The sequence below is a fragment of the Francisella hispaniensis FSC454 genome, assembly GCF_001885235.1.
Classification (GTDB): Bacteria; Pseudomonadota; Gammaproteobacteria; order Francisellales; family Francisellaceae; genus Francisella; species Francisella hispaniensis.
Map to the genome: position 1 here is coordinate 1,384,117 of NZ_CP018093.1, position 57,671 is coordinate 1,441,787.

Here is a 57,671-nt window from a genome sequence, read left to right on the forward strand (position 1 = left end):
GATTGAGCTCTTTAAGAGTTTTGAGCTCGTTTTGCAACGCGCTTCTAGCGTTAGATTCCTTATCATAAACATCTTCAACTTTTTGTTTAAAATCTCTCAACTGTTCTTTGACAGGATTTAAAACACTATTTAAACTTTCTTGATTTCGTTCAGTGAGTTTTTTTGAACTATCCTCAAAAATTTTATTAGCTAAATTTTCAAACTCAGATTTCAACTTTGTTTCACTATTTTGTAATAACTCTATTTTATCTCTTAGAGAATTATTCTGCTCTTTAAGTTGGGTCTCTAGAGTTGCTATTTGCGATTTATAATTTTTTATCTCTTCAATATACTTATAAACTTTATCTCTCTCTAACTTTAACTCTAGCTTTAACTCATCTATACGTTGTGCTCTATCATGCTTTAATTCTGTATTTTTTTGTTTTTCTTGATTTAATAATGTATCAAATGTAACCTCTTTACTTCGTAGTGATACTAATTCCTCTTGTGTGGAGTTTTTGTATTGCTCAAATGCTTCACGGATATTATCAACTTGCATAGATTTCTTATTGAAAACATATAAAGAAAAAATTACTATCAATATCACCAATACTATTAATGTTAGTATAATTAACATCTATACCTCATACTTATTTAATATTTATGCTAATTTTACATTTTACTAACTACTAAAAATAGTGTTTAATTAAATTTATCAATTATCAGTTCTTTATAACAACAAGTAAAAGAACCAATAATTCTCAAAATATCTACACATGGTATTTTATTACCAAAATTAGCAATAATATACTGATTAATACAATTCAAAATAAGCATTTTATTTAAATAAAATTAATTTTATGTTGAAATTGTTAAATATTTAGTTTATAGTTTTCTGAAGTTTTATAGCAAATAGTTTTTTCATAATAAATAAGGAGTAAAGAGTGAAAAAAATATCAAAAGTTGTAGGTGGTTTGTTGTTGATAGCTGGTATTTCAGCATGTAGTAGTGATACAAATCTTTCTTTAGTTGCTAATCCTTTTGGATTTGATTCTGTTGCAGTGTCTGTAAATACATCTGCTATTAAAGGATTTATTGCTACACCAAATCCTAATGCGACTATATTTAACTATACTATAACTGGTGACTTAGCAGGATGTCAAGTGGCTACTTTGGATTCTAATGGTACACGAACTCCTTATAGTGTCAATAGTTCTGGTACAACTTATGATGGAGCAATAGTAATAGACTGTGATAACTTACCTTTAGATGTTACTTATTCAGGTACTGTATCAATGACTACAACAAGTGGTGGATACAACTATAGCGGTAGTATTCCCGTGACAGTTACGAATAGACAGATTTAAACTTCTACAGTATAATATATCTCTTAGTTTCACAATAACTTAACAACTTTCTTAAATATATCCTTAAATTAAAAAATGACTACCAACACTATCTTTGCGTTTGATAGCTTGTTCAAGTGTTAACTTAGCTAGCTTAAGTATTTTTCTATAAGCTTCGAGTTTATAATCATAGCTTACTAATCTTGTATCAGTACCTATTGATTGTGCTAATAGTTGTAATTGCTGATATGCTTCTCTAAGTTCTGCTTGCCTTCTAACCAAACCAACATTATCCCACATTAGTTGGCGTATCTGATTTATTTGTTGTAAATAATCATTATTTGAGTTAAATAACTCTAGTTCTTGGCCAAACTCAATAAATCTATCATTTATATCAGTTAAAATATCCTCCGTAGCTGCTAAAGCATAAACAATACACTCTAATAATGAATTACTAGCTAACCTATTAGCTCCATGTAAACCTGTACAAGCAACCTCACCTACAGCATATAAATTAGCTACACTAGTTTGAGAGTTGCTAGCTACACTAATACCACCACAACTATAATGAGCAGCTGGAGATACTGGGATTCTATCATTAGCAGGATTGATATTATTCTCTAATAATTTCTCATAAATATATGGGAATTTTTGCTGCCATTGACTTGTACTTAGATGTGTCGCATTAAGGTAAACATCTCTACCTGCTTGGATATTTATATATATCTGTCGCGCGACTATATCTCTAGGAGCTAAATCTTGCATTTGATGAACTGATTTCATAATTCTGAGACCTCTTTTTCAGTCTCCAATACAGCGCCACTACCCCTGATAGCTTCTGAGATTAAAATAGGTGATCCATTACGAGCAAAAAAACAAGTTGGATGAAATTGCGTAAACTCTAAATTCTCAAGTTGGCAACCAATATCATAAGCCATAATCATCGCGCTACCATTACCAGCTGTAGCATTAGTCACATACTTATATAATCCTGAGGAACCACCTGCAGCAAGTATAACTTTTTTTTGTAATAAATTTAGTAACCTGATATTTATTGTCATAGCTATATAAGCCAACACATTTATCATCTTTTTTTATTAGTTCTATGACATTATGTTCTGGATAAATACTGATATTTTTAAAATTATCAAGATTTTTATATAAACTTGTAATAACTGCTCTACCAGTATAATCTTTGATATGTAGTATCCTTGCTTGCGAATGACCTCCTTCAAGATGTAGACTATACTGACCATTTTCTTTTCTATCAAACTCAACACCATGTTTCTCAAGCCATGCTATAGCAGCATTAGAATTTTTGACAACTTGAGAGATACTCTCAAGCTTTGCAAGCTTACCACTAGCAATATATGTATCATTGATATGAGCCTCAATGCTGTCCTCGCTAGAAACTATAGCTGCAATGCCACCTTGAGCATATGCACTAGCACAGTGATTAATTTTTTGATCATAGATAATCGCTACATCTAAATTATGTTCAGCTAACTCTATAGCAGCAACTATGCCTGCTAAACCACCGCCCACTATAGCTACATCATGCTTTTTTATAATCATATCTATAACTGAACCTGTAGTGATAAGTCTATTGCTTTGATATGTTTTGTAATCGCTCCAACAGAAATAAAATCAATACCTGTTTTAGCCATATTAACTATAGATTTATCGTCTATATTTCCAGAGACTTCTAATGCTACTTTACCTCTAGCAAAACTCACAGCTGTATGAATATCTTCAATGCTAAAATTATCAAGCATTACAATATCTGCTTTAGCTGCTATCGCTTGGTTTAATTCATCTAAGTTTGTAACTTCAACTTCAATAACTTTACTAGTATCTATTTTTTTTGCTTTAGTGACAGCTTTGGCAATTCCACCAGCTGAGCGAATATGATTTTCTTTAATCAAATAAGCATCAAATAAACCAATACGATGGTTAAAACCGCCACCACACCTAACTGCATATTTTTGTGCTAAACGAAATCCAGGAATAGTCTTACGTGTATCAAGTAGCTTTGTATCATATTGAGAAATCAATTTGACTAAGTTATTTGTCGCTGTAGCAGTAGCAGAAAGCATCTGAATAAAATTTAACATCGTTCTCTCAGCTGTTAAGATACTTCGCGCATTACCTTTAAGTTCAAATATTTTTGCATTAGCTGGTACTTTTTGAGCATCTCTATATAACCAAGTTATCTGTATATTTTTATCAAGCTGATTAATCACTTCATTAGCAAAATCTTGACCACATAAGATCATATCTTCTCTAGTGATACAAAATGCTGTAGTATCAATATCTTCAGCTAGCTGTGCTGTGATATCTCCAGTTGCTATATCTTCTGCTAGAGACTCTCTAACTAGCCTTGCAATAATATTATCAGGAACTTTGTTAATTTGATTAGTATTTAACATCACATCAGACATACCTATTTCCTAAAAATTTATCATTCTATTTAATGGAATAAGTGCTTTTTGTCGTACCTCTTCATCAATAAATATTTCGTTAGTCTGTTTGATTAAGCATTCTTTTAAATTTTTAAGTTGATTTAGTTTCATCCATGGACATTTCGCACATGATTGGCAAGTTGCACCACGACCAGCAGTAGGCGCTGGAATAAACTCTTTATATGGCGATAGCTGTTTCATTTTATAAAATACACCAGTATCTGTAGCAACAATAAATTTCGTATTATTAAGTCTTTGGCTTGCTGCTATTAATTGCGATGTTGAACCAACCGCATCAGCTCTTTTGATAATCTCTGCTGGCGATTCAGGATGTACTAAAACTGCAGCATCTGGATGCTCTAGTATTAAATCATCTAACGCTTGAGCTTTAAACTCTTCATGTACGATACAACTACCATCATATAGCAGCATATCCGCACCAGTTTGCTTAGCAATCCAATCACCAAGAAATCTATCAGGTACCCAAAGCAACTTTTTACCTTGCTTGTGTAGGTGTGAACATATCTCCAAAGCATTTGATGATGTTACAGTCCAATCAGCTAAAGCTTTAATCTCTGCTGATGTATTTACATACACCACAACTTCTCTATCAGGATGAGCTTCTATAAATCTTTGAAATTCGCCATTATTACAACTTAAATCCAATGAACATTCAGCTTGTAAGGTCGCATTAGGATTTTTTTCTCAGGACTCAAAATCTTAGCTGAATCTCCCATAAACCTTACACCTGCAACTACTAAAGTGTCACAGTTACTTTCTAAGCCAAATTTAGCCATAGCAAGCGAATCACCGACAAATCCACCTGTTTTTTCAGCTAATTCTTGAATTTCTGCATCAACATAATAATGCGCTACCAAACAAGCGTCATTTTGTTCTAATAACTCCTGAATTTCGTGCATATATTGTTGTTTTTCAGTATCTTTAATTTTCAAACTAGGTAATTCTTGTCTAGCTTGTGATATCTTATCTTTTATAAGTTTTTGGTTTAACATCCAAATGTTCTCCTTAGCCTTTAACTTTGGATATTTTCTTCGAAATATTTACATAATTGCTCTAATGACTGACTAAAATCATCATTAACCAACTGACAATCATATTCATCAGCATGTGAAATCTCTGATTGTGCTTGCTCCATACGGTAATCTATCGTTTCTTTAGAATCTGTATTTCTCTTTTCTAGACGGTTTCTTAACTCATCTAGCGATGGTGGTAATATAAAAATACTCTTAGCCCTATCACCATAAATAGCGCGTGTCTGCTGTGCGCCCTGCCAATCTATCTCAAGAATAATATTCTTACCCGCCGCAAGCAACCTATCAATCTCAGCTTTTGATGTACCATAATAGTTTTTAAAAACTTTGGCATATTCAATAAAACCATCTTTACTAAGAAGTAGTTCAAATTGAGCAACTGTCACAAAATGATATTCCCTACCATTAATCTCACCAACACGAGGCTCTCTAGTGGTATGAGAAGTTGCTACAGCAAATTTATCTTTGCCTATATCAGTTGCTAAAAAAGCTTTTAGTAAAGAACTTTTACCAGCACCAGAAGGTGCAGAAACTATAAAAATATAGTTATTCATTTTTAGAAATTATAATCGAATAGTTAGTTCGATTAATTATACAGCTTTAGGGGTATAAATAGAATAAGGTGCTTGAAAATTAATTATTTGTAATTTATTAAAATCCTTGATTAAACTTACTGAGCCGTAAGATTTAACTTCTTCCCAGCAACCCAGACTTTTTTTAGATGATTTATCACTTTTGGTGAAAGATTTGCTGGTAAATCAACTAATGTATAATCTTTTTGAATAGAAATATTACAGATATGCTTACTATCAATATTTCCTTCATTAGCTATAGCTCCAACAATATTTCTTGGCTGAACATCATTATCACGACCAACATCCAGCTTATAAGTAGTTAGATCAATATTCACTACAGCACGACGCGGTTTTCTATCTGCTTTATCAAAACGTTTAGCTCTATTATCTTGATCATTTCTACGCTCAAATCTTTCATTTTTTCTACCATCTCTAGAGTTTCTATTATCACGAGTTAGCTTTTCTTCTTTAGCTTGAATCTCTCTTGGAAAGAAAGTTTTTTTACCTTGTGCTAACAAAGTAAGTACAGCTAAAAGCTCTTCTGAATCTAGCTCTAATTCGTCGCGAATACTTGTAATAATTTCTTTATATTTATCTAAAGATTTATTTTTATCTAATCCTGAAATTACTCTAGCTTTAAAATGTTCTACCCTACTTTGAGCTAAATCTTTCGCGCTTGGCATAAATACCTCTTGCATTGGCGAACTTGTAAATCTCTCTAAAGTACGTAAAAATCTCATCTCTTTAAGTGGTACTAAAGAAATTGATGTGCCTTCACGCCCTGCTCTACCTGTACGCCCAATTCTATGTACATATGTATCAGTATCATTAGGCATATCATAGTTAATTACATGACTAATTCGCTCAAGATCTATGCCCCTAGCTACTACATCTGTAGCAACGAGGATATCTGATTTAGCATTTCTAAACTGATCAACAATATATTCACGCTGTGATTGTTGCATATCACCATTTATAGCTGCCACTTTATAACCAAGAGCTTTTAAATTATCTGCTACTTCTATAGTACTTGTCTTAGTCTTAACAAAGATAATAACACCATCAGTTTCTTCTATCTCAAGTAATCTATCTAAAGCATCTATCTTTCTAAAGCCTTTGATTACGATAAATTTTTGTGTAACTGTATTTGCAGTTTTTGTCTTAGCCTTTACCTGTATCTTACAAGGATTTCTTAAGTACTCTTCGATAATATCAGCAATATCAGTAGGAATTGTTGCTGAGAAAAGTAATCTTTGGCATTGTTCAGAAATATGACTTAAGACAAATCTAACATCATCAATAAAGCCCATTCTGAGCATTTCATCAGCCTCATCTAAGACTAATGCTCTTAGATTATCAAGTTGTAATGTGCCTTTCTCGATATGATCCATTACTCGACCAGTCGTACCAACTACAACTTTTACACCTTGCTTAAGTGCTCTTATTTGAGAACCATATTCTTGACCACCATAGATACAAGCAACATCTAAATTTGGTATATTTTTAGCAAATGCTTCAAACTGTTCTGCAACCTGTATAGCTAATTCCCTAGTAGGAGCTAATACCAAAACTTGTGGTGATTTATCTCTAGATTTTAAATCAATGTTATTTATCAATGGTAATGCAAATGCCGCAGTTTTACCCGTACCCGTTTGTGCTTGTCCTAGCACATCTCTACCCGATAAGATATATGGAATAGCATACTGCTGAATTGGTGTAGGAGTTTCATATCCTAAGTTGATAACAGTATCTACAATATCTTGACTCAGCCCAAGCTGACTAAAATCTTTTTTAGTTTCAGAATCCATTTTTGTCCGTAAATTTTTTTATGAGGAATTTATTAAATAATTTGAAAATTATGAGAAATTTAAATTATCCGCGCGATGTAATTTCTAATAGATGGTAACCAAATTGAGTCTGTACTGGACCATGAACTGTATGTAACTCATCGTTGAATACTACTCTATCAAACTCAGGAACCATTTGACCTTGAGAGAAAGTCCCCAGATCGCCACCTCTAGCTCCAGATGGACATAGAGAATGCTTTCTAGCTGCTTCTTCAAAAGTTATTTTACCTTCAGTTATATCTTTTTTAATTTGTTGACACTCAGATTCTGATTGTACTAGCAAATGCCTAGCTGAAGCTTTCATAATTATAGTTCCTTATTTTTTGATTTAACTATTAGTAATTACATCTCTAAGGATACATTATTTAGCAGAAATATACAACTTTATTAAAGAGAGGTTATTGACCTAAATCACGTATTTTTTTACCTGAAATAAGATTATCTTCTATTTTCTCTAGGCTAACACCTTTTGTTTCTGGTACAAACATTTTCAAGAAAAATATAGCTGCTAAACAGAATGCAGCATAAACAAGGAAAATAATAACATCTCCAAAAGCTACTTTAGTCATGATAACATTTGAATTAGCAATCACAAATCCTGCAAATGTCCAGTTTACAACTGTCGTAACAGTCATACCGATTTCTCTAGTTTTGATCGGGAAAATCTCTGAACAAATAATCCAGGCAACAGGCCCCCATGAACAAGCAAAGCCAAAAATATAGACTAAACAAGATATAAGTAATACATACTTAATAAAATCAGCAGGATCTTGAGTATGTTTGATAAAATAGAAACAAACAGCAGAAACTACCAGTGAAGACATCATCACAACAGCTCCAACTGTCAATAATTTTTTCCTACCCCATTTCTCGACCCATTTAATAGCTGGAAATGTTGATAAAAAATTCACCAAATATACTGCCAGAGCTGCTATTAAAACATTTAGACCAACATTTGATAAGAAATGCGGTGCATAATAAATCATCATATTGATACCAACTAGCTGTTGAAACATTTGAATGATTACACCTACAACTAATATTTTCCAGAAATATTTTTTAGCTAGACTTTCCACTACAGAACCATGATCAGTTTTAAGAACTTTTTTAGTTTCTGCAATCTCAGTATCAATCTCATGAGCCGCTCTTAGTTTAGTAAGCACTTTGTGAGCTTCTTGATCTTTACCCTTAGATAGCAACCATCTAGGACTTTTTGGTAAGAAAAAACATCCAACAAACATCAAAAATGCAAAAAAAGCAATTACACTAAACATTAAAGCTAATGAAATTTTTTCATGACCTAAACACATTACGATGATTATATTAGTCAAAGAAATCAAAAATATACCAAAGGTAATCATTAGCTGAAATAGTGTTGAAATCGAACCTCTGATTTTAGTTGGTGCGGTCTCAGCAAGATATAAAGGTGTAGCAAATGATGCTAAACCAACACCAAAACCAAGCAAAAATCTACAAAACGTTAATATATTTATTGGCGGTAAAAAAGATGAAACTAAAGCTCCTGCTAAAAAAGCAAACCCAGCAATCATGAGTGTATTTTTTCTACCAAAAAATTTCGTAAAAAAACCACTACAAATAGTACCTAAAATACCTCCAGTTGCTAGGATAGCATTGAAGCTACCAGCAGCTTTTGCATCTAAACCGTATAGTTTATTAAGGGTATCACCAGCATTACCGATAAACCCCTGATCCAAACCAAATAGCAAACCGCCTAATGCTGCTATTGCTGCTATAAGATAAACTATTTTTCTATATTCTTGTTGAGCATCCATATTTTAACTCCACTAGTTACTCTCAATAATCTACAAATTAACTACCAATCTTAGCTAGGCGCTTACCAGCCCTAAGGTTGTTTTCAATTTCCTCTAATGAAACATCTTTAGTTTCAGGGACAAAAAACTTAACAAATAATATACAAACTATACAAGAAATCGCAAAACCAAAGAAAGTATTATCTGGATAGAATGTTAACCAAGTAAGAGCAAAGTTTCCAATAATAGCGTTACAAATCCAGTTACTCATAGTAGATGCTGTTACTCCAAAATCTCTACCCTCAATTGGTTGAATTTCTGAACATAAAATCCAAATTACAGGGCCCATTGATATTGCAAAACCAAATATAAACAATAAACAAAATATTAAAGCAGTCCATTGTAAAGTTTGAGATAAGACCATTACTTGGCCATAGACAAAGTGTGTTTTAAAGATAAAACCAACAACGATACATGAGATTATCAACAAACTTAAGCCAAAATATAGAATTGGCTTACGTCCAAATTTATCGACATACTTAATTGCCAAAAAGGTTGTCAGCATATTAAGTAAACCAATAACTATTGTTGATGTTGAAGGATTAGTAAATCCTGCTAACTTGAAAATATCTGTTGAGTAATACATAAAAGCATTCATACCAGTGAACTGTTGAAATGCTTGCAAAGCTATACCTAGAAGTACAACCTTTATAAAAAACTTCCGTTTCAGTAAAGAAAAAACACTAACACCTCTATGAGTAGTCTGTCTAATTTCTTCATGCTCCTCTAAAGCTTCTATCTCACTTGATCTTATTTTTTTAAGAACCAAAGCAGCCTCTTCATTATTACCCTTTAAAATAAGCCATCTCGGACTTCTAGGTAAGGTTAAACAACCAAAGAACATTATTACTGAAGGAATTGCTAAAACTGCAAGCATAATTCTCCAAGAACCTGTCTTTTCTAATGCAGAGTTAGTTAAGAAAACTAAAAATAAACCAATAGTTATCATCAACTGGTACAAAGCAATCAAAGCGCCTCTAAACTCTTTTGGAGCAATTTCTGATAAATACAAAGGTGCAATAAATGAAGCAATACCTACTGCAATACCTAAAATAAACCTTGAGCTAATAAAGATCTGATAATTAGGTGCCAAAATTCCCACTATTGTAAAAATAGAAAAAATAGCTGCAGCAATTAGAAGTACCTTTCTACGTCCATAATGTTTTGATAAAAAACCACTAAATAACGCACCACAAGCAGCTCCAAGTAACAATACACTTGATACATGTCCACTTTGCTCAACACTTAAACCAAATGTTTCTGATATAAAATGCAATGAGCCATTGACATAACCAATATCCATACCAAATAGCAGACCAGCAAGTGCTGCTATTATAGCCACACGAATGACTATGAAATTTATTTTTTTTTCATTTTGCATACAAAAATTCCTGCATCAATTTAACTAATAGTCCCATCATTCATGATATACTATGCCTAAAATATAAAACAACAATTTTTTGATTTATAAATGAATATTTCAGCTACAATATCACAGATCAAATTCTCGCATCGTCGTAAGAATATCTTGACTAATGAGTGGGTTTTAGTGTCACCTCATAGGCTTAATAGACCATGGCAAGGGCAATCAGAAGAAACTCAAAAAAACACTCTGCCAGAGTATGATGATAAGTGTTATTTATGCCCAACTAATACTCGAGCTAATGGAGAAGTTAATCCTGATTTTAAAGAAACTTTTGTATTTGAGAATGATTTTTCTGCTTTATCTAAAGAAAAAATAGACAAAAATCTTGAGATAAAAGATGACTTATTCCAGCTAAGTGGTGCTACTGGTATTGCCAAAGTTATTTGCTTCTCTGCCAAACATAATCTAACAATGGCATCAATGCTACAAGAAGATATAGCTAAAGTTATTGATCTATGGGCATCTGAAGTAGCAAATTTAAGTAAAAAATATCAATGGGTACAAGTTTTTGAGAATAAAGGCTCAATTATGGGTTGTTCAAATCCTCACCCACATGGACAAATCTGGGCTTGTGATTTCTTACCCACAGAAGCTCAAAAAGAACATCAAACACAACTAGAATACTTCGAAAAACATAAATCAAATATGCTACTTGATTATGTAAATCGTGAGATTAATGAGAAAGATAGGATTGTTTACCAAAATGATGACTGGTTAATTGTTGCACCGTTTTGGGCAACATGGCCTTATGAAACTTTATTGCTACCAAAATTCAAATGCTCACATCTAAATCATTTAAATAATCCGCAAAAAAAATCTTTAGCTAATGCTCTGAAAGTATTGTTAGTAAAGTACGATAAACTATTTGACACATCTTTCCCATACTCTATGGGTTGGCATGGTGCAATCAATGCTAATAAGAGTGACTATTGGCAACTTCATGCGCACTTTTATCCACCTTTGCTACGTTCAGCAACAGTCAAGAAATTTATGGTTGGGTTTGAAATGCTTGGAGAATCGCAAAGAGATATTACTCCAGAATTAGCAGCACAAGTTTTAAGAGATTTATAATTATGATGGACTGTATCAAAGATAATTTAACCAATCGTTTCAACACACTTTATAATAAAAATTCGCAAGTATTTTTCTCTCCTGGTAGAGTTAATTTGATTGGTGAACATACTGACTATAATAATGGTTTTGTGATGCCATTTGCTATTAACAAAGGTACTTTCATATCTATAGCACGCAGAGATGATAGTATTGTAAATGTTTATAGTGAAAATTTAGATGATTCAGCATCTTTTAATATAGACGAGATAAAACAAGAATTATCTAACGTTTGGCAGAACTATATAAAAGGTACTATAAATACTATCAAGCAAGATTTCTGTAGTGATATCAAAGGAGCAGATATTTATATTTTTAGTGATCTACCTTTTGGGGCTGGCCTTTCATCATCTGCTTCACTAAACACAGCCTTAGCTTATGCTTATAATGAGATCTATCAACTAAAGATCTCTAAAATTGATCTTGCAAAGATTGCCCAAAAAGTTGAACATGAATATATTGGGACAAAATGTGGTCTTATGGATCAGATGGCTTGTTTGTTTTTCACAACAAAATGCCGCAACAATGATTGATTGTAATGATAACCATTATGACAATATTCCTTTTGAACTTGATAATCTATCCGTACTAATTTGTGATACAAATATTAAGCATAATTTAGCTGACTCTGCATATAATAAGCGCCGCCAAGTTTGTGAAAATATCGCTAAATTTCATAGCATAAAATCACTTCGTGAATTAGACTCCAAAAAGCTTCTAGATACAAAGTCAAACTTCTCTGAAGAAGATTATAAATTGGCACTACATGTATTTACCGAAAATCAAAGAGTAATAGAAGCTACTAAAGCAATGATAGCTAAAGATTGGCAAAAGCTAGGTAAACTTATGTATCAATCACATAATTCGCTAAAAAAATGATTATAAAGTTAGTTGTGATGAGCTTGACTACCTAGTTGAGTTATCGCAAAATTTTGCTGGAGTTTATGGTGCTAGAATGACTGGTGGTGGTTTTGGTGGTTCGACAATACATCTTTTACCTACCAAGTTTCTAAAAGACTATACTAGCTATTTAGAGAAAAATTATTTTGAAAAATTTAATATAAAGCCTTCTTTTTATATTTCAAAAGCATGTCAAGGAACTTGTAAACTCTAAAACATACTCCTAACTTTTTCTTGTAGCTTATTTTTTTCTTGTTCTGTATATAGCTTAGATTGAATATTTCCCCATACAGGAGCTGGCCATACTGGATCATGCTCAAAACGCCCTACTACATGAATATGCATTTGCTTAACTACATTACCTATAGTAGCTACATTTAACTTATCTGCTTTATATTCTTTAACTATAAAGTTAGATAGTTTATTAATAATCTTATTGATATTATACTGTTGTGAATCATCAAGCTGATACCACTCTGTTCTATCTGTAAATGGTACTACTATAAACCAAGGTACTATGGAATTATTCATCACTAAAATTTTACAATCAAGATGATCACAAACTTCAAATGTATCTGCTTCTAAGCGAGAATCTAATTTAAACATTAAATAATCTCCTTACTTTCTCTAGATCTTGAAGTGTATCAATACCAGCAGGAGTTGGTTTAGCTGCTTGATCCACAGCTATTTTGTAACCATTATATAATACTCTAAGCTGCTCAAGAGCTTCATATTTTTCGATTGGTGACACTGTAAGTTCTGCATAATGTTTTAAAAAAGCCACTCTATATGTATATATACCAATATGCCTAAAGAATTCTGAAATATTAACCTGCTGTTTCTCAGAAAAACCTCTTTCAAAAGGGATAGGTGCTCTACTGAAATATAAAGCATAATTATCTTTATCAAAAACCACTTTGACATTATTAGGATTATAAATATCCTCTACATCAGTGATTTTTTCACATAATGTTGAGACTACGGCCTCTGGTTTATCTATCAATAACTGTGCAGCTTGCTCGATATTTTCAACTGGTATCAAAGGCTCATCACCTTGGACATTTACAATAATATCTTCATCAGCAAAACCTAATTTAGTAACTGCCTCTGCTATTCTATCTGTACCTGATTCATGATCAGTTTTTGTCAAAACCACTTTTGCACCAAAACTCTCTGCGACATTTTTTATTTCTTGAGAGTCGGTAGCTATTATTATGCTATCAAATTTTGATTTAGCAACTTGCTCATAGACTCTCTGTATCATTGGCTGACCAGCAATATCAGCTAACATCTTATTTGGTAGACGAGTTGATTTAAGCCTAGCAGGAATTACAATATGGATACTAGGCATATTTTTTCACCTCTTCAAGAGTTAGCTTTTTAGCTTCTTCAACTAACATTACTGGGATATTTTCACGAATTGGATAAGCTAACTTATCTGCCTTACATACTAAAACTTGTTTTTCTTTATCATAATGTAAATTTGCTTTACAAATTGGACAAACTAACACATTTAAAATTGAATGATCCATTATTTCACCTCTATTATAAATTAATAATTATCAGCTGCCTGCTATACTATTCTGACAATTATATAAACATTTTCCTTACTCCATGCTGCGATATCATATATGGTACCTAGATCAGTACAAACTACTTTTAGTTGATCTAGTGATTAGATAGCTTTTAGAGTATTTTTTATTGCAAAAATTAAACTAAAATCACTAGAAGTTAGCAATACTATTTTAATTTGCTTTAATCATTAGTTCCTTTGTGTCTAATCAAAATATAAAGTATTAAATATAATAATTCTAACATAACGATATTTTATAACTATAGTTTTATTAAAGTTATAAGTTTGAAACAAAAATTAACTCTTTTGTTTGTAGGTCAAAGCAGTGTAATAACCAATGATTGATCCTAGCATTGATCCTGCAATTAAATCACTAGCAAAATGAAAGTATTGTAATAATTGCGTAGCTACTACTAAAAATGCCAACAATGCCGAAAGCCATCTATACTTTGGAAATAAAATCCACATACTTACACTAAATGAAAATATAAATGTAGCATGCCCAGATGGAAAAGAATTATTGATATTATCAAATGTAAACCAATTGAATCCATATAAATCATTTCTAATCAAAGAAGGATTGTTCTTAAAAGTTTCTGTCCAGTATCTACCAAAGATGCCTTTTAATATTTCTTTGATAAATTGTCCTATAAGTACAGCATTCGCAACTAGTAAAAATTTTGTATCGGTAACAGATACTTTTTTGTATAAAAGCTTAATAAAGTAGTATATGTAAAATACAAAAATTGAAATATTTAAAAAAGAAACTAAATCATCCGAAAAGAATCTCATAATTGTGTATTGTGTTGAATTATGCTCATGCAAAAGCCAAACAATATGTCTATCAACAAAAAAATAACAAAAGAATATTAAAAATATACCAAAAATAATAAGTAACAAACTTTTTTTCGTCATATTTTAAATTTTATATTTTTAAAAATGCAAACATTCTACGTTATTATTTTAGTATTGTTGAGTATTTTTTAATGAAAACACTCCCAAATCTCTTGAGCTAATTTTTTACTAATTCCTTTGACCTTTGCAATTTCATCAACAGATGCTCTAGATAGTTCTTGCCAGCCACCAAAATACATTATCAAAGCTTTACGGCGTTTTGGCCCAACCCCTTCTATTTCTTCAATAATTGATGATTGTCTATTTGCACTTACTTTTTTACGCTGACCTTTAATCGCATGATCATGAGCAGAATCCCTAACTTGTCGTAATAATAAAAATCCTGGATTGTGTTCATCTAATGTATATTCGGCATCATCAAAACCTTTGTATATTTTTTCTTTACCACTTATACGCTCAACACCTTTACCTAAACTTACAAGTTGGACTTTATCTTGAATTCCATATTCTCTAAAAACAGCTTCTGCTTGATGAATCTGCCCTTTACTGCCATCTATTATCATTACATCTGGGAGATTATCAGCTTCTAAGCCTGAGCTAACTCGACGCGATACTACTTGATGAATTGCTGCATAGTCATCACCAGCTTTGATATCTTTGATATTATATCTGCGATGGGATTTGCGATCTTCACCCTCATCTGTATATACTACACATGATGCTATGGTTGCCTCACCTTGAAAATGTGAAATATCAAAACACTCAATACGCTTAATATCTTTTTCTAACTCCAGAAATTCTTTTAATGATTCCAAACGCTTTTGGTACTGTGATTTTGAACTTGTATGTATGTTTAACTTTTGTCGTGCATTTACCTCTGCTAACTTCAACCATTTAAGATTATCAGCGGCTGGAGCAACTATCCAATTTATTGCTTGACCAATTTTTTGAGAGATACTATTCATAAGATCTGTAATATCAGTAAACTCAACCTTTGAGAGAATTATATTTTTAGGCCAAATATTACGAATCTCATCACCTAAATAAAAATGAGATAAAAATGCATGCATAATTGCAGTTTTATCTTGCCCTTTAGCATCTATGCTCCAATGTCTATCTGCGACAATATCGCCATTTTGAATTTGTAATAAAGCTATACTTGCATAGTCATCCTGCATATAGATGCCAATTACATCAAAAGTTTTATCAACTTGAATATCAACTATTTGTTGCTGCTGTAACTTACGCAAGATGACTAACTGATCTCTATACACTTGAGCTTTCTCATACTCCATATCTTCAGAAGCTTGATACATCTTTGCTGAGATTTCTTCTAAAACAGAGCTGAATTTACCCGCTAAGAATTTCTTTAGAATTGCCAATTGTTCATCATATTGCTGTTGAGAAACCAAACCTACACAAGGTGCCAAACAACGCTTAATTTGATATTGCAAGCATGGTCTAACTCTAGACTTATAGTACGAGTTTTCACATTGACGGATCGGAAAGATTTTTTGGATAATATTTAGGGTATTCTTGACTGATGATATCGACACATAAGGTCCAAAACACTGACCTTTTTTATATGCTGATTTGCCACGATAAAAAGATACCCTAGGGAATTTATCACGAGAAATTACTAGATACGGATAACTTTTATCATCTTTAAATAAAATATTGTATTTAGGACGGTGCTGTTTGATAAGATTATTCTCTAGTAGATATGCTTCGTAGTCGCTAGGGGTAATAGTTATCTCTATTCGAGCAATCTGCTCTACCATCATTAAAGTTTTGCTATCTTTCGCACCTTTCGAAAAATAACTATTTACACGATTTTTGAGATTTTTTGCCTTACCAACATAAATTATATCTCCGTGCTTATCAAGCATACGATAAACACCAGAATGTGTAGTCAAGTTTGCCAAGAAACTTTTTAAATCAAAATCTTTAGAATTATCTATAATCATCTAATTTTATTAAACACTGAGTTTATGAAAAATGTTAACATATATAAACTTTTATACTATAAATAGATAAGTTTAAATTTCTCTAATTATTTTAACTAAAAAAACGATGATAATTAATACAAATAAGCAATTAAATGATGTGATAGAAATTATTAGCAATACTTCACAAATAGCTGTAGATACAGAATTCTACTGGATGCGTACATACTATCCTGAACTTTGCCTAGTACAGATAGCAACCGAAAATGAGATATTCCTAATAGATACGTTAAAAGATTTAGATTTTAGTAAGTTAAAGGACATTTTTGAAAATAAGGACATCCAAAAAATAATCCACTCAGCAACTAATGATATTCCTATTATCAAAAGGTTCTTTAACTGTGAAGTTAATAATATTTTTGATACGCAACTTGCAGCTGCCTTTCTTGGTTTTCAAACACAATCATCACTAAAAACGCTTCTGAAAGAAATTTTAGATATTGAAATGGAAAAAGAATCTCAATTTTCAGATTGGCGTAATAGACCACTAACACAAAAACAACTTAACTACGCTATCAAAGATGTTGAATACCTTATACAACTAAAAGAGTATTTGCAGCAACAGCTAATTAAAAGTGAATACCAAGGTTTTTTTGAGCAAGAACTAATTGAAATACAGAAAACACAATTTAACTCTATTGAAAACATCCACACCAAAATAGGCAATATCCAGAAATTTGATGAAAAAACTCAAAAAAATGCTATTTTAATAGCTCAATGGCGTGAAATGATTGCTCAAGAAAAAAATATTCCAGTTAGGTTTATTTTTAATAACAAAGTACTCTATGCATTAGCTCATAAAAATCCTAAATCACTTAACTCTTTTGATAATGAGGAAATAAAAAAACTTAAACCATGGATTAAAAAAGGTGTGATATCTGCTCTTAATTCTAAACAAAAGCTAGAACAATTAAGCTTAGAGCAAAAATTAGGGATTAAAATATCTGCTGAAATAAATGATAAAATCACTATTTTTTTTGACACAGAAACAAACAATTTGAAATTCGATGCAACACTAATAGCATCAAGAAAAGATATCCGTTCAGTAGCATATAATCTAAGTATTGATAATAACTATACAAATAATAAACTCCTTAGCGGTTGGAGATATGAAATAGTTGGTAAAAAATTAAAAGAGTATATACTTGATATCACAAAATAAAAACATTAAAGATATTTACTTTAGACCTATGAAACATATAACTAGAAATTCTAAACTATTTCCTATAATTTTAGCATTATTTGCTGCCTTACCGCCTCTAGCTGTAAACACGTATGCTCCCGCAATTCCTCTGATAGCTAGTGATTTTGGTGTCAATAATAGTACGGTTCTGACAACTTTTGCAACCTACTTTATTGGCTTCTCTTTTGGAATGCTATTTTGGGGAGCAGTATCTGATAAATATGGTCGCAAGAAGGTTATAGTTATCGGAAGTGTTATATATATTGTAAGTACCTTACTATGCTCATATAGTTATAATTTCAAAATGCTTGAAATAATGCGTTTAATACAAGGCTTATCTGACTCTGTAGGTGCTATAATAGCCCTTTCAATAGCTCGTGACTGCTATAAAGGAGCAAAACTTACAAATCTTGTGGCATCGATAACTATAATATTACTAATAGCTCCTGTAGTAGCACCAATAATTGGTACTATTCTCACCCAATTAACCCATACTTGGCAAAGTACCTTTCACTTCTTAACTATATACGGCGTAGTTATGCTTGTCTGTGCCTGTTTAATTGAAGAAACTTTAGAACACAAAGATAGAAAATCAAGTTTAATAAAATTAATACCAAGCTACTTTCAACACTTAAGTAATCCTCGTTTTATACTTGCTACTATTGCTAGTGGAACTATTTTTGCAACTCTTTTTATATTCATATCATCATCTGCTTTGATCTATCTAGGTGATTATGCAACTGGATCTTTATGGTACTGCATATATTATGGTTTATGTTGTCTTGGCTCCATACTTGCAAATGTGATTATCAAAAAAAATTCACATCGAGTACAACAATTAAAATTTTTGTATTACAGTGTCACTTTAATCACACTAAGTTGTATTACATTGATAGTATTTAATACTTTAAATCTAGATAATGCTTTAATCTACACTCTAATAATGTTCGTATTATGTGCTAATGTAGCTTTTAGCTCAACTCTTATTTACTCATTTGCAATTGAACAAATAGATCATAGTTTTGGTACAGCTAATTCAATTGTAAACTTTATTAGAAATATGATTGCAGCTGCTGGTAGCTATATCGTAAGTTTTTATCATGGTCGAAATTTGGTTATAGCCTCTCCATATGCTCAGCTAGGTTTTGCCTTGATTACAGTTACAATATTATTTGGCATATACAAACTAAATCAAAAAGTAAAACTTCAACAACCTAACTAAGCATTTACACTAGAATAAGCTTTCTCAAACAGATATTCTTTTTTGATTACATCAAGAGCTGATTGATGAGTTGATTCAAGCACAACTTCTGGAGCAACACCATTTTGGTATGCTTCTAACCATCTTAGAGCACACAAACACCACTTATCTCCAGGTTTAAGTCCAGGAAAATCAAAAAAAGGATTTGGAGTTGATAAATCATTACCTTTAGATGATGTATAATCTAAAAATTCTTGAGTCATTATCGCACATACCACATGGCGACCATAATCATAATTATCTGTACGACAAAAGCCATCTCTATAAAATCCCGTCTTTGGGTCTAAACAACACGATTTTAGCGCTGTTCCTAAAACATTTTTTTGCTCTGACATATTTAACTAGTAAACAATTGTATATATGACAATATGATAAAATAAGGTAGTTATAAAATAAATATCTTTAGATTAAAGTTTAGGAAATTTTCCGCTCTAAATAAACAAATATAAAAGATTACCATTTCTGCTAAATTTAGACCATTTATTGATTGATTTATCCAATTTAAAAGCAGATCTTAGGACAATTAACGATATTAAACTATTAATAATTATAGTCTATGAAAGATTATGAATATTTATTAAGAAAAAACTTATTTATTATTCTTCGATCGAAACGAATTTACGATTTAAAGCACCACCAACATGGAACTTAACAGTACCATCTTTAAGAGCAAATAAAGTGTGATCTTTACCACAGCCAACATTTACACCAGGATGAGTCTTAGTACCTCTTTGACGCAGGATGATTGTACCTGCTTTAACAAACTCACCACCATATCTTTTAACACCTAAATACTTAGGGTTTGAATCTCTTCCGTTTCTAGTACTACCACCAGCTTTCTTATGAGCCATTTGTATACTCCTTAAATATTCTTAATAAAATTATAAACTAATAGATGAAACTTTAACCGCTGTAAAATACTGACGGTGACCTTGTTGCTTCATGCTGTGCTTACGACGACGGAACTTCATGATCTTAACTTTTTTATTACGACCTTGTTCTACAACTTCGCCTACAACTTTAGCACCTTCTACAATAGGAGCGCCTATTTTAACTTCGCCTTCTACTGTTTGACCCATCAAAACTGTATCAAACTCAACTTTTTCGCCAATACCAAGATCGAATTTCTCAAGCTTAACAACTTCGCCTTCTTTAACCTTATATTGCTTACCGCCATTTTTAATTATCGCGTACATTTATTACTCCATTTATTAGATTTTAAATCCTCAGAACTGCCTATAATCAATAGACTTCTGACTTTTTGTTATTATTACATAGTATCTAGTTACAAAACTAGACACCATATTATAACAAAAAACCAAAAAATCACAAGCCCCCAATTCCAGTGTAGCTATTATTTTTGTGTATAAATCTCATGCCATAAAACTATCTTATTTTCATCATCGTATTTTAACCAAAGCATTGCTTCAAAGATATCAATAGTTTCATCTACACGAGTAACTTCTGCAACCATAGGTAATATTACTGATTTATTATCTACAATAATATCAATAACTCTATAGTCAATTTCCGCTATAGTTTCTTTAAATCTACATAGAAAATCAAAATATGTTTTATGATCAACATTTAGATAACTTCGACCGTTTGCAAAAACATCAAATCTTTCAGCAAATACTTCTGATATTTTATCGATTATTAAATCACTATTTATATTAAATATTCTCTGTTCCAATTGAGTAATTTATAAGCTAAATCTTTCATTCAAATTTTATAAATGTATTTTTTATATCCCAGTATAGCACCAACAATCAACCAGATGATCATTAACTAATCCAGCAGCTTGCATATAAGCATAAATAATAGTTGGTCCAACAAAGCTCATTCCTCTTTTTTTAAGATCTTTTGAAATTTTCTCACTAATGGGTGTTGCCGTTGGAACTTCAGTGTGAAATTTCCAACTATTCTTAATCTGCTTAAAATTAACAAATTCCCATAGATAATCACTAAAGCTACCAAACTCTTTTTGAATTTGAAGAAATACTTGAGCATTTTTTCTAACAGAATAGATTTTTAATTTATTACGTATAATATTTGGATTGTCTCGAAGAGCTTCAAGTTCAAAATCTAACATACTTGCAACTTTAATAGGATCAAAATTATAAAAAGCATCACGATAACCTTGCCGCTTTTTTAGAATAGTTTCCCAATTAAGACCAGCTTGAGCTCCTTCTAATATCAATAATTCAAAAAGCTCATTATCATCATATTTAGGAATACCCCATTCATTATCATGATATTTTGCATATAGCTCTTGATTAGGTTTATTACCAAAGCAACGATTTTTACTATTCATAATTGGAATTTAATTAAGTAATGATTTTGCATGACTATATGCATCATCAAAAAAACCTTGTGATAATAGATAATCAAAGGTTTCTTGTGTAGGATTAACTATACTAACCCAACTAATCCAGCCATATACAGGATGAGGTAATATTTTATCTTCTTGAGAAAAGTCAAAAGCACTACCTTCCAGACAAACAACCCCACCTTTTGATGGTCTTTCGGGGAGCTTAGATTGATTAAAAATTTCTAAAAATCTTTGTTTTGATATTTTAAGATTTAAACGAAATGTTTTAGTATCTCGGTTAAGATTAGAAGATTTATCATTTGGTCCATCATAGCCTTTTATAGTACTAAAATACTTACCTTTAGCAAGCTGATTATTAGGGTTGAGCATGATAGCGATCTCTCCGTAAGTATTATGAATTACTAAATCATCATATCTACCAAGTAAATCCATTACTATCTCTTGTACATTCATATTACTCAACCTTACCATGACATTGTTTATACTTCTTGCCAGAGCCACAAGGACAAGGATCATTTCTTTTAACTTTTGGGCCTTCTCTTCTGACTTGCTGAACTTTTGGAGCCTCTTCTTGCTCATCCTCATCATGTCTTTGATTGTTATCAATGACACTTTCATGTTCAGCTTTAATATCACTCATAGACTCTTGCCATTCTTGCTGAGCTCTTTGCGTTTCTTCTTCAGTAGCAATTCTAATCTTAGCAAGTGAAGATATAACCTCATACTTAAAGTTATCAAGCATACTTGAAAAGAGCTCAAAGGCTTCTTTCTTATATTCATTCTTAGGATCTTTTTGAGCATAACCACGTAAGTTAATACTATTACGTAGGTGATCTATCGAACTCAAATGCTCGCGCCAATGACTATCAAGAGACTGTAATAATGAGAATTTCTCAAATTGTCTCACAGCGCCTGGGTCTAAATTTTTAGTTTTTTCAGCAAATTCAATTTCTATAGCTTCTCTGACAAACTTTTTAAGATCTTCTTCTCCTAAATTATCATCTTCTTCATAAAGCTTCTGTAGATCAACCTCAATCATAAAGTCAGATTTAAGTGCTTTCTCTAAGCCTTCAAGATCCCACAATTCATGCATAGAACCAGCTGGCACGTAGTCATGAAACAATTGTTCCGCCACATCAATACGAATATCAGCAAGAATTTCACTAACATCACCAGAATCTAAAAATGCTTGTCTTTGCTCATAAATAACTTTACGTTGTGTATTCACAACATTATCATACTCTAGTAAGTTTTTACGAATATCAAAATGATAGCTCTCAACTTTACCTTGAGCTTTTGATATAACTTTTGACATAAAACCAAAAGCTAATGATTCACCACCTTTTAGACCTCTTTTGACTCTCTCAGCCATACTTTGAGAAGCAAAAATACGTAAAAGGTTATCATCCATTGATAGATAGAATTTACTCTCACCTGGATCACCCTGACGAGCAGCACGACCTCTTAGCTGATTATCGATCCTGCGTGAATCATGTCTTTCAGAACCAATAATACATAATCCACCAGCATTTTTAACAGCCTCATTACGCTTTAGCCATTCTGCCTTTATTTGAGCGATAGACTCTGGTGTAGGATCTTCAAGCTGAGCTATTTCAACTTCTAGATTACCTCCTAAAATAATATCAGTACCACGACCTGCCATATTTGTTGCAATTGTCACATTACCAGGATAACCAGCCATTGCAATAATGCTAGCTTCCTTCTCATGTTGTTTGGCATTCAAGACATTATGTTTAATTTTTTTCCTTTTCAACAACGTTGATAATACTTCAGATGCTTCAATAGATGCTGTACCAACTAATACAGGCTGTCCTTTTGAGATTCTCTCTTTAATATCTTCAACTATCGCATCAAATTTCTCTCTAACACTACCATATATTTCATCATGATGATCTTTTCTAATCATTGGTTTATTAGTCGGTATAATAATTACCTCTAAACCATAGATAGAGTGAAGCTCAAATGCCTCAGTATCAGCAGTACCAGTCATACCAGCAATTTTGTTATATAATTTAAAGAAATTCTGGAATGTAATAGAAGCCATCGTCTGATTTTCAGCATTAATTTTGACGCCCTCTTTAGCCTCTATTGCCTGATGCAAACCATCTGACCATCTACGCCCTGGCATCGCTCTACCAGTACTTTCATCAATAATAACAATTTCCTGATCACGCACAATATAATCAATATTAAGCTGATACAGCGAGTGAGCTCTTAGACATGCATTTAAATAATGCATTTTCGTAATATTGTGAGGACTATAAAGGTTATCATCTTCTTCAAGAATGCCTTCTTTTTTGAGCATATTCTCAATTTTTGCATAACCTTTTTCAGTTAGATAAGCATTTTTGGATTTCTCATCAACATAAAAATCTTTTTGTTCTTGTTCATCTTCAACTTGTTCTTTTTCTTGCTTCTCTAAGTAAGGAACTAATCTATTGAAAAGATTATACATCTCTGAACTATCGTCTGATGCACCTGATATGATAAGCGGAGTTCTCGCCTCATCAATTAAAATAGAGTCAACCTCATCTATAATTACATAGTTACGACTTCTTTGGACTTGCTGCTCTTTTTCATAAGCCATATTATCTCTTAGGTAATCAAAGCCAAATTCATTGTTTGTCCCATAAGTGATATCGCATGCATAAGCTTCTTTGCGTTGCTGAGGATTTAAATCAGCAACTATTACACCAACAGACATGCCTAAAAACTCATAAATATCACTCATCAGCTCAGCATCACGCTTGGCAAGGTAATCATTAACTGTAATCACATGTACACCATTACCAGTCAAGGCGTTTAAATAAGCTGGTAACGTAGCAACTAAAGTTTTACCCTCACCTGTTCTCATCTCAGCAACTTTACCTTGATGAAGAACTATACCACCTATCAGCTGAACATCATAATGACGCATATTTTTGGTACGTCTTGCAGCTTCTCTAACAGTTGCAAAAGCTTCTGGCAAAAGATTATCTAATATTTCACCATTTGCAAGTCTTTGGCGATATTCAAGAGTTTTTGCTTTTAACTGCTCATCACTAAGTTTCTCAAACTCAGACTCTAAAGAGTTAATTTTTTGAACTATTTTAGAAACTTTTTTTATAAATCTTTCGTTACGACTACCTATTATTTTCTGTACTAAACTTAACATCCCTTATTAACCGACTTTTTTATATAATTTATATAAATATAATACTCTGAAGATACATTATATAGAGTTTATAAGAAATTTAAATTAAGATAGAGCTATTAATTATAAGAATTATATTTCAACTCATCAGAATGAGACATTTCTACTTAAAGTTACTATCTATAATAATATTTGGTCTAGCAATATCTAATTGCTCTACTGACGTACATAAAAATAGCAAAAATATAAAGAATCAAATTGTAATAAACCAACAATCACTAAAAGATACTACAAATGATACCGTACCAGTTTGGTTTAGTTCAGGTCAACCAAATACAGATCAATTTTTATATGGTTTTGGTGCCGCAAAAACTCTCAAACAAGCAACTCAAAATGCCCTAGCTGATATGGTTCAAAGGCTTCAAGTTACAGTATCAACAACAACTAACTTTACAAATGTTACTACTAATGACAAAGTTTCTCAAAAACTAACTCAACAAATCACTACAACAACCGCACAAATAACTATCCCAAAATATAAGGTAATCAATCAGGCAGAGTTTAACCAAATATACTATATCGAAGTTCAAACCAATAAATCACAAACTATAGATGATTTAAAAGAACTTATTAGCAGCAATATTAATCAAGCTCATCAGTTACTTACAACAACAAATAATAAAAGTTCACTTTATAGATTTGCTATAGCTCAGCAAGTCACTAAAAACATACAACTTACAAATAGTAGCTTAAGAACATTAATAATCTTAGCACCTGATAGCAACATTAATAGCCAAATTGAGATACTAAACCAAATTGATAATGAGCTCTTAAATCTCAAAAGAGGTTTACAAATATATGTTGATAAACAAAATAGTGGTTTTTTTTATAATTCGCTAGAAAAATTTTTGCAAGTAAATAACTATAATATTACAAATAAAAAAGATTTGGCTAATATAAATATAACGCTAAAACTTAAAGATTATGACAATAAATTTAATAATAATGAGTATTGCATTGAAACAAAAATCGAACTTCAAGCATTAGATGACTCATCTAATCAATTATCACCGAAACAATATACTATTAAAGCTTGCTCAAAGCAAGGAAGATTAACTGCTATAGACAAAGCTGTAGAAATATTCTATTCTCAACTAAATGATGCAGAGAGTATATATTAAAAAATGACTATAAAAATCTTTCCAGAAAAAGTTGCTAATATCCCCTCACATACAACGAGAAAGAAAATAACCAATACAACATATGCTAGCAAACAACTTATATCTAAAGCAGCTCAGCTTAAAACAACTATCGAGGTTGCTAACAAAGAGCTATACAAGCTTGATTTACCATATTTAAAAGATACGCAAATAGTTTTTTATTCTCCTACTAAAATAATTGTATATAGTGATAAAGAAATTCTGAAATCAAAACTTAAAGAACTTCATCACCAATTTGTTACACAACTAAGACAAAATAAGCTATTTTCTAAGCTTGAGAAGATAGAAATAATTATAGATTACACACAAAACGTTAATAAAACAAACTCTTCTGTAAATAATGAAATTGCTAAACAAGCATTAGATAAAATTAAAAAACAACTTTGTAGAGATTAAAACAAAAAAGTTTGATTAGTTTTCTTTGATTGTGCCTAAGGCAACTTCCATCATATTTGTGAAAGATTGTTCTCTTTGTTGAGCTGTAGTAGATTCACCAGTTATAAAGCTATCAGAAATAGTTACAACTGCAGAAGCTTTTTTACCTAACTCAGCTGCAGTAGCGAATAAAGCTGCAGTCTCCATCTCAACTAAATCACAGTTGTACTTTTTGACTATTTTTTTATAATCATCAGAATTTTTTCTATAAAAAACATCTGTGCAATGTGCTTTTGCTTTCTTAAGCTCGATATCTTGTCTTTTTGCAGATGCTATAAGTTCTTTATTAAGCTCTTCTGAAGACCTTACATCACTAGCTTTACTTCCTGTAACAATCTCAATAAAATTAGATTCACAATAGCTCTCTTCAATAAGAACTACATCATAAACTTTAAATTCAGCTTTGTATGATCCAGCTGAGCCAACTCTAATGATATTATCGACATCATAATATTTAAAAAGTTCATAAGCATAGATACCCATACTTGGCATGCCCATACCAGATCCCATAACACTAACTTTCTTACCCTTGTAAGTGCCTGTATAGCCAAACATGTTTCTAACAGCATTCACTCTAACAACGTTTTCTAGATAGTTATCAGCAATATATTTAGCTCTTAGTGGATCGCCTGGCATAATTACTGTTTTTGCAAATTCGTCTTTTCTTAATGTTTCTATATGAGGAGTAGGTAACGACATATCTTTTCCTTTTATTTATTAAGTTCTTTGAGGTTATATTAGCATAATTTAAACAAAAATCTTAGCTTTATAACTTTTTATAACATTAACTATCTTAGTATAATGCAAACTAGCTAAATAAATAGCTTACATTAAGATAACAACAAAATAAAATCAATTAAGACAAAAAATTGATGTACTCAAATATACTTACTTGGATACGATAGTTCAATAAGAACTTTTTAATATTAACAATTAAATATCTTCTTTAGAGTTAGAATCATCAGCTACTTCTGATTCATCTCCATTAGGTGCTAATGGAGCTATAATCTTACCGATATCTTTTGGTTTATAACTATCACCATATTCACCTGGCTCACGTACTGGACGTCTAGCCATTAGGTCATCAACTTGTAACGCATCTATAGTTTCATATTTCATCAATGCATCAGCCATAGCATGAAGGATATCAATATTCTCTTCTAGCAATTGTTTAGCCTTAACATAACTTGTAGTTATTAGTTTACGTACTTCAGTATCTACTTCTCTGATAGTAGAGTCTGAAAGTTTAACAGATTTACCACCACTACCACCAAAAGGTCCTTCATCTTCAACATCATACAGCATAGTTCCCATAGCATCAGATAATCCCCAACGAGCAACATAATTACGTGCAATATCAGTAGCTACTTGAATATCATTAGAAGCGCCAGTAGTTACATGATCATAACCAAAAATAAGCTCTTCTGCTATTCTACCACCAAAAATACTACATAAACGTCCACGCAATACTAGTCTACTTTGGCTAACAGTATCGCCCTCAGGCATATACATTGTAACACCAAGTGCTCTACCTCTAGGTATTATACTTACTTTATAAACCGGATCATGCTCTGGCATTAAACGACCAATAATAGCATGACCTGCTTCATGGTAAGCTGTAAGCTTTTTCTCTTTTTCAGTCATTGCCATACTTCTTCTTTCGGAGCCCATTAGGATTTTATCTTTAGCCTTTTCAAAATCAGCCATTGAAACTTTATCTTTAGACTCTCTTGCAGCAAATAAAGCCGCCTCATTAACAAGGTTTGCAAGTTCTGCCCCAGAAAATCCTGGCGTGCCTCTTGCTATCCAATCAGCACGAACATCTTCACCTAAAGCAACTTTCTTCATATGAACTTTTAGTATTGCCTCACGCCCTTTTACTGTTGGTAAACCAACTGTAACCTGCCTATCAAATCTACCTGGTCTTAGTAATGCTCTATCTAAAACATCTGGTCTATTAGTAGCAGCTATTACTATTACACCTTCGTTATCAGCAAAGCCATCCATCTCAACGAGCATTTGGTTAAGAGTTTGTTCTCTCTCATCATTACCGCCACCCATACCTGAGCCACGATGACGACCTACTGCATCTATTTCATCAATAAAAACTAAGCAAGGAGCTTTCTTTTTAGCTTGTTCAAACATATCACGAACACGCGACGCACCAACACCAACAAACATCTCAACAAAGTCAGAACCTGAAATTGAGAAAAATGGTACTTTTGCTTCACCTGCAATAGCTCTAGCTAATAATGTCTTACCGGTACCTGGAGGACCTACCATTAACACCCCTTTAGGAATCTTACCGCCAATCTTTTCATATTTTTTTGGCTCACGTAAGAAATCAACTATCTCAGCGACTTCCTCCTTAGCTTCATCAACACCAGCAACATCATCTAATGTTACCTTAATCTCATCTTCACCAAGTAACTTTGCTTTACTCTTACCAACAGAGAATGGACCACCTTTGCTTCCACCACCGGCTTTTACCATCATATAAATGAAAAAGCCAAAGATTAGTAGCATTGGTAACCAGTTAAGCAAGAATGCCAAAAATATATTAGGTTTTTCTGGAGCTTTTGCTTTGACTATAGCGTTACTATCTTCTAATTTATTAACTAAACTACCATCTAGTAATGGTGCATAGGTTACAAAACTCTCGCCCTCGTTAGTTTTACCTGTGATAGTTCTACCATCGACATTTACAAGGCTAATTTGATTATCTTTTAATTTAGAGATAAACGTCGAATAATTTATACTTTTAGATGATCCATTTGTATCATTAATACCATTGAAAAGCAGTAGCATCCCACCAATGATTAAAATCCAAAAAATAATATTTTTAATCATATTATTTTTATTATCATTATTTTGTGCCATATATTTATTTAACCCTTTCTTCCTTATGAAGCTTAATACTAAATTTTAACTAATATACTATAGTAAAAAAATTCATTATTAGCTAGTCGTTTTGCAAAATAATTGTATAATAATCTTATAATTATAGCGCAATATAAGCGATAATACTCTTTTATATTACTTACTTATATTTTGTTTATCTCCATACAAATTATATTGGATCAAAATTAAAAAATGGACAAGAATAAAATAGCCGCCTATACAATAGGTTTAGTTATGCTTATTGAACTAATTGATGGTTCTGCACTAAACACTGCACTACCACAAATAGCAAATGACTTACATGTAAATGCTATAACTCTAAAAGTAGCAATTACTGTTTATTTGCTTGCTTTGGGATTATTTATTCCAGCATCTGGATGGATATCAGATAAAATTGGCAGCAAAAATCTATTACTACTCTCAATCACTGGCTTTATGCTCTCATCTATAGCATGTGGGCTATCGACTAATCTTATTAGCCTGGTTATCTTTAGAGCTATTCAAGGTGCTTTTGGTGCTTTTACCGCACCTGTTGCCCGTTTAGCAATGGTTAGAATCTACAAAAATGATGTACTCACAGCAATGTCGATAGTTGCTGTAATAGCAGCGTTAGGACCAATGCTTGGACCTTTATTTGGAGGAGCGATTACTACTCATATTGGCTGGAGAATGATTTTTTTCATCAATGTCCCAATTGGTGTAATAGCTATAACTTTGATCTATCTATATCTACCTAACATTACTTCTCTCACATTACAAAAATTTGATTTCAAAGGCTTTATCATTATTGGTACATCTATCGCACTAATATTGTTTTTTATAGACTTACTGATAGATACTCACCTTGCTCATATAAAATGGTTGCTACTTATCTCTGCAGTTTTCCTTTTTGGTATATACATACGCCATGCTCAGCGTTTGAAAGATAATGCTGTTATTAACTTAACTATTTTTAATAATCGTTGTTTTAGGTATTTTACTATAATTAGTTCAACCTCAAGACTTTTAGTAATGGGGATGTCGTTTATTTTTCCACTATATCTACAAACCAAGCAAGGCTTTAGTGCTTTTGAATCAGGGTTATTCTTAATGTTCTTTTTGATCCCCGCTTGGTTTGTTAAAAAGTTTGTAAAACAAGTTTTAGCTAGACTACACTTTTATAAGTTTTTTATTATTTGCCTATGTCTAATGTCAACTACATATTTAGGTATTGGCTGGGTTTTTATTCATTTTAACTTGTTAATTTTCGCGATACTATTGAGTATGCTTGGTTTTTGCTTTGGGATGTTCACAATGATTAGTAATGCTGGGATATATAACTCTATACAAAATGATAATTATATGAGCGCAGCAACTGTCATAAATAGTTCGATAATCCAACTCACAAATGCATTTGCTATTTCTTGGGTTGGAATAGTTCTGGCTACTTTTTCAGGAATTAGTCATATTAATTTCGATTCCATAATATCACTATCAGCTTTTGCAGCAGTTCAATTTACATACTCTATCGGGCTTTTAGTGATTTTAATTTATGTAATATTTTATAGGCCCAATAATTTAAATAGTGTACCAATATCTTAGTTCAGCTAGAGTAAATCTTTAATGTACTTACCAGTATATGATTTTTTACACTTAACGATATCTTCTGGAGTTCCTTCAAAGATTATCTGTCCCCCTTTACCACCACCTTCTGGACCTAGATCAACAAGCCAATCTGCCATTTTTATCACATCTAAATTATGCTCAATGATCACTACAGTATTACCTCTATCACGCAGATCCATGATTACTTTTAGAAGTTGATGAATATCATAAAAATGTAAACCAGTAGTTGGCTCATCTAATATATATAAGGTTTTACCAGTTGAACGTTTCGATAATTCTTTTGCTAATTTAACTCTTTGAGCTTCACCGCCAGAGAGAGTTGTTGCACTTTGACCTAGCTTAATATACGACAGCCCAACATTCATCAAAGCTTCAAGCTTAGTCTTAATACTTGGTACTGCATCATAAAATTCAAGCGCCTCTTCAACAGTCATTTCTAATACTTCGTAAATATTTTTGCCTTTGTATTGCACTGCTAAAGTTTCACGATTATAGCGCTTACCTTGACAAACATCACAAGCAACATATACATCTGCTAGAAAATGCATCTCTACTTTTATAACACCATCACCTTGACATGCTTCACATCTTCCACCACGAACATTAAAGCTAAATCTTCCAGCACTATATCCCCTAGCTCGAGCTTCTGATGTTGCAGCAAATAGTTCACGTATAGGTGTAAAAACTCCTGTATAAGTTGCTGGATTTGAACGTGGAGTTCTACCAATCGGTGATTGATCTATGTCTATAACCTTATCAAGGTGATTAAACCCTTTATGTGAGCTATACGGCATTGGCACTAAAGTACTTCTGTTTAACAACCGAGATGCCAAAGGATATAGTGTTCTATTTATAAGCGTTGATTTACCTGATCCTGAGACACCTGTCACACATGTCAATGCACCAAGAGGGATTTTAAGATTATCTCCTTGAAGGTTATTACCAACTGCACCATTTATTTCTAGATAACGATTTTTACTAGCTTTTAGTCTAGTTTTAGGAACTTCAATTTTTCTACGACCACTTAAATAATCTGCCGTTAAAGACTTTTTACTCTTGAGTATAGTTTCATAACTACCAGCAGCAACCACCTCACCACCATGTACACCTGCCATTGGTCCCATATCAATTATATAGTCTGCTTGGCGAATTGCATCCTCATCATGCTCAACAACAATTACAGTATTACCTAGATTTTTAAGATTATGCAAAGCATCAAGCAAACGTTGATTATCCCTTTGATGAAGACCAATCGATGGCTCATCTAATATATACATCACACCAACAAGACCAGCGCCTATCTGACTTGCTAAACGAATACGCTGAGCCTCACCACCAGAGAGAGTATCAGCCTGTCTTGCTAAGCTTAAATACTCTAGTCCAACATTTGCCAAAAACTCTACTCTTAGTTTGATCTCTTTGAGTAAATTCTCTGCGATAACTTGTTGTTGACCGACAAACTTTAGACTATCTAACCACTTTAATAACTCATCAATAGGCAAAGCACAAACATCAGCTATATTCTTATCAGTAATAAATATATTGCGTGCGTATTCATTAATTCGCGCACCATTACAAGACTTACATTCAAGGTTACTCATAAGCTCATAAAGATCTTTTTTGACCATATCTGAATCAGACTCATAATATCTGCGTTCAAAATGAGGTATAACACCTTCAAAAGGTTTAATACGCGTTTGTCTACCCCCTCTGATAGAATCAACACTCATTACGATAGCTTCGTCACCAGAACCATATAAAATTATTTCTTGAATTTTCTTAGGTAGCTTCTCAAATTGCTCATCTAAAGAAAATTTATAGTGCGTTGCTAAAGACTCTAATTGAGAAAAATAGTATTGATTAGTTTTATTCCACTTAGCTATAGCACCATGCTTAAGTGAAATTGATGGATCTATAATAACCTTTTGCTCATCAAAAAACTCTTTAACTCCTAGCCCATCACAACTACTGCAAGCACCCAATGGACTATTAAAAGAGAAAATTCTTGGTGATAATTCTTTAAGTGCAAAATCGCATAAAGGACAAGCATGTTTTGATGAAAATAAGATATCATCTCCAGTTTGATTCGCCATATCTGCTAATTTGACAATACCATTGCCTAGATCTAAAGTTGTTTCTATTGATTCAGCAATACGTTGCTCGTTATCTTTTTTGGGTTTAAATCTATCAACTACTACATCAATATTATGTTTTTTATAACGATCTAATTCCGGATAATCTTCATCAAGGTTATAAAACTCACCGTTTATACGCACGCGAATATACCCTTGTGCTAATATCTTATCTAGCAAAGTATGATGTGTACCTTTTTTTTGAGAAATAATTGGCGCTAATATCATCAATCTTGAATCTTCATCAAACTCCAAAATTTTATCAACTATTTGGCTAATAGTTTGAGCCTTCAGTTCTATTTGGTGTATGGGACATTTTGGTGTACCAGCTCGCGCAAAAAATACTCGCAGATAATCGTATATCTCTGTTACAGTTCCAACCGTAGATCTTGGATTATGAGATGTTGTCTTTTGATCTATTGAAATAGCTGGTGAAAGTCCTTCTATATGTTCAACATCTGGTTTATCCATCATTGATAAAAATTGCCTTGCATATGAAGATAATGACTCAACATACCTTCTTTGGCCTTCAGCATATAAAGTATCGAAAGCTAATGATGATTTACCAGAGCCGCTTAATCCTGTGATAACAGTTAGCTTATCTCGTGGTATCTCAACATCAATATTTTTTAGGTTATGGGTTTTTGCGCCCTTGATGATAATTTTTTTCATAAAAATTCTTGTAAAGAAATATAGATTAGGTTTTTAGGTTATTTATATTCTACAGCTACGATTTCGTATGTAACTTTACCTTTAGGTGTATCTAAACTAACCTCATCGCCTTCTTCTTTTTTTATTAAAGCACGAGCTAAAGGTGCAGCAACAGATATTTTATTATTATCTATATCAGCCTCATCTTCACCGACTATTTTATAAATGGTCTCTTCTTCAGTATCAACATTCATAATTGTAACTGTAGCTCCAAATATTACCATACCATTTGCTTGAATTTTTGTAACATCAATCACTTGAGCATTAGATAACTTTGACTCGATATCTTTAATTCTACCTTCGATTATACCTTGTCTTTCTCTAGCAGCATGGTATTCAGCATTTTCTTTTAGATCGCCATGATCACGAGCTTCTGCTATAGCTTCAATAATTGCTGGTCTTTCTATTTTTTTTAGCTTTTCTAACTCAGCCCTTAAAGCTTGTTCTCCTGCTGGAGTCATAGGTACTCTATCATTTGCCATTATTATATTCTCCTTTTATAACAAAACATAAAACTATTCGCAGGTATATAATCCACCACCATCTTTAGTAGGACTATCAGTATATACTACCCTACCAACTAGATTTGTAATCAACGCGGCCTGATACTTGTTTGATCTGTCACAATATGTGATATTACCATTGCCAGTTGCCATAAATCCATTTGGATTAATCCTTATAGAACTAGGGTTTCCTGCTAGATTAATATAGATATGCTCACCATGTCCTTGTGGCATATTAGCTATTATTGTATCCTCGGGATTATAAATATCAGTTCCATCAGCGCTTTCAAATGCTACGATAGGATCGTCACCCCATGAAGTTGAATTTTCACATGCAAAACTATTTTCATCTAACTTGCCAGTTCCATCAAAACTATCTGGTGTCGCTGCGCATACAACAACAGTTTTACTATCAGTACGAGCTTTAATAACACCATATTCTATTAACTTTTGTAAATTAGTTAAGCGTGTTTCAGCAAATGTCTTATAGTAAAAAGTAAACGAGCTAATTGCAGCCATCATAAGTATAGTCATGATAGCAATAACAACCATAGTCTCAACTAATGAGAAGCCTTTATTTTTACTTATAATCATCTATTTATTTATTACCTTTGCTATTAGCTGTCTAGTTGATTCATCTAAGTTTTGATACTCAATAGATGAATCATCATTCATAGCTTTTAGTATGTTCTTACCAAGTTTCTTACCAAGCTCAACCCCCCATTGATCATAGCTATTGATATCCCATAACACACCCTGCACAAATATCTTATGCTCATACATAGCAATCAAGGCACCAAGACTATATGGACTTAGCTCATCAAGTAAAATCGTAGTACTTGGTCTGTTACCTGGTATAACCTTATGAACCGCAAGCTCTTTTGCTTGAATCTCGCTTAAACCAGATTTTAACAGCTCATTATAAACCATATCATATGATTGTCCAAACATTAGTGCTTGTGACTGTGCAAAACAGTTAGCAAGTAAAGCTTGTTGGTGATTATCATAGCTATGATGACTAGTTGCAACAGCAATAAAATCAACTGGTATAAAAACATTACCTTGATGTAAAAGTTGATGAAAAGCATGCTGACCGTTAGTACCAACACCACCCCAAAGTACAACTCCAGTTTGATAATTGACAGTTTTACCAGCAACATTTACTGATTTACCATTACTTTCCATATCTGCTTGCTGAAGATAATCAACAAAATAGCAAAGTCTCTCGTCATAAGGAAGTAAAGCTTGTGACTGGCTATTATACGCGCAATTATAATAACTTGCTAGTAATGCCATAATCACGGGAATATTTTTAGCAAATTCAGTTTCTTTGAAATGTTTATCTACAGAGTAAGCTCCAGCTAGTAATTTCTCAAAATTATCATAGCCTATAGCAAAAGCTATCGACATACCGATTGACGACCATAATGAATAGCGACCGCCAACCCAGTCCCACATTTTATAACAATGCTCTAAATCTATACCAAATTCCTTAACCTTATCCAGTTTACTCGATATCGCAACAAAATGATTAGCTACAGCTTTTTCATCCTCATAATGATCTAATAGCCACTCTCTAGCTGAAATAGAATTTAGTAAAGTTTCCTCAGTTGAGAATGATTTTGAAGCTATGATAAACAAGGTAGTCTCAGGATCAACAACATGTAATGCTTGTAATAGCGAGTCAGCATCAACATTTGAAACAAAGTGAACTTTTAAACCTGTAGAATGATAAGGCTGCAATGCTCTAACTACCATTTTAGGACCAAGATCTGAACCACCAATCCCAATATTTATTATATCAGTAATTTTTTTACCAGAGAAACCGCGCCACTGACCAGACACTACTTTTTCAACAAGGTCTTTTACACGCTGCTTTTCTTTTATTACTTCTTGACGAATATCCTGTCCATCAACAACTAATGGCGTACCAGATAAATCACGTAATGCTGTATGTAATACAGCCCTATGCTCAGTAGAATTAATCTTTGCACCACTAAACATCTGTTTAATTTTATCTTTAAGGTTAGATTTTTCTACAGACTCTAAAAGAGATTTTAAAATATAATCATTAATAAGATTTTTTGAATAATCAAAATATATATTTTGATGTTTTAGAGAGAACTTCTCAACTCTTTTATCATCTTTACTAAACTCATTTTTAAAGCTTATATTTTGCTCTTTTAAATATTTTTTAGAATCATCACAAAATAGCATTTAATCTATCCTTATATTTTGCATGTGATATAAACAATAAAATATCTCCACCTGAATAAGATATTTCAACCTTATCCTCTGTAGCATAATTTCTTGCGCCTGTAGTAGTATCTATACTTAAGCTCTCGCCGCTTAAAGGATACCTTAAACCATTATAATATATATTCTCTGCATATCCAAAAGGCATAACAGAAAACATCTTACCAACAACACCGCTTACAGCAAACTTTTTAGGTATAAAAAAATACCTTGAATAAATATCTATAAACTCAATCTCTATCTTTTGCTTATAGTTTTTAGCAATGCTGATATTACATAAAAAATGATCCATCTCGCCTTCAGAAGCACCAAATACAAAGACCTTTGAAATTCCAAGAGAAATCAAATAATTAAGAGATTTCTCAAAATCAGTCGAATATTGATCAGTATCAGTTAAAAACAAATCACTTTCTGATACAACAAATGAGTCAAAATCTCCAATTACTTTTTTTATTTTTGAGTTTAAATGTAATGATTCTTTAACTTTTTGATAAGCTCCATCAGCACAAAATATATCAAGTTTTGCAAAATTATCTTCGATATATTTCTCACAAAATAACAGATCCACTCTACCATTTAGAAAAAGTATTGCTTCAGACATTGAGGTGTTAAATATTAAGTAAAATTTAATAGATTATAACTTATTAAAATGATAATTAAGAGGTTTTAAGACTGATAATTAGGTGGCTCTTTAGTAATCGTGACGTTATGTACATGCGATTCATTAAATCCAGCACCTGTAATCTGTACAAATGTTGGTTCTGTTCGCATTATTTGGATATCTTTTGAGCCAGTATAGCCCATACTAGATTTCAAACCACCAATTAACTGATGAATTACTGCTGATAATAAACCTTTGTATGGCACTCTACCTTCAACACCTTCTGGTACAAATTTTTTTGCTTCTGTTTCACTTTGGAAATATCTATCAGATGAACCTTTCTCCATTGCACCAAGAGAACCCATACCACGATATGACTTATAAGAGCGACCTTGGAAAAGTTCTACTTCTCCTGGTGACTCTTCAGTACCTGCAAAAAGCCCACCAATCATAACTACAGATGCTCCAGCAACTATAGCTTTTGCAATATCTCCAGAATATCTAATACCACCATCTGCTATCACAGGTACTCCAGTTCCCTTTAATGCCTCAGCAACATTAGCTATCGCAGTAATTTGTGGTACACCAACACCAGCAACAATTCTGGTAGTACAGATTGAACCAGGTCCAATACCGACTTTAACAGCATCCGCACCAGCTTTAACAAGGTCTTTAGCCGCTTCTGCTGTAGCGATATTACCACCGATAACCTGAATATGTGGATAATTCTCTTTGACCCACTTAACCGTATCTAGTACACCTTGTGAATGTCCATGAGCTGTATCTACAACGATAATATCGACTCCCTCAGCTGCTAATGCTGCAACACGCTCTTTAGTATTAGCAGCAGTTCCTACAGCAGCGCCAACTCTCAAACGACCAAGAGAATCTTTACAAGCATTTGGTTTATTTTGTGATCTTTCGATATCTTTAGTTGTAATAAGACCAACTAACTCGCCTTGTTCATTAACTACAAGTAACTTCTCAATTTTATGCTCATGAAGTTTCTTTTTAATCGCTCCTTGAGAAGCATCCTCAGGTACTGTTACAAGCTTTTCTTTAGGTGTCATAATAGAGCTAACAGGCTCATCTAAATCTTTTGCAAATCTAAAATCACGCCTTGTGACAATACCTATAATTTTATTATTATCGTCAACAACAGGGAAACCGGAAAAGTTATGTTCTTTTGCCAGTTGCATAATCTCTTTAATTGAGCTTTGTTGTTTAATGGTAATCGGATCAATCACCATCCCGTTTTCAAATCTTTTTACCTTTTTAACTTCTTGTGCTTGAGCTTGGATAGACATATTCTTATGAATAATACCAATACCACCTTCTTGGGCTATTGCAATAGCCAAGCGTGACTCAGTAACTGTATCCATAGCTGCAGATACTAAAGGAATATTTAACTGAATATCTCTAGTTATATTGGTCTTCAAATCAACTTGATGAGGAAGAACATTTGAATATCTAGGCGAGAGCAATACATCATCAAAAGTGATTGCTTGTTGGGTAATTCTTAACATTTTTAATCTCCGTAATTAAAATCTAAAGAGTATGAATTTAATTACAGAACTATTTTATCATATAAGTAAAAATATGCTAGGAATAAGTATTAGAATTTATTATTTCGCTTGAGATATCAGATAATGAACTAATAACGGAACAGGCCTACCTGAGGCTTTACAGCTTGCAAAATCTCCCATTGCAGAACCAGCAATATCAAGGTGCGCCCACTCGTAATCTTCAGTAAATTTTGATAAAAATAATGCAGCAACTATTGAACCTGCAGACCTATCACGACCACAATTATCCATATCAGCAACTTTACTTTCTATTTTTTTAAGATATGGTTTATGTAAAGGTAATCTCCAAATTAAATCATTAGAAGCATTAGCTGCTTGTTCAAGGCTATTAGCTAACTTATCACTATTAGCAAACATCCCAGAGTAGGCATCTCCTAAAGAGATAATCATAGCACCAGTTAACGTTGCTAAATCAATCACTGCCTTAGGCTTATATTTACCAATATAAGTGAGTGTATCACACAAAACTAGCCTACCTTCAGCATCTGTATTACTAACCTCAACAGTGATACCTTTCATACTCTTTAGCACATCACCAGGTCGATAAGACCTTGCATCAATGGCATTTTCTGCAAGTCCCATAACTCCAACAACGTTTATTGGTAGATTTAGCATTGCTATAGCTTTCATAGTTCCCATTACAGTTGCAGCACCGCCCATATCCATTTTCATCGAATCCATACCAGCTGCTTGTTTGATACAAATGCCTCCATTATCAAAAACTAAGCCTTTACCGACTAAGACTATAGGAGCATCGCCTTCATTACTACCCTTATACTCCATACACACAGTATAATTAGACATATCAGAACCACGACCTACAGCTAAAGCACATCCCATACCCAACTCTGCCATAGCATCTTGATCAAGGTAATCAAGGCTAAATGTTGCATATTTTGATGTTAGCTCTCTTGCTTCGTTTAGCATATAATCAGTAGTACATATATTTGCTGGAAGATTTTGCAAGTCCTTTGCATAATTTTGACCACAAGCAATAGCTGAACCTATTTTTGCTGAGTCTTCTATATCCTGATCACCTGAGTAAACTAATTCAATTTGTTCTAACGAGTAGTTTTCTTTCTCGGTTTTTAATTGATCAAAAACATAAGTTTCAGATATTAAAGCTCTAACTGTATCTAAAGTAAACTGCTTAGCATTACCATTTTCAAACGCATAATCAATATCTACAGAAATTTCTTTGATAGCTAACTTTTTGAGCTGTTCTGCTGCTTTAGCAATGATTTTGTCATACTCTGAAGCAATAAAATCCTGCCTTAAACCTAAACCTAAAAGAATAACTACTTTATCACCATGTAATAAAGGCAAAACTTCGCCAGATTTTGCTTTAAAAACATTTCTAACAAGCAATGTTTTTGAATTTGGGCATTTTGTTTGCTCAACTAGCTTTTGTAAGTTTTCTTGAGCAACTATCATTAGCTCAGCAGCTAATGTCGATTGGTTATTAACAACTATTTTCATTAAAGCTCCATTAGATCTATTAATAATGATTTCCCAAATATAATAACAAAAAAGACATTTTAACGCATTAAATTTAAAAGCTAGTAATGTTATCTACTGACTTTTACTAATAAAAAATATAAAATTGCTAGTAGCGTTATTATTATAAATACATAGTGGCATACCTTGATTCTTGAAAAATATTACAATAAAGATATAGTTAATACCTTTACATCTATCACATTATTTATAATATCTATAGTATCAGCTAATCTACTAATTAGACTCTTCCAAGAAGCCTATTCACAAGGTTTAGGAATCGATTCAATTGCTAAGTTTGTCATATTAACAATACCAGAAAATGTAAGCTTAGTTGCTCCTATCGCAATATTTCTGGCGATTATTATTTGTTTTGGTAAATACTTCGCTAACAATGAAATGTTTGTGACTCTTGCTGGTGGTATCACATGGATGCAAATAGTCAAAAATACTTTAAAACCTGTAGTTGCATTGACTATAATAACACTTATAACAGTGATGTATTTAAATCCTCTTTCAAAACAAACTCTGGATATTTACAGAGCATCCTTATCTGCGAAAGCTCTCTTATCATCGATAACTGATAAGAAAATAATTAAAGCTCCTGATGGTAAAATCATTTATATCAGTAATAAATCAGGAAATACTTTGTCAGACGTTTTTTTATATCAAAATACTCCACAAGATGGCGAGTATAAAGTTATGACTGCACCAACTGCAAAAATTGTCTCTGATAAAACCGCTGCTTATATAGATTTTATGGATGTGAATATTTATACAAAAAATTCCCAAAATTCTGAGTATAGTCACGATAATGCTAAAAAAGCTATATATACGATATTTGATAATTCTGATCGTGATTATAATCATGATAGAGTAGATAGACTATATATGCACACGCTTATAGAAAATTTTAATGATAAAGATAATGGTACCGCATTTAAAGCGGAATTTTTTGGACGTATTAATAACGCAATATCAGTGATAGTATCTTCACTTTTAGCTCTAGCTCTTTGTCGTCTACGACCAAGACAAAATAAATATGCCAAGCTTTTACCATCAGTAGTCGTATTAGCTATATACTTATGTACAAATATGTTTATTAATACTCTTATGGCAACTGGTAGTATGCCTGTATGGATAGGTTTTTGGCTACCTCATATCTTTTTTATAATTTTTGCTGTTAGAACAATTAGAAAAGATAATGGATCTTCTAAGAGGGAAAAATAATGTTATTAAATAGAATTGATCGTTATATTTTTAAGACCGTATTTAGCAGCTTTCTTATAGTTAGTATAATTTTTTGTATTTTATTTTTTATCTTTACATACTTAGCTCAAGTAAGTAACAATACCGCTAATGTAAGTAATTTTGAACTTATCATAAATACACTAATTCAACTTCCAGGTATCTTATATACACTACTACCTGCATGTGCTATGGTTGGCGCTCTTATGGGCTTGAGTCTTCTTGCAAATAATTCAGAGATAATTGTACTTAGATCTTTTGGACGTTCTACAGCTCAAATTGCTAAGGGCGTAGTCTTAGTTGGTATTATTGGCTCTATAACAACTATAGTTTTTGGTGGCTATATAGCCCCAATTTTACAACGCCAAGTAGATACTAATATGGTTACATATAATACTCATGATCTATGGTTTAAAACTCCTGATGGTTTTATGAATATTGCTAATATAGAACCTACTAAAGGTAAAGCTTATGGGATTAGAAAGTTTATGGTGCAAGATAATAAGGTTAGAGAAATCCGTTATGCAGAAAGCGCAACTTACATTAACGACGCTTCAGCTAATGTTTTTAACATAAGTAAAATTATCTTTCCTTCTAACGATGGTCAAAAACATATTGATATAGTTACAAATATGACTAATGCTGTATGGTCAAACCCTATACCTATTTCAGTAGCTAAAGTAATCACTATAAATGATAATGATTATTTAAACTTCTCTCAACTTACCAGCTATATGCTTTCGAATAGCCAAGCTAAAGATTCGATATCTTTAAAATTTTGGCAAGAAGTTTTTCAACCATTAGCTTTGATGATATTAATCCTACTTTCAGTGCCTCTTAGTATTGGTTCGACAAGATCATCAACACTGATACTTAAGCTTTTACTTGGAGCATTTTTTGGTTTTGCATTTTTTATCATAAACCAAATATTTGGTCCTATTGCATTAATTTTACATTTACCACCAATACTTGGCGCTGCAGGACCAACTGTTATAGCGCTAATATTGTTAATATATTTATTTATAAAATCAAAAGAAACATAAAAATAATATGAATATCGAAAAATTTTCCCTAAATAATGATTTAGATATCTATATAAAAAAGATATAAGAGCACCTGTAGTTTTAGCACAAATATGGTACAAAGTCGGCTCAACATACGAGCCTGAAAAACTTACAGGCATATCTCACATGCTTGAGCATATGATGTTTAAAGGTACAGATAAATATTCAAAAGATGACTTGAATAGCATAGTTGAAAATAATGGCGGTATTCAAAATGCATTCACAAGCTTTGACTACACTGCATACTACCAATTTTGGCATAAGAAAAATCTCGAACTAAGCTTATCTATAGAATCTTCACGAATGACTAATTTATTGTTTGATGAAAATGAGTTTATTCCTGAAAGAAAGGTAGTTTTAGAAGAAAGAAACTTACGTGTTGATGATAAAGCTTTCAGTTATGCTTTTGAGCAATTTATGCAACTTGCGTATCAAAAAAACTCGCGTCATACTCCTGTTATCGGCTGGCGTGAAGATATTGAAAACTATACTCTTAATAGTCTCAAAAAATGGTATCAACAAAATTATGCTCCAAATAATTCAAGTATTGTTTTAGTTGGAGACATTGATACAGCTTCAGCACTGTCAATGGCTAACGATTATTTTGCTAGTATCCCAAAATCTCAACTAATAGCTCCAAAAAAAGAACCAAGCTTAATTAATATTGGTCATAGACATTTAAAAGTAAAAAAATCTCCAAATGATACTGCTGCAATAATATTAGGATATATTACACCTTCTTTAACGACAGGTTATCAAGATAATGATCCGTTTGCGCTACTAGTTCTTAATAATATTCTTGGAAATGCTGATGCATCAATACTACAGCAACAGTTAGTAAGAGAAGAAAATCTATGTTGCCATATTGATAGTGAGTATTCGCCATTTATAAAAGGTGAAGAAGTTTTCACAATTACAGCTATAGCAAATCATGCCCAAGAGCTAGATATTATTCAAGATAAAATAGAAACCATTGTAACTAAACTTAGAAATAAAGGTATTACTACAGAACAGCTAAATCGAGCAAAAGTAACTATCAAAGCCGATAAGGTATTTGCGATGGATTCTCTAGAAACTCAAGCAAATCTGATAGGCTCTTTAGCCAGTATTAACCTAGATGTTGACTACTATAAATACCTTGAGAAACTTTACGATGTAACAGTTAGTGATGTTAATCGTGTACTTGATAGATATTTTGATAAACAAAATCTTACATCTCTACATTTATTAAGGGATTAAAAAATCATGATCTATAAATTTAATATTGATAATACACCCATATATTTTCAAGAATCGCAAAACTTACCAATGTTAGATATTCAGCTTAATTTCAGAGCAGGATCAGCTTTTGATGGTAAGCTAAGTGGTTTAGCTGATTTAGCTGTAGGTATGTTTGCAACAAAGACACAAAATTCTAGTGAGCAAGAACTGATAAATAAAATTACCGATAGCGGAATATCAATTCACGCTGAAACTACTAAAGAGTTTTTTAATATCAAAATACGTCTTCTTAATGATAGTAATATTATTACCAATACTCTTAAGATATTAGAAGAAATTTTCACAATACCTAGTTTTGATTCTAATATTTTAGAAAGGGAAAGAATCCAAACATTAACACATATTGATTATTTAAACCAACAGCCTAACTACTTAGCATCACTAGAATTCTCAAAAAATCTCTTTAGCAATAACCCATATAGTTACCCTACTATAGGCTATAAAGAAACTATTAGTGACATTGATACTAAAGATATCGAAAAATTCTTTGATAGATATATTTGCGCTGATAATGCAAATATCTGTCTTGTCGGTGCGATAAATCAGACTCAAGCAGAAAATATCTCTAAGCAGCTAGTGAGCTTTTTGGCAAAAGGTCAACAAAATACTCAAAAATTCTCTCAACAAGCAAATGAGGAATTAACTATAAAAAAAAGCTTTCCAAGTAAACAAACAGCGATTTTGCTAGGACATCAGCTACTTATAGACATTGAAGATCGATTGTATTTCCCATTGAAACTTGGTAATGAGATACTCGGTGGTGGCGGTCTTAACTCTTTACTTTTTAATAAAGTTCGTGAAGAACTTGGTTTAGTTTATAATATTGGTAGTACAGCAAACGTCAACCCAGATTATGGCAGTTTTGTAATATCTGCACAAACTAGTAACCCCTCTTTAGCTCTAGCAACTATAAACGATGTTTATAATGACTTTATTAGCACCGCTATAGATAAACAAACTTTGGCAAACTCTAAAAAACACATTGAAGGTACTCATTTACTTAGCTGTGTCAAAAATAGTTCTAAACTAAATATGCTCTCATCTATAGCAAACAAAAATCTACCTTTAGATTTCTTTGATAATTATGTTGAGAATATCTGTAGTGTTACAGCCGAAGAGATACATCAGGCTTTCTTAGCAGTACAAACTAATAAAGTCATAACGGTAATGATCGGGGATGTTGAATAAGTGAAAACCAATTCTATCCGTGTGATTGCTGGTAAATACAAAAATCGTAGGTTGAAATTTCCAAACACCAATGGTTTACGACCAACATCTGATCAACTAAAAGAAACGATTTTTAATTGGTTAAGTCCATTTATCCATGATAGTATTTGTATCGATGCTTTTGCTGGTAGCGGTAGTTTAGGGATAGAAAGTATCTCACGTGGAGCTGCTAAAGCAATTTTTTATGAACTTAATTTCAAAGCACTACTACAAATTAAAGAAAATCTTAAAACTCTCGCTATAGAGAATTTTGAAATATATAAAACAGATAGCATCCGAGCTCTCGCTAATTTAAATATCCCAAGTTCACGCTTAATTATCTTTTTAGATCCACCTTTTAATAAGGATATTGTTCCACTAGTACTAAAATCAATACTAGAAAATCCATATATCTTAAATCAAACATTAATATATATTGAGACTGAAAAAACAGCTGAATATAGTCTTGAAGGATTCGATATTTTAAAAGAGAAAAATACTACAAATATTTCAGCAAAATTAGTATCAAAAAATCATTTAAATTCTAAAAATAATCTCTAAAATATAGCCAACCTAGCTTGTTGGAAATAACTATGTATCATGTTGGTATCACTGGACCTTTTATTTTTTCAGTCATGTTTCTCTTAGGTATAATTGCCGAAAGTATGACTGGTGTTATATCATCATCTCGTAGAAATATGGATGCTTTTGGAGTTGTTGCAATTGCACTTACAACAGCTTTAGGGGGCGGTGTTGTAAGAGATGTTCTATTAGGTAATCTACCAGTAACTATTATACTTCATCCTCATTATATTGTAATATGTCTATTTTTCTCAATTATCGCTATTTTCACGCAAAAATATATTAATAAGTTTTATAAGGTATTTTTGATTCTCGACTCTATTGGTCTAATCGCTTTTGCCTATATTGGTAGTAGTATAGCTCATCAAATTTGTACACAAGTTTTTCATATGCAATTTCTAAGTGTCTTAATAGTTGGTATTGTTATCGCTATACTTAATGGTGTTGCTGGTGGAATAATGCGCGATATGATCTGTAATGATATCCCAGTTGCCTTTAAAGCTGAATTATATGCATCTGTCGCAGCAATAGTTGGTGCAATGAATATTATATTTATATATTTAAATATAAATTTGTATATAAGTGCAACACTAATAATAGGCATTGGTTTAACAGTAAGGATTATGTCAATAATTTATAAGTGGAAGTTGCCAATTATCTAATAATATAGAATATAAATACTAGAAATCCTAATAACTAAAAATTTTGAAGTTTTAAATACCGCTATGAAAACGAAACTCATTATCAGGAGATAATATAAGCTCTTTTTCTAGTTCCCCTATTCTTGCTATATGGTTTCCAATATCTACTGATGAATATTTTTCTGCAAAGTGAAGATATATTGTAAAATGCCTCTTTTCAGATTCTAAAAGACCATTATAGAATTTTTGTAATTTCTCATCTAAAAATGGTGCGATTTTTGCGAATCTTTCGCAAGAACGTGCCTCAATATAAGCACCAATTATCAAAGCATCTATAAAACGTCCTTCTTTGTCTGTTCTAGCAGCCTTAATTAATTGACTAGCATATCTTGAAGCAGTTATAGCTCTATATTCTATATCACGTTTTTTTAGGATACGCATTACCTGTTCAAAATGAACCAATTCTTCTCTAGCTATCTTTGACATTCTAGTAATTAAATCATACTTATCTGGATGCTTATAAATATATGCCATTGCAGAAGATGCTGCTTTCATTTCACAATGTGCATGATCTATGAGCATCAGCTCAATATTTGCTAAAGCCTTCTGTATCCATTGCTTAGGAGTTTCACATAATAGAAAATTTTCGATAGTTGCAAAATTTGCATACTGTTGTTTTGTCATGCTTTAGAAAATATTTTTTGTGGTAATTATAAAATAATATAGTTGATTTATTCTATTTAAAATACAATAAGAGTAGAATTATCTTTAGATAAAAGATATTTTTGATTTTAAAATTCTATGAGTAATATAAATATTTCTAATAAACGTGTTGCTAAAGGTGAAGTTCTTTATCATATTGCACTGAGTGAAGAAATGATAAATAGTGCAACAATTGCCATTCTTCCAGGAGATCCTAAAAGATCGGAATACCTAGCAAAAATATTAGATACTGATGCTATTTTCTTAGCATCTAACCGAGAATATACCTCATATCTGGCAAAAGCTGCCAATCAAAATGTTATTGTAATATCAACAGGTATGGGTGGGCCATCAGTAGCAATATGTATAGAAGAGTTAGCAATGATTGGCGTTAAGAAATTCATACGAGTAGGTACATGTGGAGCAATTCAAGAAAATATTGAAATTGGTGACTTAATTTTAAGTACAGCGTCTGTAAGATTAGATGGAACCTCATATCACTATGCTCCAATTGAATACCCTGCTGTCGCAAGCTTCAGGCTTAACACTTCTTTATATCACTCAGCTCAAACACTTAATAAAAAAATCCACTGTGGCATAACTGGATCATCAGATACTTTCTACCCAGGGCAAGATAGAAAAGATAATTATAGTGGCTATATTAGAAGACATTTCATAAATTCTCTCGATGAATGGCGTAAATTAAATGTCCTTAATTTTGAAATGGAATCATCGGCATTATTTACGGTATGTGCCACATTTGGTCTCGAGGCAAGCTGTCTATGCACAGTACTTGCTAAAAGAACTACCTCTGAATATATCGATAAAAGTAAATACGATGAAGGTATGTACAATATTATGATGATAATCAAACATTCTATTGAAAATAGTTTTTTCAGCTAAATAAAAGGTATAAATAAAGAATGACTCAAAGACAAGATCAACAGTTAATTGAACATGCAAAAGAAGCTTTTAATAATGCATATGCACCATTTTCTGGATTTAGAGTTGGGGTTGCCTTACTTATGAAGGATGGTAATATTATCAATAGTGCAAATATTGAAACTTCAATTCTAGGCTTATCTGTTTGTGCAGAAAGAAATGCTATATTTTATGCTTACAGTCAAGGTTACCGTAAAGATGATATCGTTAAGATTGCGGTAGTTGCTGATACAGAAAAAGCAATTTCACCATGTGGCGCATGCCGACAGATAATGTCAGAACACCTTAATCTTGACTGCCCAATTATTTTAACTAATATGAGTGATACTGATAGATTAGATACTAATACAAAAGAACTACTACCATATATATTCTCTTTATAAAGAATAATTCTTAGATAATATAAATATTCAAAAGATTAGTAAATTGGATTATTTAATTTATTATGGGTATTGTGTTTTTGTAGAAAAGTTATTTTGAAATTGTACAGGATTCGAACTTTACTATAAAACCATTGATACATAAGGGTTTAAAAAATTAAAATTAAACTCAATGTACTCCCCAATGTACGCTACTGACTAAAAAGGGGTATGTTTTTGACATTTTTACGATTGCTGCAGCAATTATATTTTTTTCTTTTTTTATAAGATTATAAAACCTAATGGCAAAATAGCGGTAATTAGATATCTTTTCTAGGGTATTTGTCAAGGTCGCCTAGTAGTCCAGTTGCTAGTCTTCCTTGTATTAAATCATATTCCTCTTGATAGTCTATTTGTAATCCTGCTTTTCTCTTATCCCACTGTTTGAGCTTAGCGACTGTATTAATAGCCTGTATCTTTTCAGCCATAGTACTATCATCACTATCTATAATCTCATCTAGTTTATCTAAATACTTTTGCCTAGTGTTAAAAGCTCCTAATATTTCCCTTTTTTGGATAGTTTCTATAAACTCTGCTACTTTTTCATGTTTGAGTAATTTGCTAGCCTCGTTATATATTGTTTGCTCTTTCATGTTTTCAGTATCATAAGCTTGTATATAGGCTTCCGTGATATGTCCGCTTTGTAGATAGTATTTGCAAAACTCTAATTGTTTAGCTGTTAAATTCGACTTCATTATTCATTACCCCCACTGTCTACTATATAAAGCTTTACTTTTTTACCTGTTGCATGACTTAGATTTTTTATATTTATAATGCAATCCTTAGCAGACTGTTTACTGAAAGATGAAAACCTATCATTAAACAATTTTATTGACTCATCTAATAAATTATTTGCCAGCTCTATTTTCTTTTCTTCTGTCATACTTCCACCTACAAAAAGTTAATTAAGTTTCTATTGAATTTATAGATTAATGATTTAACTATTACGCTATAGCCTACTCCATGTTGACTAGCTGTGTTTTTAAGTTGCTGCAATTCGTTTTCATCAAGTCTTAATGTTATTGGTATAGTTTTGGTTTTAAAGTCTATATTATAGTTTTCCTCTCTCATCTTATTATACCTACTTCTTGTTCTACTATTTCGCCATTAACTACCTTGTATCTCTCACCTGTTCTTTTATCACCAAAGACAAAGCTAGTATCACTAGTTCTTACAATATATTTTGTTTTAGGTTTACCAAACCAATTATATAAAGCGATTGGTTGAGTCTCTGCATTAGTAGGCAATTCAAAACCACACTCCCAAGCTATCTCCCTCATATTTCTCACTAAAAAGCCTCCATACAATCAAATAATTTAATAAGTCTTTGTTTAAGCTCTGATTTCTTAATACTGTTATCTTGATACTCTCTATCTGCTACATCTCCAAGCTCAAAAAATAAGCCAAGTAATAAATCTAAATCTTTACTTAGAATATTTAATAAATGGATAGTTATTATTTCTTTCTGTTCTGCTGTTCCATCGGTTAATATATACTCCAAGCCATTTTGATATAAAGTTTCATATATCTCATCTATTGAATTATTAATTAACGGTATAGGCTCTTGTTTAGATACATCATCAAAACTAAGTATTTTAGTCATGTATTACCCTTTATTTTGTATGACAGATAGCATTAAATGTATTGTAAAATGTCTATCAATTGACTCTATATGTAATTATATAACGGAATGAATTAAGTTAATTTTAGAGCCTTTAGATACTGGTCTAGTGAAGTATAATTTGATGATGGTATATTTACTAAATTAAGCTAATGATATTGAATAGTTTAAGTGGTTTTTATTTAACATCTCTTGCAATGCTAACTCTACTAGTAGTCTTTTAGACTGCCCTAAAGCTTGAGCAATCTTGATAGCTTTATCTACACTTACAGACTTTCTATTATTCTCTACATCACATAGATATTGTTTAGATACGCCTAATTTTTTAGCTAATTCCACTTGTGTTAAATCTTCACATTTACGAATTGCCGCGATAGTTTCCCCAAACGTAGGCTTACCACCTAGCACATCATCTAATATATTTAAAGCTTCCTTACTCATAATGAACCCCTTAATATTTGTGTTTATTAACTTCTATAACCTCAATATAGCTTAATTCTATATCTCCATTATCATATTGTTTATAAATAGCTCTGTAGGCTTTGTTTAATCTTACTGAGCGTTGTCCTTTTCTATTTCCTTGTAATGGCTCATCATGATAGCCTTTTAACTTTCTAGTATTTACTAAGCCAATCTTATTTACTGTAGCTATCCAAGTTCTAAGATTAATTATTATATGCTTTGGTAAACTTTTAATGTCTTTGATAGCTTTGTTAGTTATTACTACTTTTTTAGTATTCATAAGATTAGTAATATTTGTCTATGATTATATAGTACTCTTTTAATGTGTACTTTGTCAATAAATAAGAATTATTATTCACCAGTAATCAAAACCCTGAGCCAAGTATTAGCCTTTAGAGTACCAGCATTAATCTTTTGATGTTCTAAAGGCGTATCATTATAAGCCTGTAAATACAATTCCTTATATTGCTTTAAAAGCTCGTACTGTTTAGCCTTTGGCTTCCATTTAAGTAAGTGTTCTATCCAGGGGATATTTTTAGGCGGTAATTGAATATCTGATAAATAACTTTCAATAGTAAATCTTTTAAAATACTCATCTTTATCTTGTGGTAGTTGCTGCAGCAATTTTTTTGCTTCACCTTTTGGGGTGAATACCGGTTTAATCTCTCTAATATCTTGTAGTTGTATTTTCTCTTTTGGTTTAGTTAAACTCTCTGTCTTATATTCTTCTAAAATTGTTATATCAAATAGCATTTTTATATCTCCATATTATCCAACTGGTATAAATATCGACTGGTTTAACTGGTATAGCCTCAAAGCATTGCTACATAAGGCTTTCAAGCCTGTTGACTCCCCAACTGATATCCAACTGGTCAACTGGTCAAATAGTTTTAATCAGTTCATCAGTCGCTTATCAGTCGACTATCCAACGGGTCTGTATCTATTGGTATATAAGGGTTTGAGCCTTAACCAGTTAAATCAGTCGGGTTTTTAGTCAGTTGAGATTATTCCATCAATCTATATCGTGTATATCTATCTCTTTTTTTAGGTGAAATTTCCAAAATATGGTTATGCTCTTTGAGTAAATTTAAGCTCTCTATTGTCAAAGACATTGGTCTATCATTTCGCAAACTTGAATAACGGTCTTTTATTGAGCTAGCTGTAAAACCATCTTTAAATTTATCTAGTGGTTTAGATAATATTTCTTTAGCATGTTTAACTACTAAATCAATCTCATCATCATAAAGATATTTTGCGGTCTCATATAGATAATTCATAAATTTAACTACTTTTTCCAATGTATCTATATCTATAAACTCTTCATCTTTTTTATCTATGACATGAAATATTAAAGAGATTTTGTACATAGTTTCGCCAAACTTATTTAGATACCTTTTCATAGGTGTATCTTCTGCAAAGTTTCTAACCTCTGCATCGTACCATTCAAACCATCTATTTAAAAAATCATCTGCTTTAGCTGTATATCTATATTTCTTAGGCTCACCTTTGACTAATTCGCCATTAATAACCCTATCTAGCAAAGGAATATCAAATAGCTCATCTATAAGGTCTTTATATACATTCTGTAGCTTTTCATCTAACTTTGGCTTTTTATGGGTTCTAGCACTATCTTCTACTACTGATAATAGTTGAAACCTTGCTAGTAGCCCCTCATTATCCTTAACTTGATTTAAATATTTTTCTAAATTACTAGTTTGGATATCAGCTAATATTGATATTGATACTTTATCGACATTAATAGTACCCCTACCAAGTGTTAGGCTCTTGTCAAACTCGCCATCATAAGCCTTTAAAAACATTCCTTGTTTAGTAGCATTTTCTTTACTAGATAATGTTTGTAGCATCTTATAAAACTCTACACCACATAACAAAATACCATTTGGACAATCTTTGGCTATCTTGTCTATAATTGCCTGCGGGGTGAAGTCTGTATATATAATCTCATTAGCTATTGGTCTATATGGCTTACTATTTTCAACCTCTTTAATAAGTTGTTTCTTATCTTTTATAGCTTCATGATTAGCATCTTTAATATCAGACTTTATAGAGTCTTTTATCTCTTTAATCCTTGCATCTATAACCTCAATATCAAGATTATAATCTGCCAATTTTTCTCTATGCTCTTCTTCTAGCTTTGTATCTAAATCTTTTATTATAGGGGTTATAGTTCTTAAACATGGGCTTTTACCCGCACCACTCTCACCAGTAACTAATCCCCATACATTAGCTGTTACTTCTTTAAAACCTACATCTAACACTACTTTCTTACCAAGTACCCCCGATACTCCAGTCAAAGCAGATATAGCTATAGCACTAGCTGTTAGTTTACCAGCTTCAGCTTGTCCAAAGACATAATCCGATAATCTATCTGGTAGCATTACCTTATCAAATATTGGTATTTGCTTATCCTTTTTTGGTAACTCTCTAGGCTTACCTTTTAGTATTTCTATATTGTCATCTAGCGTTGTTAGCTCTACTACATTACTCATCTTATAAATCCCCTTTAGTAACTAAATAATCATTCCAATCTGATAAACCTTTATCCATCTGCTCAGCTGTTAATGGTGGTGGATTGATATAAATATTTGGAATTGCTGCAGCAACCTCAATAGCTTTTTTCTCTCCTATACCGTGCTTATCTTTATCAGCCCATATATTTAATTCAGCATTAGGATATCTACTATAAAAGCTCTCTATAACATGAATATAGTTATTACAGTTAAATACACATATAACCGATATATCAGCCTTAAAACGCTCTACAAGGCTTAATACACTCATACCAGTAGCAAAACCCTCTACAAAGATAAAACTATCATTAGATGATTTATTTAATATCAGACATGAGCCTTTAGCATGAGCATCTTTATAAAACTTCTTAAAGCCATTTGGATATATACCTTGTAAGCTCTGTATTTGATTATTAAAAGGCTCTACAGTACCAAAGCATGGGATTATCAAAACATCTTTATACAAGCGTATTAATGGATGATTATTTATACCTTTTTTTACTAAGTATGGGTGATCATCATTAGCCAATGGTAATGACTTATAAAAATCAGTTAATTTAGTAGCTAAATCTTTCTTTTGGTTAATCTCCTCTATCTGTCTTTTTTCTATCGCCTCTCTTTGCTTTTTCAACTCTGCAAAGTCTTGTAGCTCATATTTAGGTTTATCATTATCTATATAGGTATACTTCTCACCTGTTACCCAATCACCAAAAACAAAGATATTATTATCAATATTCTTTAACCATAAGTTTTTATTATTATTTTTCTTATTTTTATCACTAAACCTAATCAGTTCCCCAATACCTATGCTATAATTAAAGCTATTAGGCAATGGATAGCCAATAGAGTTAATAAAATCATTAAACTTTGTTATATTCATTGTCTTTTTCCCCTAGAAATATCTAATATTACTTATCTTTTTAGTAGCAATTCCAAGTACTCTCTCTACTGGTATTACTACATCTTTGTAATCTTCACTTATAAACCTACCTATAAGCTCATTTTTAGGGTTTTTGTCTAGTAAGACTATGAAAGTATCATTATATTTATTTTCAACTATAGCGACTCTATTTGGCTTAGCTTCTAAAGTCTTATCAAATATTACAAAGTCGCCTTTGATTAGGTTTTTGTCATGAGCTGAATTACTCATAACATCATTTTTTATTTTGATACCAAATAAGTTTTCTATATTTTGATTGTTTTTAGACATGGCTATATTCCTCTTGGTTGTTTTCTCAAAGTATCGGGGCGGTTGAGACTAGTACCAAGCCTAGCTGTAGGTATTTACCAATAAATTGGCTATTGTATTCCCTACACCTCCCGACAAAACAAAAGAGTTTAGCCGTTATGTGATAGATATATTGATTAACATATCTTAAAAGTGCATAATAAAGCCCGCTACCGATAGATACAGTATTATCTATATCATCATGGCTATTATTACAATTCACTTTATCATAGCTCTTAATAGTGGCTATATCACTACTTGGTATTAGGGTTCTCACGCCCGTTAACAAGTAAGATGATAAAGATTATTTGTATTTTGTCTAGTAGTAATAGTAGCCATAACCTACCCCCTAGCCTGTATCTTTGACTGTATCCAGTCGTTAATCTCAGTTTCTAACCAACCTACACTACTACTAGATAGGTTTAACGGTTTTGGGAATTGACTAGAATTAATCCATCTATAGATAGTACTTTTGCTAGTTCCTGTAAGCTCTACTACTTGGTTTAGTCTTAATATTTTCATATCTCTATATCCTTTTTCTTTAGTTCAATTATTTTATTTTTCTAATTGCTGCAGCAACTAAAGATTAGCACCGTTTAAAAACTGCTGATTTTAAGTAGTTCTAGTTGATACTTGGTAAGAATAATAGATATAAAGTTTGCTTATAGCTTATGACTTATTTTTTATTTTGAATATTTTTAGTCTTAAAATTAGATAATACTTTCTTAAAAGCTTTAATCTCTTGTCCATCTAAGATATTAATAAACTCATATTTATAATTTATGGATAATCTACAAAACTTATGGAAAAAGTACTCTTCTCCTGTTGTATTATTGATAGTTGATAATTTTATGTAATTAGTAAGATTATTTTCTATAAAAGTCGATAAAATATCATTAATGACTTCTTTTTACGACTTTCTATATACTCTCTCTTCACTGCTCTAGTCTGTAAACAATTTATTCCCTCTATAAATTCACTAAATTTATTTAAACCATCAATATAATCAGTTGGCAAACACTCAAACACATACTTATCATAGATACTTTTTAATTTAGAAATATACTCTTTAGCTTTTTTGACATCTTTTTGTCTATTATCATAATTTATTTGAGAGTATGGATTATCTCCTATAGTCATATCATTTATTGTAGGGAGTGTAAAACTCCAATCAATTAATTTAGATTTAAGAGAATATATAAATTTCTTTTTTTTGCTTAAACTACTTATGTTTTCTAAAATTTCATTTATTAATAATTTTAAGCTTTTACATTTGATTTTATTTTTTAATATAGTTCTTTTTTTTGCTCTAGGTATATGTATTTCTAGTTGCTCTTTATAGAAATCTCTATTCATTCAAACCAATACCCCCACAGTATCCCCAAAATATTAAGCATTGCCAAAATACTTGGGCTGTATTCTTTCGGGAGCTACCCTAGACAATGCTAACCTTTTAAAATCTAACTTACTTCCATATTAATAACATTACTATTAGCTTTTACATCATCTATATAATCAGCCAATATATTAATCATCTCTACCCTTTCATTAAAATAGTCATAGGTATTATATGTAGCCTGTACCTTATTTTGGGCTTCATGGGCTAAAACAGTTTCTACAGCTATAAAATTCCATTTCTTTTCATGCTCCAGACTATGGAGTATTGTAGATACTATATGTCTAAAACCATGTGTAACTTGATGGGGTTTACTACCTTTACCATCATAGCCCATTCTTTGAAACGCTTGCGATAATGTACCAATACTTACATGTCCCCCCTTAGTAGACGAAAATACATATTCTTTATTTCCATTTATAGCTTTCATTTCTTTTATTATTTCTACAGCTTGTTTAGATAATGGTTGAGCAAACTCTTTTCTAGTCTTCATTCTCAAAGGTTGGTCTATTAGTATATGTGGTCTAGGCTCGTGCTCTGTTCCATTTAAATACACTTCATTCCATTTCAATTCTGCTACCATAGATGGTCTAAAGCCTAAGTAAGGTAGTATCTGTAATGCCTTAATAGTTTGTATTTGTCCTCTGTAGTTATCTATATCATTTAATAACTGACTAAACCAAGCTCTTTGTCTTATAGGGTCTATATGGGGATATTTTTTATTAGCTTCTGGAGTTAATATCTCCCCTTTCTTTAATCCTGATAACGGGTTTACATCTATATAGCAATTATGAATAGCATAACTATATAAACCACTTATAATATCGTATATTTTGCTTTGCTTAGATGGATTTTCTTTAAATCTTTTAAGAAAGTCTATTATCTCTTTTGGTTTTATCTTGTTTATGTATCTGTTTTTAAAAACTGGTTTTATATCTTTCTCATAGTATCCCATCTTTTTCTTTGGAGTCTGACCAGTCCATGATTTAATTTCTATCTTATGCTGAATAAATTTGGTAGCAATACTATTAAGTAAAAGCTCGTCTTTATCTTTTTGGCTATCTCTATATACCTTCGGGTCTTCTCCGTTGGCTATTAACTCTTTGTACTGGATTGCTAATTTTCTAGCATTCTGTAAAGTTAATGCCGGATAGCTACCAATTCCCATAAATGAGCCGTTATATCTAAACTGCCATGACTTAGTACCAACACCTTTATTTACTTTTAGATATAAGTTATTACCGTCACCCTCTCGATAATCTTTATCTTTAGGTTTTAAGCTATTTATTTTAGATACTGTAAGTTTACCAGCCATATTATATACCTATAATTTACATTTTCTAAATATATTATAGCTAGGATACAGTTTAGGATACACTTTTTTGTAGGTTTTAGTGAAGATTTATGATACGCCTTGAGACAACAAATATTCTCAAAGTATTGGAAATATTAGCTTTATGATACTGAATGATACTGCATGAAATATATAAATGGTGCCCGGGGCCGGACTCGAACCGGCACGGAGGTTAAGCTCCGAGGGATTTTAAGTCCCTTGTGTCTACCAATTTCACCACCCGGGCTAGTATGGAGGCTGAGGCCGGAATCGAACCGGCGTCCAAGGCTTTGCAGGCCTCTGCATAACCACTTTGCTACCCAGCCACACATGCAAGAGTGTGGAGCGGGAAACGAGGCTCGAACTCGCGACCCCAACCTTGGCAAGGTTGTGCTCTACCACTGAGCTATTCCCGCTTTATAGAGTCATATATTACCTTATTTTGAGTAGTTGTCAATAGTGATACTGCTTTAAATCAACAAGAATTGTATTTTTTCAAAGATTTAGATTATTTATATAAATGTTTTGAGTATTTATTAACATCAAAACTAATTTTGAATATATTTTGAATATTGTTTATGAGCTTAACATTAGGGTTGTTGCTAAGATCGACATTACCATTATTATTGACTGGTTTGTACTTTTTAAGTGTTTTAGCATCAGCAACTAGCATAT

Annotated in this window: 58 protein-coding genes, 3 tRNA genes and 4 pseudogenes (2 of these 65 only partly in view); 16 read left to right on the top strand and 49 right to left on the bottom strand. The window is 32.0% G+C overall.

Translation table 11 applies throughout. The annotated features are described in order from the left end of the window. Nucleotides 1-616, bottom strand: partial view of a DNA recombination protein RmuC gene (locus FSC454_RS06825; protein ID WP_066047188.1) — the 5' portion only. Its footprint begins 800 nt before the window's first position; only the first 616 of its 1,416 coding nucleotides appear in the window; its start codon is at nucleotides 614-616; the stop codon falls past the left edge of the window. A gap of 307 nt (nucleotides 617-923) precedes the next feature. Between FSC454_RS06825 and FSC454_RS06830 the strand changes: the two genes are divergently transcribed. Next, a complete protein-coding gene (locus FSC454_RS06830) occupies nucleotides 924-1,346 on the top strand; it encodes a hypothetical protein (RefSeq protein ID WP_066047186.1) in 423 nt (140 codons plus the stop codon). A gap of 63 nt (nucleotides 1,347-1,409) precedes the next feature. Here the strand turns inward: FSC454_RS06830 and nadB are convergent. The 8 genes and pseudogenes from nadB to FSC454_RS06870 all read right to left on the bottom strand — a co-directional run bounded on the left by nadB (nucleotide 1,410) and on the right by FSC454_RS06870 (nucleotide 10,474). After that, a pseudogene (nadB, locus tag FSC454_RS06835) lies at nucleotides 1,410-2,900 on the bottom strand (L-aspartate oxidase). Nucleotides 2,901-2,902: 2 nt separating this feature from the next. Continuing rightward, nucleotides 2,903-3,766, bottom strand: coding sequence for a carboxylating nicotinate-nucleotide diphosphorylase (gene nadC, locus FSC454_RS06840; RefSeq protein WP_066047180.1), 864 nt, complete (start codon nucleotides 3,764-3,766; stop codon nucleotides 2,903-2,905). 9 nt (nucleotides 3,767-3,775) lie between these two features. Next, a pseudogene (nadA, locus tag FSC454_RS06845) lies at nucleotides 3,776-4,800 on the bottom strand (quinolinate synthase NadA). A 20-nt stretch (nucleotides 4,801-4,820) separates the two neighbouring features. Then, complete coding sequence (gmk, locus tag FSC454_RS06850; RefSeq protein ID WP_066047177.1) at nucleotides 4,821-5,393, bottom strand: guanylate kinase; 573 nt, start codon at nucleotides 5,391-5,393, stop codon at nucleotides 4,821-4,823. Between the two features lie 116 nt (nucleotides 5,394-5,509). Then, on the bottom strand, nucleotides 5,510-7,222 hold the full coding sequence (locus FSC454_RS06855; protein WP_066047174.1) for a DEAD/DEAH box helicase: 1,713 nt from the start codon (nucleotides 7,220-7,222) through the stop codon (nucleotides 5,510-5,512). A 64-nt stretch (nucleotides 7,223-7,286) separates the two neighbouring features. Next, nucleotides 7,287-7,565, bottom strand: coding sequence for a peptidylprolyl isomerase (locus FSC454_RS06860; RefSeq protein ID WP_014547950.1), 279 nt, complete (start codon nucleotides 7,563-7,565; stop codon nucleotides 7,287-7,289). A 94-nt stretch (nucleotides 7,566-7,659) separates the two neighbouring features. Further along, nucleotides 7,660-9,054: a sugar porter family MFS transporter gene (locus tag FSC454_RS06865; RefSeq protein WP_066047171.1), complete on the bottom strand. Its 1,395-nt coding sequence runs from the start codon at nucleotides 9,052-9,054 to the stop codon at nucleotides 7,660-7,662. A 37-nt stretch (nucleotides 9,055-9,091) separates the two neighbouring features. Beyond that, entirely contained in the window at nucleotides 9,092-10,474 is a 1,383-nt protein-coding gene (locus FSC454_RS06870) for a sugar porter family MFS transporter (protein ID WP_066047168.1), read from the bottom strand. A gap of 90 nt (nucleotides 10,475-10,564) precedes the next feature. On the opposite strand from FSC454_RS06870, the gene FSC454_RS06875 reads away from it, so the two are divergent. Beyond that, complete coding sequence (locus FSC454_RS06875; RefSeq protein ID WP_066047165.1) at nucleotides 10,565-11,590, top strand: UDP-glucose--hexose-1-phosphate uridylyltransferase; 1,026 nt, start codon at nucleotides 10,565-10,567, stop codon at nucleotides 11,588-11,590. A 2-nt stretch (nucleotides 11,591-11,592) separates the two neighbouring features. Then, nucleotides 11,593-12,743 (top strand): annotated as a pseudogene (locus FSC454_RS06880) (galactokinase). Here the strand turns inward: FSC454_RS06880 and FSC454_RS06885 are convergent. From FSC454_RS06885 to uvrC, 5 genes are all read right to left on the bottom strand, one after another. Continuing rightward, on the bottom strand, nucleotides 12,740-13,135 hold the full coding sequence (locus FSC454_RS06885; protein WP_066047159.1) for an HIT domain-containing protein: 396 nt from the start codon (nucleotides 13,133-13,135) through the stop codon (nucleotides 12,740-12,742). The pseudogene FSC454_RS06880 and the gene FSC454_RS06885 overlap by 4 nt on opposite strands. Then, nucleotides 13,128-13,880 (bottom strand): 3-deoxy-manno-octulosonate cytidylyltransferase, encoded by a 753-nt coding sequence (gene kdsB, locus FSC454_RS06890; RefSeq protein ID WP_066047157.1) that lies wholly within the window; start codon nucleotides 13,878-13,880, stop codon nucleotides 13,128-13,130. The genes FSC454_RS06885 and kdsB overlap by 8 nt, the downstream gene beginning before the upstream one ends. Next, a complete protein-coding gene (locus FSC454_RS06895; RefSeq protein ID WP_014547943.1) occupies nucleotides 13,873-14,061 on the bottom strand; it encodes a Trm112 family protein in 189 nt (62 codons plus the stop codon). Before FSC454_RS06895 ends, kdsB begins: the two co-directional genes overlap by 8 nt. 338 nt (nucleotides 14,062-14,399) lie before the next feature. Beyond that, a complete protein-coding gene (locus FSC454_RS06900; protein ID WP_066047154.1) occupies nucleotides 14,400-15,017 on the bottom strand; it encodes a phosphatase PAP2 family protein in 618 nt (205 codons plus the stop codon). 68 nt (nucleotides 15,018-15,085) lie between these two features. Then, nucleotides 15,086-16,924, bottom strand: a complete 1,839-nt coding sequence (gene uvrC / locus FSC454_RS06905) for an excinuclease ABC subunit UvrC (RefSeq protein WP_066047151.1) — start codon at nucleotides 16,922-16,924, stop codon at nucleotides 15,086-15,088. A gap of 106 nt (nucleotides 16,925-17,030) precedes the next feature. Between uvrC and FSC454_RS06910 the strand changes: the two genes are divergently transcribed. Continuing rightward, nucleotides 17,031-18,125 (top strand): ribonuclease D, encoded by a 1,095-nt coding sequence (locus FSC454_RS06910; RefSeq protein WP_014547940.1) that lies wholly within the window; start codon nucleotides 17,031-17,033, stop codon nucleotides 18,123-18,125. A 28-nt stretch (nucleotides 18,126-18,153) separates the two neighbouring features. Then, on the top strand, nucleotides 18,154-19,368 hold the full coding sequence (locus FSC454_RS06915) for a multidrug effflux MFS transporter (RefSeq protein WP_066047221.1): 1,215 nt from the start codon (nucleotides 18,154-18,156) through the stop codon (nucleotides 19,366-19,368). Here the strand turns inward: FSC454_RS06915 and FSC454_RS06920 are convergent. The 7 genes from FSC454_RS06920 to secA all read right to left on the bottom strand — a co-directional run bounded on the left by FSC454_RS06920 (nucleotide 19,365) and on the right by secA (nucleotide 24,914). Beyond that, on the bottom strand, nucleotides 19,365-19,742 hold the full coding sequence (locus tag FSC454_RS06920; RefSeq protein WP_066047149.1) for a DUF2237 family protein: 378 nt from the start codon (nucleotides 19,740-19,742) through the stop codon (nucleotides 19,365-19,367). The genes FSC454_RS06915 and FSC454_RS06920 overlap by 4 nt on opposite strands. A gap of 261 nt (nucleotides 19,743-20,003) precedes the next feature. Then, complete coding sequence (rpmA, locus tag FSC454_RS06925; protein WP_014547936.1) at nucleotides 20,004-20,258, bottom strand: 50S ribosomal protein L27; 255 nt, start codon at nucleotides 20,256-20,258, stop codon at nucleotides 20,004-20,006. Between the two features lie 30 nt (nucleotides 20,259-20,288). After that, entirely contained in the window at nucleotides 20,289-20,603 is a 315-nt protein-coding gene (rplU, locus tag FSC454_RS06930; RefSeq protein ID WP_066047146.1) for a 50S ribosomal protein L21, read from the bottom strand. Nucleotides 20,604-20,761: 158 nt separating this feature from the next. After that, nucleotides 20,762-21,100 carry a hypothetical protein gene (locus FSC454_RS06940; RefSeq protein ID WP_066047142.1) on the bottom strand — a complete coding sequence of 113 codons (339 nt, stop codon included), beginning with the start codon at nucleotides 21,098-21,100 and terminating at the stop codon, nucleotides 20,762-20,764. A 51-nt stretch (nucleotides 21,101-21,151) separates the two neighbouring features. Further along, on the bottom strand, nucleotides 21,152-21,721 hold the full coding sequence (locus FSC454_RS06945; RefSeq protein WP_066047139.1) for a DNA-3-methyladenine glycosylase I: 570 nt from the start codon (nucleotides 21,719-21,721) through the stop codon (nucleotides 21,152-21,154). Between the two features lie 9 nt (nucleotides 21,722-21,730). Then, nucleotides 21,731-22,192 (bottom strand): DUF6194 family protein, encoded by a 462-nt coding sequence (locus FSC454_RS06950; RefSeq protein ID WP_066047136.1) that lies wholly within the window; start codon nucleotides 22,190-22,192, stop codon nucleotides 21,731-21,733. A 1-nt stretch (nucleotide 22,193) separates the two neighbouring features. Next, nucleotides 22,194-24,914: a preprotein translocase subunit SecA gene (gene secA / locus FSC454_RS06955; RefSeq protein ID WP_071794818.1), complete on the bottom strand. Its 2,721-nt coding sequence runs from the start codon at nucleotides 24,912-24,914 to the stop codon at nucleotides 22,194-22,196. Between the two features lie 131 nt (nucleotides 24,915-25,045). Here secA and FSC454_RS06960 point away from each other — a divergent pair, with 131 nt between their 5' ends. Together FSC454_RS06960 and FSC454_RS06965 are read left to right on the top strand one after the other, a co-directional pair. After that, nucleotides 25,046-26,074, top strand: a complete 1,029-nt coding sequence (locus FSC454_RS06960) for an LPP20 family lipoprotein (RefSeq protein WP_066047131.1) — start codon at nucleotides 25,046-25,048, stop codon at nucleotides 26,072-26,074. A 3-nt stretch (nucleotides 26,075-26,077) separates the two neighbouring features. Then, the gene (locus FSC454_RS06965; RefSeq protein WP_014547930.1) at nucleotides 26,078-26,509 is read left to right on the top strand and encodes a hypothetical protein; all 432 of its coding nucleotides are present in this window, start codon (nucleotides 26,078-26,080) and stop codon (nucleotides 26,507-26,509) included. A gap of 15 nt (nucleotides 26,510-26,524) precedes the next feature. Here the strand turns inward: FSC454_RS06965 and deoD are convergent, their stop codons facing one another. Together deoD and ftsH are read right to left on the bottom strand one after the other, a co-directional pair. Beyond that, nucleotides 26,525-27,247: a purine-nucleoside phosphorylase gene (gene deoD, locus FSC454_RS06970; protein ID WP_066047129.1), complete on the bottom strand. Its 723-nt coding sequence runs from the start codon at nucleotides 27,245-27,247 to the stop codon at nucleotides 26,525-26,527. Between the two features lie 234 nt (nucleotides 27,248-27,481). After that, complete coding sequence (ftsH, locus tag FSC454_RS06975; protein ID WP_066047126.1) at nucleotides 27,482-29,428, bottom strand: ATP-dependent zinc metalloprotease FtsH; 1,947 nt, start codon at nucleotides 29,426-29,428, stop codon at nucleotides 27,482-27,484. A 213-nt stretch (nucleotides 29,429-29,641) separates the two neighbouring features. On the opposite strand from ftsH, the gene FSC454_RS06980 reads away from it, so the two are divergent. Further along, nucleotides 29,642-31,030 (top strand): MFS transporter, encoded by a 1,389-nt coding sequence (locus tag FSC454_RS06980; protein WP_066047124.1) that lies wholly within the window; start codon nucleotides 29,642-29,644, stop codon nucleotides 31,028-31,030. Between the two features lie 5 nt (nucleotides 31,031-31,035). Here the strand turns inward: FSC454_RS06980 and uvrA are convergent, their stop codons facing one another. The 7 genes from uvrA to FSC454_RS07015 form a co-directional block, all read right to left on the bottom strand. Beyond that, entirely contained in the window at nucleotides 31,036-33,858 is a 2,823-nt protein-coding gene (uvrA, locus tag FSC454_RS06985; protein ID WP_066047122.1) for an excinuclease ABC subunit UvrA, read from the bottom strand. Nucleotides 33,859-33,896: 38 nt separating this feature from the next. After that, nucleotides 33,897-34,379 (bottom strand): transcription elongation factor GreA, encoded by a 483-nt coding sequence (greA, locus tag FSC454_RS06990; RefSeq protein ID WP_014547925.1) that lies wholly within the window; start codon nucleotides 34,377-34,379, stop codon nucleotides 33,897-33,899. A gap of 33 nt (nucleotides 34,380-34,412) precedes the next feature. Continuing rightward, on the bottom strand, nucleotides 34,413-34,994 hold the full coding sequence (locus FSC454_RS06995; protein ID WP_066047119.1) for a pilus assembly FimT family protein: 582 nt from the start codon (nucleotides 34,992-34,994) through the stop codon (nucleotides 34,413-34,415). Beyond that, on the bottom strand, nucleotides 34,995-36,617 hold the full coding sequence (pgi, locus tag FSC454_RS07000; RefSeq protein WP_066047116.1) for a glucose-6-phosphate isomerase: 1,623 nt from the start codon (nucleotides 36,615-36,617) through the stop codon (nucleotides 34,995-34,997). Then, on the bottom strand, nucleotides 36,604-37,257 hold the full coding sequence (locus tag FSC454_RS07005) for a thiamine diphosphokinase (protein ID WP_066047113.1): 654 nt from the start codon (nucleotides 37,255-37,257) through the stop codon (nucleotides 36,604-36,606). The genes pgi and FSC454_RS07005 overlap by 14 nt, the downstream gene beginning before the upstream one ends. 65 nt (nucleotides 37,258-37,322) lie before the next feature. Further along, the gene (gene guaB / locus FSC454_RS07010) at nucleotides 37,323-38,783 is read right to left on the bottom strand and encodes an IMP dehydrogenase (RefSeq protein ID WP_066047110.1); all 1,461 of its coding nucleotides are present in this window, start codon (nucleotides 38,781-38,783) and stop codon (nucleotides 37,323-37,325) included. A gap of 99 nt (nucleotides 38,784-38,882) precedes the next feature. After that, nucleotides 38,883-40,322 (bottom strand): leucyl aminopeptidase, encoded by a 1,440-nt coding sequence (locus FSC454_RS07015; RefSeq protein WP_066047107.1) that lies wholly within the window; start codon nucleotides 40,320-40,322, stop codon nucleotides 38,883-38,885. 165 nt (nucleotides 40,323-40,487) lie between these two features. On the opposite strand from FSC454_RS07015, the gene lptF reads away from it, so the two are divergent. The 6 genes and pseudogenes from lptF (at nucleotide 40,488) to FSC454_RS07045 (ending at nucleotide 46,383) form a co-directional block, all read left to right on the top strand. After that, nucleotides 40,488-41,570, top strand: coding sequence for an LPS export ABC transporter permease LptF (gene lptF / locus FSC454_RS07020; protein ID WP_066047105.1), 1,083 nt, complete (start codon nucleotides 40,488-40,490; stop codon nucleotides 41,568-41,570). Then, nucleotides 41,570-42,631, top strand: a complete 1,062-nt coding sequence (gene lptG / locus FSC454_RS07025; RefSeq protein WP_044247265.1) for an LPS export ABC transporter permease LptG — start codon at nucleotides 41,570-41,572, stop codon at nucleotides 42,629-42,631. Before lptF ends, lptG begins: the two co-directional genes overlap by 1 nt. A gap of 7 nt (nucleotides 42,632-42,638) precedes the next feature. Then, nucleotides 42,639-43,891, top strand: a pseudogene (locus tag FSC454_RS07030) (M16 family metallopeptidase). A 6-nt stretch (nucleotides 43,892-43,897) separates the two neighbouring features. Continuing rightward, entirely contained in the window at nucleotides 43,898-45,121 is a 1,224-nt protein-coding gene (locus FSC454_RS07035; RefSeq protein WP_066047100.1) for a M16 family metallopeptidase, read from the top strand. Then, nucleotides 45,122-45,700, top strand: coding sequence for a 16S rRNA (guanine(966)-N(2))-methyltransferase RsmD (gene rsmD / locus FSC454_RS07040; RefSeq protein ID WP_066047097.1), 579 nt, complete (start codon nucleotides 45,122-45,124; stop codon nucleotides 45,698-45,700). Nucleotides 45,701-45,732: 32 nt separating this feature from the next. Further along, complete coding sequence (locus tag FSC454_RS07045) at nucleotides 45,733-46,383, top strand: trimeric intracellular cation channel family protein (RefSeq protein ID WP_014547914.1); 651 nt, start codon at nucleotides 45,733-45,735, stop codon at nucleotides 46,381-46,383. A 51-nt stretch (nucleotides 46,384-46,434) separates the two neighbouring features. Here FSC454_RS07045 and FSC454_RS07050 read toward each other — a convergent pair whose 3' ends face one another. Next, nucleotides 46,435-47,046, bottom strand: a complete 612-nt coding sequence (locus tag FSC454_RS07050) for a MiaE family protein (protein ID WP_066047094.1) — start codon at nucleotides 47,044-47,046, stop codon at nucleotides 46,435-46,437. Nucleotides 47,047-47,163: 117 nt separating this feature from the next. On the opposite strand from FSC454_RS07050, the gene udp reads away from it, so the two are divergent. Beyond that, nucleotides 47,164-47,967 (top strand): uridine phosphorylase, encoded by an 804-nt coding sequence (gene udp, locus FSC454_RS07055; protein WP_066047092.1) that lies wholly within the window; start codon nucleotides 47,164-47,166, stop codon nucleotides 47,965-47,967. Between the two features lie 20 nt (nucleotides 47,968-47,987). Beyond that, nucleotides 47,988-48,389 (top strand): cytidine deaminase, encoded by a 402-nt coding sequence (gene cdd, locus FSC454_RS07060; RefSeq protein WP_066047090.1) that lies wholly within the window; start codon nucleotides 47,988-47,990, stop codon nucleotides 48,387-48,389. A 296-nt stretch (nucleotides 48,390-48,685) separates the two neighbouring features. On the opposite strand, the gene FSC454_RS07065 is transcribed toward cdd, so the two are convergent. The 18 genes from FSC454_RS07065 to FSC454_RS07150 form a co-directional block, all read right to left on the bottom strand. Continuing rightward, nucleotides 48,686-49,120 (bottom strand): terminase small subunit, encoded by a 435-nt coding sequence (locus tag FSC454_RS07065; RefSeq protein ID WP_071794819.1) that lies wholly within the window; start codon nucleotides 49,118-49,120, stop codon nucleotides 48,686-48,688. Beyond that, nucleotides 49,120-49,308 carry a hypothetical protein gene (locus tag FSC454_RS07070; RefSeq protein ID WP_066047088.1) on the bottom strand — a complete coding sequence of 63 codons (189 nt, stop codon included), beginning with the start codon at nucleotides 49,306-49,308 and terminating at the stop codon, nucleotides 49,120-49,122. The genes FSC454_RS07065 and FSC454_RS07070 overlap by 1 nt, the downstream gene beginning before the upstream one ends. An 8-nt stretch (nucleotides 49,309-49,316) precedes the next feature. Further along, nucleotides 49,317-49,496 carry a CopG family antitoxin gene (locus FSC454_RS07075; RefSeq protein WP_066047085.1) on the bottom strand — a complete coding sequence of 60 codons (180 nt, stop codon included), beginning with the start codon at nucleotides 49,494-49,496 and terminating at the stop codon, nucleotides 49,317-49,319. Continuing rightward, entirely contained in the window at nucleotides 49,493-49,705 is a 213-nt protein-coding gene (locus tag FSC454_RS07080; RefSeq protein ID WP_003040801.1) for a hypothetical protein, read from the bottom strand. Before FSC454_RS07080 ends, FSC454_RS07075 begins: the two co-directional genes overlap by 4 nt. 8 nt (nucleotides 49,706-49,713) lie before the next feature. After that, nucleotides 49,714-50,028 (bottom strand): hypothetical protein, encoded by a 315-nt coding sequence (locus FSC454_RS07085; RefSeq protein WP_066047082.1) that lies wholly within the window; start codon nucleotides 50,026-50,028, stop codon nucleotides 49,714-49,716. A gap of 162 nt (nucleotides 50,029-50,190) precedes the next feature. Further along, entirely contained in the window at nucleotides 50,191-50,487 is a 297-nt protein-coding gene (locus FSC454_RS07090; RefSeq protein ID WP_066047079.1) for a helix-turn-helix transcriptional regulator, read from the bottom strand. 10 nt (nucleotides 50,488-50,497) lie between these two features. Continuing rightward, nucleotides 50,498-50,788, bottom strand: coding sequence for a type II toxin-antitoxin system mRNA interferase toxin, RelE/StbE family (locus FSC454_RS07095; protein ID WP_066047077.1), 291 nt, complete (start codon nucleotides 50,786-50,788; stop codon nucleotides 50,498-50,500). Between the two features lie 71 nt (nucleotides 50,789-50,859). Then, nucleotides 50,860-51,261, bottom strand: a complete 402-nt coding sequence (locus tag FSC454_RS07100; RefSeq protein WP_071794820.1) for a hypothetical protein — start codon at nucleotides 51,259-51,261, stop codon at nucleotides 50,860-50,862. Between the two features lie 251 nt (nucleotides 51,262-51,512). Beyond that, on the bottom strand, nucleotides 51,513-53,018 hold the full coding sequence (locus tag FSC454_RS07105) for a DUF3987 domain-containing protein (protein WP_066046233.1): 1,506 nt from the start codon (nucleotides 53,016-53,018) through the stop codon (nucleotides 51,513-51,515). 1 nt (nucleotide 53,019) lies between these two features. Continuing rightward, nucleotides 53,020-53,919, bottom strand: a complete 900-nt coding sequence (locus tag FSC454_RS07110; RefSeq protein WP_066046433.1) for a primase/helicase family protein — start codon at nucleotides 53,917-53,919, stop codon at nucleotides 53,020-53,022. A gap of 12 nt (nucleotides 53,920-53,931) precedes the next feature. Then, entirely contained in the window at nucleotides 53,932-54,249 is a 318-nt protein-coding gene (locus FSC454_RS07115; protein WP_066046432.1) for a hypothetical protein, read from the bottom strand. Between the two features lie 360 nt (nucleotides 54,250-54,609). Continuing rightward, a complete protein-coding gene (locus FSC454_RS07120; RefSeq protein WP_066046430.1) occupies nucleotides 54,610-54,789 on the bottom strand; it encodes a helix-turn-helix transcriptional regulator in 180 nt (59 codons plus the stop codon). A gap of 351 nt (nucleotides 54,790-55,140) precedes the next feature. Next, complete coding sequence (locus tag FSC454_RS07125) at nucleotides 55,141-55,623, bottom strand: hypothetical protein (protein ID WP_071794821.1); 483 nt, start codon at nucleotides 55,621-55,623, stop codon at nucleotides 55,141-55,143. Nucleotides 55,624-55,727: 104 nt separating this feature from the next. Further along, nucleotides 55,728-56,978, bottom strand: a complete 1,251-nt coding sequence (locus FSC454_RS07130) for a tyrosine-type recombinase/integrase (protein WP_066047371.1) — start codon at nucleotides 56,976-56,978, stop codon at nucleotides 55,728-55,730. A gap of 176 nt (nucleotides 56,979-57,154) precedes the next feature. Continuing rightward, nucleotides 57,155-57,243: transfer RNA gene (locus tag FSC454_RS07135), tRNA-Leu, on the bottom strand. A 5-nt stretch (nucleotides 57,244-57,248) separates the two neighbouring features. After that, nucleotides 57,249-57,322: transfer RNA gene (locus tag FSC454_RS07140), tRNA-Cys, on the bottom strand. 15 nt (nucleotides 57,323-57,337) lie between these two features. Then, nucleotides 57,338-57,412: transfer RNA gene (locus FSC454_RS07145), tRNA-Gly, on the bottom strand. Nucleotides 57,413-57,504: 92 nt separating this feature from the next. Next, nucleotides 57,505-57,671 carry the 3' end of a hypothetical protein gene (locus FSC454_RS07150; RefSeq protein WP_066047368.1) on the bottom strand. The gene runs 1,486 nt beyond the window's last position, so only the last 167 of its 1,653 coding nucleotides appear in the window; the start codon falls outside the window, past its right edge; its stop codon occupies nucleotides 57,505-57,507.

Coding starts and splice junctions, on each gene's coding strand:
- FSC454_RS07065 (WP_071794819.1), bottom strand. CDS start 49,120: ATGAAGTCGAATTTAACAGCTAAACAATTAGAGTTTTGCAAATACTAT.
- FSC454_RS06885 (WP_066047159.1), bottom strand. CDS start 13,135: ATGTTTAAATTAGATTCTCGCTTAGAAGCAGATACATTTGAAGTTTGT.
- uvrA (WP_066047122.1), bottom strand. CDS start 33,858: ATGAAAAAAATTATCATCAAGGGCGCAAAAACCCATAACCTAAAAAAT.
- FSC454_RS07100 (WP_071794820.1), bottom strand. CDS start 51,261: ATGCTATTTGATATAACAATTTTAGAAGAATATAAGACAGAGAGTTTA.
- FSC454_RS06980 (WP_066047124.1), top strand. CDS start 29,642: ATGGACAAGAATAAAATAGCCGCCTATACAATAGGTTTAGTTATGCTT.
- FSC454_RS06960 (WP_066047131.1), top strand. CDS start 25,046: ATGAGACATTTCTACTTAAAGTTACTATCTATAATAATATTTGGTCTA.
- FSC454_RS07115 (WP_066046432.1), bottom strand. CDS start 54,249: ATGTCTAAAAACAATCAAAATATAGAAAACTTATTTGGTATCAAAATA.
- FSC454_RS07130 (WP_066047371.1), bottom strand. CDS start 56,978: ATGGCTGGTAAACTTACAGTATCTAAAATAAATAGCTTAAAACCTAAA.
- FSC454_RS07070 (WP_066047088.1), bottom strand. CDS start 49,308: ATGACAGAAGAAAAGAAAATAGAGCTGGCAAATAATTTATTAGATGAG.
- deoD (WP_066047129.1), bottom strand. CDS start 27,247: ATGTCGTTACCTACTCCTCATATAGAAACATTAAGAAAAGACGAATTT.
- FSC454_RS06855 (WP_066047174.1), bottom strand. CDS start 7,222: ATGGATTCTGAAACTAAAAAAGATTTTAGTCAGCTTGGGCTGAGTCAA.
- FSC454_RS07075 (WP_066047085.1), bottom strand. CDS start 49,496: ATGAGAGAGGAAAACTATAATATAGACTTTAAAACCAAAACTATACCA.
- FSC454_RS06920 (WP_066047149.1), bottom strand. CDS start 19,742: ATGTCAGAGCAAAAAAATGTTTTAGGAACAGCGCTAAAATCGTGTTGT.
- FSC454_RS06895 (WP_014547943.1), bottom strand. CDS start 14,061: ATGGATCATTCAATTTTAAATGTGTTAGTTTGTCCAATTTGTAAAGCA.
- FSC454_RS06995 (WP_066047119.1), bottom strand. CDS start 34,994: ATGATTATAAGTAAAAATAAAGGCTTCTCATTAGTTGAGACTATGGTT.
- FSC454_RS07045 (WP_014547914.1), top strand. CDS start 45,733: ATGTATCATGTTGGTATCACTGGACCTTTTATTTTTTCAGTCATGTTT.
- gmk (WP_066047177.1), bottom strand. CDS start 5,393: ATGAATAACTATATTTTTATAGTTTCTGCACCTTCTGGTGCTGGTAAA.
- udp (WP_066047092.1), top strand. CDS start 47,164: ATGAGTAATATAAATATTTCTAATAAACGTGTTGCTAAAGGTGAAGTT.
- nadC (WP_066047180.1), bottom strand. CDS start 3,766: ATGTCTGATGTGATGTTAAATACTAATCAAATTAACAAAGTTCCTGAT.
- FSC454_RS06870 (WP_066047168.1), bottom strand. CDS start 10,474: ATGCAAAATGAAAAAAAAATAAATTTCATAGTCATTCGTGTGGCTATA.
- FSC454_RS07050 (WP_066047094.1), bottom strand. CDS start 47,046: ATGACAAAACAACAGTATGCAAATTTTGCAACTATCGAAAATTTTCTA.
- kdsB (WP_066047157.1), bottom strand. CDS start 13,880: ATGCCTAGTATCCATATTGTAATTCCTGCTAGGCTTAAATCAACTCGT.
- FSC454_RS07095 (WP_066047077.1), bottom strand. CDS start 50,788: ATGAATACTAAAAAAGTAGTAATAACTAACAAAGCTATCAAAGACATT.
- rplU (WP_066047146.1), bottom strand. CDS start 20,603: ATGTACGCGATAATTAAAAATGGCGGTAAGCAATATAAGGTTAAAGAA.
- FSC454_RS07015 (WP_066047107.1), bottom strand. CDS start 40,322: ATGAAAATAGTTGTTAATAACCAATCGACATTAGCTGCTGAGCTAATG.
- FSC454_RS06965 (WP_014547930.1), top strand. CDS start 26,078: ATGACTATAAAAATCTTTCCAGAAAAAGTTGCTAATATCCCCTCACAT.
- rpmA (WP_014547936.1), bottom strand. CDS start 20,258: ATGGCTCATAAGAAAGCTGGTGGTAGTACTAGAAACGGAAGAGATTCA.
- cdd (WP_066047090.1), top strand. CDS start 47,988: ATGACTCAAAGACAAGATCAACAGTTAATTGAACATGCAAAAGAAGCT.
- ftsH (WP_066047126.1), bottom strand. CDS start 29,428: ATGGCACAAAATAATGATAATAAAAATAATATGATTAAAAATATTATT.
- uvrC (WP_066047151.1), bottom strand. CDS start 16,924: ATGATTATAGATAATTCTAAAGATTTTGATTTAAAAAGTTTCTTGGCA.
- FSC454_RS06860 (WP_014547950.1), bottom strand. CDS start 7,565: ATGAAAGCTTCAGCTAGGCATTTGCTAGTACAATCAGAATCTGAGTGT.
- FSC454_RS06950 (WP_066047136.1), bottom strand. CDS start 22,192: ATGAATGTACAAGAGATAGTAATGGATTTACTTGGTAGATATGATGAT.
- FSC454_RS06915 (WP_066047221.1), top strand. CDS start 18,154: ATGAAACATATAACTAGAAATTCTAAACTATTTCCTATAATTTTAGCA.
- FSC454_RS07035 (WP_066047100.1), top strand. CDS start 43,898: ATGATCTATAAATTTAATATTGATAATACACCCATATATTTTCAAGAA.
- FSC454_RS06900 (WP_066047154.1), bottom strand. CDS start 15,017: ATGACGAAAAAAAGTTTGTTACTTATTATTTTTGGTATATTTTTAATA.
- FSC454_RS07085 (WP_066047082.1), bottom strand. CDS start 50,028: ATGACTAAAATACTTAGTTTTGATGATGTATCTAAACAAGAGCCTATA.
- FSC454_RS07005 (WP_066047113.1), bottom strand. CDS start 37,257: ATGTCTGAAGCAATACTTTTTCTAAATGGTAGAGTGGATCTGTTATTT.
- lptG (WP_044247265.1), top strand. CDS start 41,570: ATGTTATTAAATAGAATTGATCGTTATATTTTTAAGACCGTATTTAGC.
- FSC454_RS06910 (WP_014547940.1), top strand. CDS start 17,031: ATGATAATTAATACAAATAAGCAATTAAATGATGTGATAGAAATTATT.
- FSC454_RS06945 (WP_066047139.1), bottom strand. CDS start 21,721: ATGAATAGTAAAAATCGTTGCTTTGGTAATAAACCTAATCAAGAGCTA.
- guaB (WP_066047110.1), bottom strand. CDS start 38,783: ATGTTAAGAATTACCCAACAAGCAATCACTTTTGATGATGTATTGCTC.
- FSC454_RS07090 (WP_066047079.1), bottom strand. CDS start 50,487: ATGAGTAAGGAAGCTTTAAATATATTAGATGATGTGCTAGGTGGTAAG.
- pgi (WP_066047116.1), bottom strand. CDS start 36,617: ATGCTATTTTGTGATGATTCTAAAAAATATTTAAAAGAGCAAAATATA.
- FSC454_RS06865 (WP_066047171.1), bottom strand. CDS start 9,054: ATGGATGCTCAACAAGAATATAGAAAAATAGTTTATCTTATAGCAGCA.
- FSC454_RS07125 (WP_071794821.1), bottom strand. CDS start 55,623: ATGAATAGAGATTTCTATAAAGAGCAACTAGAAATACATATACCTAGA.
- FSC454_RS06875 (WP_066047165.1), top strand. CDS start 10,565: ATGAATATTTCAGCTACAATATCACAGATCAAATTCTCGCATCGTCGT.
- FSC454_RS07120 (WP_066046430.1), bottom strand. CDS start 54,789: ATGAAAATATTAAGACTAAACCAAGTAGTAGAGCTTACAGGAACTAGC.
- greA (WP_014547925.1), bottom strand. CDS start 34,379: ATGGCAAATGATAGAGTACCTATGACTCCAGCAGGAGAACAAGCTTTA.
- FSC454_RS07110 (WP_066046433.1), bottom strand. CDS start 53,919: ATGAATATAACAAAGTTTAATGATTTTATTAACTCTATTGGCTATCCA.
- FSC454_RS07080 (WP_003040801.1), bottom strand. CDS start 49,705: ATGAGGGAGATAGCTTGGGAGTGTGGTTTTGAATTGCCTACTAATGCA.
- secA (WP_071794818.1), bottom strand. CDS start 24,914: ATGTTAAGTTTAGTACAGAAAATAATAGGTAGTCGTAACGAAAGATTT.
- FSC454_RS07105 (WP_066046233.1), bottom strand. CDS start 53,018: ATGAGTAATGTAGTAGAGCTAACAACGCTAGATGACAATATAGAAATA.